Consider the following 57497-nt stretch of genomic DNA (forward strand, 5'->3'; position numbering starts at 1 on the left):
CAGCCACAAAATGCTCCAGGCGAGGTGGAATAACGACTTTCTCCTCTCCGTCCTTGCCCATATGCGATAGCCCTACCTTGCGGGGGAGGGTGGGGGAGAGGGGTAGCCCAGCAAAAGGTCGGAGTAATAAGCGAGCCGCGCGCCCGCTACGGCAGCCCCCGCGCCTCGAGCTGATGCACCAGCAGCAGGGTCGGCTCGGCGAGGCTGTCGCCGGAGCCGTCGAGGCCGAAGGCGGCGGCGATGCCGTCGCGGTTGCGCAGCAGCGTGCTGCGCGGGCAGTGGCCGGCGCCGCAGAGCGTCTTCTTCAAGGTCTCGCCCTGCGCCACGAGGCTCGCGGGATCATTCGCGGCCCAGGCCAGCACGATCGGCGCGTCGACGTTGAGGATGCCGGGGAAGACCGACCGCTTGTCATATTGGGTGGCGTCGGTGCCGAGATAGGCCTTCTCGCTGTCGCTCGCGTCCTTGCCCGCGCGGTAGATCCCGGACACCAGCACGACGGCCGCGACATCGGCGCGGTCGGTCTGGAACTCGGGATGCGCCAGCAATGTGGCAACATGGAAGGCACCGGCGCCGTAGCCGACCGCGACGATCTCGCGGGCATCGCCATTGAACAGGTCGATATTGCCGTGGACCCAGGACAGCGCCGCCGCGACGTCGGTCGCGCCCATCGGCCAGGTTGCCGAGGGCGCAAAGCGATAGCTGACGCGCACGCCGATCATGCCGTTGCGCGCGGCAAAGCACATCGCCTGGTCCTGGATCTCGCGGGACAGGTCCGGCGCGCCGCGATCGCCGGTAAAGGTGTCGCCCCCCACGAACAGCAGCACGGGCCGGGGCGTATCCGCCTTGGTTTCGCTGCTGGTGGCGACGTCGAGCACATTGGCCTCGCTTTCGCCGTAGCGCAGCCCGCGCGAGAAAGAGATCTGCTCGCAGAGCCGCGCGGTGCCGCCGGCGGTCGTGTCGTTGTCGGTGAGGCCCACCCGGACGAGATCGGACGGCCCTGTGAGCCGCGCCGGCAACGGACCGTGCGCGGAGGCTGTCGTCATGCCCAGAATGAGAAAAAAAGCGAGATAATTCTTCATGTTGGTGCCGGCCCCGGGTCCCCGATATGGGCTCGCGCGTTTGGCCTGTCTTTTCAATTCGCCTTATTAGTTATTTGGTCTTGAGGCGATTTCACGGCACCCGGTTTCTTCCCCCATGCGCAGTTCAATTCCCCGGCTGGAACGTGCAGTCGGCCCCGCTGCCGTCCTTGCGGCGGATGGCGTTGGGGTCGATCGTGCAGCTCAGCTTGCTCAGGCTCTCGAAGTTCGATCCCGCCGCACCATCGGGCGGAATGCCGGCGAGCGCTTCTGTCGCGAAAATTTCATTGGCCGTCGATCCGTTCACGGTCCTGCTCTTCTTGCCGAAGGTCACCTCGCAATTGCGTAGCGTGATGTCGATATTGCCGGTGCGGCAGACGATTCTGTCCGCGGTCACGACGATCGGCTTCTTGTAGGGAACGTCGCTGGTCCCGGCGAACAGCATCGCCACCGCCTTCCGCTCGGCGCCGGTCAAGTTCGGCGACAGCGGTGCGATCACGCCCGCGAGCGCCAGCGCCGTCGAGCCCGTGGCTTTTGCAGGCGTTGCGCCCGAGGCGCCGGTGGCGTTGAAGGCGCCGGCAAGAACGAGCGTGGCGACGATGCAGGCCCGAATCCTGGATCGGGACCTTGTCGTGAACGTCATTCGCGTCGCTCCCTTTCCGGTCACGGCTTCGACGCCGCAAGGCGTCCCGAGCCTATGACAGGATTGCCGTTCCTGGCAGAGCCTTGCGCTTCAGGCTGCTTGTCGATGGCCTTGATGATCGCAGCCGCCGCCGTCTGGCCGGACTGGAGAGCGCCTTCCATGTAACCGAAATAGGCAAAGCAGGTGTGCTCACCGGCAAAGAACAGACGGTCCTCAAAGCCCTTGGCCAGCAGCGGACCGGCGCGGCAGACCTCGCCCGGGGCGGGACAGGAGTAGCCGGCGGCGGTCCATTCGTCGCGCGGCCAGGCCATGAACTCCGGCTGATCGGCCAGATGCGCGACATAGCCCTTGTAGACGCTGCCGATCTGCTGCGCGTAGAACGCGTCGACCTGCTTCTGGTCACCGGGCTGGTAGTGCTTGAGAGCTTCCGCCGCGACGTCGGCGCCGGCGAACAGGCTGAGTTCGACCGGGTGCTCCGGCGGGGCGATCTGGTTGTCCGTCCCTTCCCAGGTGACACCGAACTGGTTCGAGATGGCCGTCGGGGCGAGGCCCTCGCCGATCCAGAAGCGCTTCTTGAGCGGGCTGAGATATTTCACCGCCGTCCCCATCGTGACGTAGTAGTCGTGCGGCAGGGGGGGCGTGATCGTGATCTTGGCGTTGGGTGAGTCCGGCCACAGGCTCGGTGGGATCGCGAGCACGGCATAATCGGCGGCGAAGGACGCGCGTGCGGCTCCGTTGCCGGAGGGGCTGAACTCCAGGGTCACGCCTTCGCCGTCGATGCGGATGGCGCGCACCGGCGTCGACAGGTGGGTGCTGGCGCCCTTGTCCCCGATGTCCTGCGCGAGACGAATGGCGAGCTCCTGATTGCCTTCCGAGCAGCGCAAGGTCTCGGTCTGGGTGAAGAAGGCGTCGATCTGGTTCTTCATCCGTCCGCCCGCGACGACGGCCAGGTTGGCGAGAAGGCTCTGCTTGGTGGTCGGCTGGCCCGCGTCGTTGGAGAACTGCTCCTCCATGGCGTGCTTGGTGAGATTCGAGCAGTCGAGGCTGGCGATCCACTCCGCAATCGTCCGGGCGTCGAGTTTCCTTGCTCCCTTGGCGCGCCAGGGCTTGTCAGGCTTGACCCGGCCGGCCCACCGGCTGAACTTGCCGAAAGCGTCGTCCATCTCGTGATAGACCAGCTTCATCTGGCCGTCAGAGAGCTTGTGGCCGTCGAGAAACAGCGGCATGTCGAGCTCGAGCGCTTCGAAATTGGTGTCCGAGGTGATGACGGACAGGCCAAGCTCGAACCGCTTGGCATATTTCAGCCAGAGCGGATGGTTGTAGCCGATCAGCTCACCGCCGGCCTCGACGATCCCGCTCGGCTTCGTCTTGCTGAGAACCCGACCGCCGAAGCGGTTGCGGGCCTCGAACAGCGTCACCTCGCAATGCGCGACGAGCTCGGAGGCCGCCATCAGGCCGGCGAAGCCGCCGCCGATGATCGCGACTTTCGGGCGTCGCACCGCCAGCGCGCGGAGCGCCGTGGGTGAGCGGATCGTGGGCGGGGTGGGTTGAAGGGCGAGCTTGTCCTTGACCCGCCGTTGGCGCTCTGCCCCCGAAATCTTGGGCCCGTAACGCCGGTGCAGCCGCGCAAACAGCGAACGCATCGCGTGCTTCCCTTGAAAATGTCTTCTGTCGGGACGGCGCCGTGCCGCGCCCTGAAATCCTGCAGTGTCGGCAAAAATAGGCCGGCTGATAGAAGCGAGATTAACTTACAATCTTGCGGAGAGTCGAGTGGCGGCTCCTCTTCCACCCGACTTCTTCCCCCCCCCCGGCCCGCAATTGCAGCGAAAATCCGCGAACCGCGCGACGATTGCGCGGTGCGGCTGTTTTGGTCTGACGTGTCAAACATTTGGGTCGCGCGACCGCGGCCGCATGCCGGCAGCGCGTTCTACTGTGCATGGGGTTGTTTTCGTAGTTTTGGTTTTTGACCGGTCCGTTAGGCCCGCTTCATCGTCCGGAAGGTGATGGAATAGCGGCGTGCCTCGACCGGCGGGATGCTGTGCTCCCATTGCGACCGCGCCTCGCCGTCCATCATGTAAAGCGAGCGCGGCAGGGCTTCGAGCGTGTGGCGCTCCCATTTGTCGCCACTGCGGCGGCGGAAGCGGAATTTGCACGGCGAGCCCAGCGACAGGCCAAGAATCTCTTTGAAATGCGGCTTGTCGCGGTGCCAGCCGATGCCGACGCCGGTGTCATATTCGGTGCAGAGCACCTGCCGGACGCTGCCCTCGGCGAGGCCCGCCCATGCCTCGACCTGCCGTGCGACGGGCAGGATGCAGTCCGGGATCGGCTCGGCATCGGCCAGCCGTTGTAGCGAATAGTCATAGCGATAGCCGAAGGAAGCCACCCGGCGGTTGCCCTCGAAGGCGCCGAACTGGAAGCGCTGCAGCGGCAATGCCGCGATGCGGCCGATCAAGTCCTGCTCGACGGCGGTATCGATAAAATTGTCCGTATAGCGAAGGCCGGCCGGACCTCCTTCCGGGTCGGCGAATAAACCAAGCTGCGTCATTCCTCGCATTTCCGTGATGGAACCTAATGGCGGCTGATGCGACTTACATAGGACACGGAAAAAAACGTGCGAGGCTGTCATGGCAGAGAAGCATACCGCCGATCCGGCAGAGATCATGCGGGCGACCGGTCATCCCGAGCTGGAATACGCCGCCGGCTGGACCATCGCCGGTCTGGTCACTATCGGCACCATCGTCGCCGCCTGGGTGTTCGCGATCTAGGCTATCGGAAACTGAAGTTCGAAGGCCGCGCCGTCGTCGGTCGGCTTGAGCCTGATCGAGCCGCCATGGCTCGCCATCACTGCGCGCGCGATCGCCAGCCCCATCCCGGTGCCGCCTTGGTCGCGGCGGGTGGTGAAGAACGCGTCAAAGATCCTGTCGCGGTTCGGCGCCGAGATCGGCTCGCCGTCATTGCTGACGGTCAGAAGCAGGGTCGTCCGCTCGTCCACCGCCTCCAGCCAGATTGACCTCGCCTTGTGCCGCATCGCGTTGTCGGCGAGATGCGACAGCACGATCAGCGCCTTCTCGCCGGACATGCCGATCGCCCGGTCGAGGCTGCCGCTGGCCGAGATGGAGCCTTCCGGAAACCGGCTCCTGAGGTCGGCGATGACGGGCGCAAGCTCGGTGCGCTCGTTCTGCGGCAGGCTTTCGGCGCGGGCGAGCTCGCGCAGCCGCTGCGCCATCGCCTCCAGCCGTTGCGTGTCCGACAGGATGTTGGCGATGAACGTCTTCTGCTCGGCCGGCGTCAGGCCCTCGGCTTTGCCCTGATACGAATCCTGCAGCAGCTCGGCCGCACCCTTGATCGAGGTCAGCGGCGATTTCAGCTCGTGGGTGAGGTGGGCCGAGAACGTCGCGATATAGTCGGAACGCCGTGCCAGCTGCTCGGCCATGCCGAGGAAGCTGTGCGAGAGCTGGGCAAACTCGCGCGTGCCGTAATGTCGGAGCGGCCTGAACGCCTCTCGGTCGCCGCGGCCAATTCTGGCGGCGCGGTCGATCAGCTCGCGCATCGGCAGCGTGATGGTGCGCGAGAAGACGAGGCCGATCGCGATGGTGCCGAGGATTACGGCAAGCCCCGCCAGCACGAATTTGCTGCGCTCCTGGTAGAGATGGTCGAAGATGTTGCTCGGCGTCCGCGTGGTGTAGATCACCCCGGCAACGCGGTTGTTGACGATGACGGGCATCGCCGAGAACACGTGCACGCCGAGGCCGCGGCTGAAGGAATAGATCGGCGGCGGCGGCTTGTCCGGCACGCGGTTGCGCAGGGTGGCGCGGTATTGCCCGTGCAGCGCGTCGGCGACCTCCTCGATATGGGCGAGCGACTGCCCGACCTCCTGGCGCCCGGCGATCACCACGCCCTGCTGATCGAGGATGCGAAAGCCCGCCAGCGTCACCTTCTGGGTCTCGCGGATGATCGGCGTCAGCTTCGCGCCGATCTCGACATAGGCGGGCTGTGCAGGCTGAGTCGCGGCCAGCGCATCGGGCCGGCGTCGCAACAGATCGTTGGCGGTGAGGTCGAGCGCGGGGCGGATCGGGGTGACCTGGTCGCCGGGGTCGGGCAGCACGTTCGGCGGCACCTCGGCGCCGAGCGTCAGGCCGTTGTCGAGCCGCGCCGTGACCTCCTGCGCATAGATTGTCGCGAGCACGCGGCTCTGCGCGATCAGCTCGGCCTGGGTCTGGCGGATCAGCTGGTTGTCGTAGAGGCGGAAGAAGAACAGGCCGACCAGCGGCAGCACGCCGACGGTCGCCAGCACCGTGAAAATCACGAGGGTGAGCGACGGCCGCCATTTGTCGGGCGCCGCGCTCATGCCTCTTTCTCGCAGCGGCCGAGCTTGAAGCCGACGCCGTGGATGGTCTCGATCACGTTCTCGCAATTGTGCGCCGCGAGCTTGGCGCGGATGTTGCGGATGTGGCTGTCGATGGTGCGGTCGGAGACCTGGATGTTGAGGTGATAGGCCGCCCTCATCAGTTGCTCGCGGTTGAACACCGAGGTCGGCCGCGTCAGGAACGCGCGCAAAATACCGAACTCGATCGCGGTCAGTTTGAGCTGTGTGCCGGCGAAGGTCGCGACATGCTGCTCGGGATCGATCAGAAGCCCGCCCTGCGACAGCGCGGCCGGCCCGGCCTTGGCCTCGCCATTGCGCGGACTGAGGCGGCGCAGGATGACGTTGACCCGCGCCACCAGCTCTCGCGGGCTGAACGGCTTCGTCACGTAATCGTCGCCGCCGATCTCGAGGCCGAGGATGCGGTCGATCTCCTCGTCGCGCGCCGACAGGAACAGGATCGGCACGTCCGAGGTTTTGCGCACCTCGCGGCAGACGTCGAGCCCGTCGAACTCGGGCATGCCGATGTCGAGCACGATCAGGTCGGGCCTGTCGGCGGCAAAGCGGGCGAGCGCCTCCTTGCCGTCGCGGGCCTCGATCACGTCCATGCCGGCCTTCTTCAATGTGACGCGGATGACCTCGCGGATGTGGGCCTCGTCGTCGACGATGAGAATGCGATGCGCCAAAAAACTCTCCGCTGCCTCGTCAGCCCGCCGGTTGATCTTTCGCCTGCGCATCCAGCCTGCGCTGGAGCCGCCAGTTTCGGAAGTCCCAGCTCCGCCAGGCCAGATCCTGGCGCTGCTGTTCTACAAGGCGGTCGCGGCGCGACACAAGGCAGCTCTCCGGGGTGCCGGGCCGGAGCAAGATGGCCTTGTCGATGGCAGGCAGCGCCTGCGGCCCGAGCGTCAGGAGATAGTTGATGTCGACCTGCAGGCCTTTGCCCGATGCCTCCCGGCTGTGGGCGACATTATAGTTTGCGATGAAGGCATCGAAGTTCACCAGCGAGCAGCCATAGAGCACGACCGCCAGCGCGATCAGATTGACGCCGACGAGCCATTCGTTGGACCGGTCGAGCACGATGCGGGCAACGATCAAAATCAGGCCCAGCGCCACCAGCGCCATCCAGATGAAGGCCGCGATGCGCCAATAGGTCAGCATGTAGATGTCGACATAGAGATCGAGGCGGAAGATGGACGACGCGACAAGCAGCACGTTCTGCCCGACCCAGAGATAGACCAGCGGGCGGATCACCTTCGATTTCTCGGCCGGGCCGCCCGGGCGCATTGCGATCAGCACGAAGGCGGCCGCGAGCAGCGCGGTCGCGATCAGCGGATAGGCGCCGCGATGGGCATAGCTCGCATAGGTCAAATTGTCGGGCAGCGCGACATGGCCCCAGAGATAGATACCGTCGAGAATGGATTGCGCCGCGAACAGCAGATTGAAAAGGATCAGCGAGCGCAGAATGGTGGAGGGGCCCAAAAACTCCGGCGCGACGAAGGGCGGAAGCGGCGGCGGCACGGGGACATCGGCGGCGGTCGTGGCGACAATTTTCCTGCGCCGCCAGCGGACATGGATGAACGGCCAGATCAGCGCCAGCATCAAGGTCCAGAACAGCGCGCGCCAGACGCTGACATATTCGAAGATTACTTTCGGATTGAGCAGGGACACCCATTGCTCGATCACCGGATTGGCGGCGGCGAACAGCGCGACGAACACTGTGCTCAGGACCACCGGCATCAGCCAGAGCGCGATGCCGCGGGTGAACGCCGACATGTTGAACACCTGAAGCGCATCGGGGAAGAACCGGAAGAAGCCGAACGCGAAGAAGTTTCGCAGCGCGCGGGCGCGGTCGGCGAGCCCGGTTGTCTCCGGATTGGTCGCAAGCAGGAGGGCGATGACCAGCGCGGCTACGAGGATCAGAAACGAGAGCGCGTTGAGTTCTTCCACGGCCGGCACGAGACCGATCGCGACGATCGCGCCGCCGATCGCTACACGCCGACAATCCAGCGTCGCGTGGTTGGCGATCAGCGAGGCGCAGGCGATCGCGATGGCAAGGATCACCAGCGACAGCCCCATTCGCTGGCCGTAGAGCAGAAAGTCGGCGAGTGCAGCCAGCACCAGCGCCATCGCGAGCTTGGCCGAAACCGCCGAAGGCCTGATCGGTTGGATGTCCGTCGTCGACGTCGTAGCCAGGCTCGTCATGTCCAAATGACCTTTCGTGAATATCGATGTCGTGTAGTCTGCACGGCGCTTGCGCAGAAGGCGGGGCCTTCGTCTGCACGGTTTCAGGAGTCTTTTGCAGTTTTCGTGCAGGTGCGGTTTTGCCCCTCGCGCAGCTTCAGTCGCTTTGATAGGTGCGATGCGTTCATCAATTGGGGCGTGACGCATCATGCAATTCCTCAATCGCATCGGTCTCATTCTGCTCTGGCTGGCCGCGCCGCTCGCCGCATTCGTGGCCGCGAACAAGGACGATCCCTATCTGCTCGTGCTGCGCGGCGCCGGAAACATCGCGCTTGTCGTCGCGAGCGTCGTGATTGTCATCGTCCTGCTGCGCAGAGGGCGCTGGCGCAGCATCGCGGGCAAGCTGCTCGTCGTGCTCTGGTGCCTGCCGCCGGTCCTGATGTCGGCGGCGCATCTGAAGTTCGAGCTGCGCAAGCACGACGTCCTTGCCGCCAGCGCCACCGAGGCGCGTCAGCTCGGGTCTCACTTCATGGTCGGCTATTCCTCTTTTCCCGAGGTCGCGCGCTTGGCCGAGCAGGGCTTGATCGGCGGCGTCTACGTCACCCGGCACAACATCCGGGGGCGGACCATCGAAGCGCTGCGGGCCGAGATCGCGGCGCTGCAAGACAAGCGACGTGCGGCGGGCCTGCCGCCGCTGGTCGTCGCTGCCGATCAGGAAGGTGGCATCGTCGGGCATCTCGCGCCGCCGCTGACAAAGGTGCCGGCGTTGGCAACGCTCACCGGGCTTGCCCCCGGCGACCAGCAGGCCAAGGCCGAAGAGTTCGGCCGCATCCACGGACGCGATCTCGCCGGGCTTGGCGTCAACCTCAACCTCGCACCGGTGCTCGATCTCAAGCCGCCAGTCCGGCGCAATCGCCTCGATTTCCACACGCTGATCGGCCAGCGCGCGATTGCCACCGATCCTGCCGTCGTCAGCACGATCGCGAGCGCCTATGTCCGCGGACTGGAGGAGTCAGGCGTCGGCGCCACGCTGAAGCATTTTCCCGGCATCGGCCGCGTCCGCACCGATACGCATCATTTCAGTGCCAATCTCGACACGCCGGTGAAGGAGCTGGAGGCAACCGACTGGCTGCCGTTCCGCGAGGTGCTGTCGCATTCGCGCAGTGCGCTCATGGTTGGGCACATCACGCTCACGACCGTCGATCCCGATCGCGCCGCCTCGCATTCGAAACGCGTCGTGGAGGGGATCATCCGCGACAAGTGGGGTTACCAGGGCGTGGTGATGACCGACGACCTTGTGATGGGTGCGATCTACCAGCACGACGTCTGCAAGGCCGTGGTCGAGGCCATCAACGCCGGTGTCGATCTGCTGCTGGTCGCCTATGACGGCGCGCAATTCTACCGGGTCTTCGCCTGCGCCTTGGAGGGATCGCGACAAGGCAAGCTCGATGCGGTGATGCTGCGCGCGAGCGAGGCGCGGCTGGAGCGGTCCCTTTCGGCCCGACGCACCATGAATTCAACCGTGGCTGTGTCGGATTGATTGGTCGCGATGTGAGGATCCAGTGAAGCTCCGACACATGCTCCTTGTCGCGTTCCTCAGTTCACCTCGGGGCATCGCCTCTCCGCGTTGAACCGTTCACGGGCGGAATAGCGCCAACGTCGGCGGCGCTTCGTGGGCGGAGTGACCGTCGTCCGGCTCACGCTTCGCGCGCGATCAACCCGTCGATCATCGCGCGCACCAGGCCCGCGATTTCCTTGCGCAGAGCCGGCAGCGGCACGGCGACCAGCTTCTGCTCCAGTCCCAGCGCCACCATGCCATGTACCGCCGAGAACAGGCTGCGTGCGGTGATGCCGAGTTCTTCGGGGCTGCGCTTGGGAAACAGCGCGGCCAGAGGCATGTAGATGTGCCGGAACAACTGCATCTGGTCGTCGATCGACCAGTCGGGGACTTCCTTGCCGGCTTCCATGCGGTGCTCGAACAGCGCGCGCCAGAGTTCGAGATTCTCCGCGGCGAAATCGCAATAGGCGATGGCGATGCGCACCAGCGTCTCCTGCGGCGACGGTTCGCCCGTGCTTTCAGCTGCGCTCAGCGTCTCGTCGAGCCTGAGCAGCGTGCGCGAGCCGACGCGCAGGATCAGCTCGTCTACGTCAGCGACGAGATTGTAGACCGCACCATTGGCGCAACCGATCTCGCGGGCGAGATCGCGGGTTTTCAGGCCCGCTAATCCCCGTTCGGCGATCATTCGTTCCGCCGCCAGGATCAGCTCGGCCCGCAGTTTCTCTCGACGTTCCAAGGCCTTAGACATTTGTTAACCAAATTCGTGAGCGTTGCTCAAATTTATCTTGAGCGTCGCTCAAGATGTGCTACATAGGACCTGTGAGCAACGCTCATAACAGGGAGCAGCAAATGTTCAAGACCGTAGTGACACTTTTCCGCGGCAGCGTTGCCGCCGCAGGCGAGGAGCTGGAAGACCGCACGGCCCTCCTGATCCTCGACCAGCAGATGCGCGATGCGGCTGCGGCCGTCGAGCGCAGCAAGCGGACGCTGGCGCTGGCGATCGCGCAGGACCAGCAGGAAGGCCGCAAGCTCGAGGCGACCGTCGCCCGCATCGCCGATCTCGAGACCCGCGCGGTTGCGGCGCTCGACGGCGGCCGCGAGGATCTCGCCAAGGACGCCGCCGAAGCCATTGCAGGCCTCGAGGCCGATCGCGATGCGGCGATGACGGCACGCGCGCTGTTTGCCACCGAGATCACCCGGCTGAAGCGGCATGTCGCAAATGCGCAGGCGCGCATCACCGAGCTCGACCGCGGCCGCCGCGTCGCCCGTGCCTCGGAAGCGGTTCGCTCGCTTCGCCGCAGCGGCATCGAGGCGGCCCGTCCTTACGAATCCACGCTGCCGGAGGCGGAGAGCACCTTGCGGCGCCTGCGCGACCGCCAGATGGAAGCCCAGGCGGCTGACGATGCGCTGGTCGAACTCGATGCGGCCAGCGGTCCGCTCGCTACCGCCGAGAAACTCGCCGAGCAGGGCTTCGGCCCCCGGCTCAAGACGACCGCGGACGACGTGCTGGCGCGATTGAAGTCCAAGCGCGCACCGACTGCCTGATCTCAAACCCCATCATCATTCGAACCGACAGGAGAGCATCATGAACCAGAACGGCCAGCCCCACAGCAGCGCCTGGGTGACCTTCACTTACGCGTCCTTCGCAGCCTCGGCGTTCCTCATCGCCCTCGGCGTCTTCTTCCTGCCGATCGATCTCTGGATGAAGGGCTACCTCGCCATGGGCATCGTGATGCTGGTCCAGACCTGCATCACCCTGACCAAGACGGTGCGCGACAATCACGAAAGCAGCCGGATGGTGAACCGCATCGAGGATGCCAAGGCCGAGCGTCTGCTGATGGAAGTCTCCAAGGCGGCTTGAACAAGGCCGACCGACAAGCAAGGAACCGGCGGAGCAACTCGCTCCGCCGGTTCGCTACCTGAGGCGCAATTCTCGAGCCCCGCTGAAGATTTCATTTACCCTGCCCTGACAGCGCCAGGTTGTGCTTAGCGCTCCTTAATACGTGCAGTGCACAGATCGCGACCGATCGAGGACAGGCAGATGGCGTCTCTGGAGAGCGGCGACCCGGCATCGCGCGCGAAGAAGAGTTTTGCGAAGCTCGGCGCTGCCGCCACGAGGCTTCGCGGACAGGCCGGATTCTGGCTGGGCGCACTGTCGCAGCCGACTATCGACCTCACATTGCGAACATCCCCGGGACTGCGCACGCGGATCATCGAATCGCCCGGGCTGTCGCTGGCTCGGGCAGAGCTCGATACGCTCGTCGATCAGCTTCGCATCATCGCCGCCAAGACGCTGCCGCAAGAGAGCCTGACCTACGGCATCTTCTCCGGCGAGCCTGAACGGCTGGCACGCGCCATCATCACGCTGATCTGCGAGGAGGAGAGCGGCCGGCCGATCGCCTTCAACGCGCTGTCGGTCATGGACGTCACGCTCGACGGCCGCCCGATCGAGGTCACCCATCTCGGACTCGTGATGGTCGACCCCGATGTCCGCGGGCAGGGCCTGTCCTGGGTCCTCTATGGGCTGACGGCGCTGGTGTTGTTCGCACGTGACGGATTGCGTCCGAAATGGATCTCCAACGTCACCCAGGTTCCGTCCGTGGTCGGCATGGTCAGCGATACCTTCTCGGATGTGTATCCGTCGCCACTGCCGGGGGCGCGCCAGAGTTTTGCGCATTTGCAGCTCGCCCGCGGCATTCTGGCCCGCCACCGCGCCGTGTTCGGCGTCGGCGCGGAAGCCGGCTTCGACGAAGCGCGCTCCGTGATCACCAACGCCTATACCGGTGGCTCGGATGCATTGAAGAAAACCTTCGAATCCGCTCCGAAGCATCGCAACGAGATCTACAATGATTTTTGCGCGCGCGAGCTCGACTACGCGCGGGGCGACGACGTGCTTCAGCTCGGCCGCATCGATCTTGCGGGCGCGCGGCGCTATGTCATGAGCGAGGTGCCGCACGGCTCGCTGCCGGCGTTGTTCGCGGCATCGGCGATGCTGGCGCTGCAGCGGCTGGTGCTGCCTCTGATCTACTGGCTGGACGATACCCGCGCGTATGGCTCGCTGAGGCCGCGCCGCAACGATGCCGAGGGCGGGCGATGAGTTTCGACTATTATTCGTTCACCGGCCGCAATCTGGGCTTCATCGACGAGCGCGAGCAGCAATTGCTGCGGCAGGCGCGCGTCTTTGTCTGCGGCGTCGGCGGCATGGGCGGCGCGGCCTTCATGGCGCTGGCCCGCGCAGGCGTCGGCAAATTCGTGATCGCCGATATCGACCGGTTCGAGGTGTCGAACCTGAACCGCCAGGTGTTTGCCTTTGCCGACGAGGTCGGCCGCGAGAAGGCCGAAGTCGCCGCCGAGGCGGCCCGGCGCATCAATCCGACGATCGAGATCGACGTGCTCGGCGAAAGCTGGACCAGCGAATTGAGAGGTATCGCCGAGCGCTGTCCCATCATCGTCAACGGCATGGACGACATTGCCGCCGGCGTGCACCTCTATCGAACGGCGCGGGACGCGGCGGCGACCGTGATCGACGCCTACATGTCGCCGCTGCCATCGGTGATCGTGGTGCGGCCGGACGATCCGAGGCCGGAAGAACGGCTCAACTATCCGACGCGGAACAAGGATTGGCGCGACATCAACGAGGAGGACCGGCGCGCGGCGATGCTCGCCGAAATCGAGCACGTGATGCTGCACTCGTCGTCGCGCAACTATGTCGATCTCGAGATCGCCGGCGAGGTCGCCGCCGGGCGGCGGAGCCGGATGTCGTTCGCGCCGATGGTGATCTCGACCGGGATGCTGATGGCGTATGAGGCGATTGCGCTCATTATCGGCCGCAAGTCGGGGACCGATTGCCGCGGCTGGTTCCTGAACCCGCACCGGCCCGCGATCGAGAAGCCGCGGAATGCGCTCGTCGCCGCGCTGATGCGCCCACTGGTGCGCCGCGCCATCGCCGAACTGACGAGTGGCAAATGAGCGCGGGCGCGATCGCCGATTCCATCGTCAATCTGTGCGGCGCCATTGGCCTCGCCGTGGCGATGATGACGTTCTACCGGCGCGATCCCCGCAGCCCGCTGACGCACCGGTTGCTGGTCGCGCTCGGCGTGATTGCCGTGCTGTTCATGATCCGCGGCGCGGCGTGGTGGACTGGGAGCGTCGGCCTCGACCGTCTCTCGGTGCTTCCGGCATCGCTGATCCCGCTCGGCGCGCTGATCGTGACGGAAGGCATTTTGCGGCGTCATGCGCCCCGCGCGGTGAAAATCGCCGCGCTCGCGGGCGCTGCGGTGCTGGGGCTCGGCGGTGCGCTCGGTCTCGAACAGCTTGCAAAACCCTATGCGCTCGCGCTGGCGCTGTTCCAACTTTCGGGCTTCGTCACCTGCGGTCTGCTGCTGGCGCGGCGCGACCGGGCAGAGCTGATGGGGTCCGAAAACCGCAGCATCGCGCGGCTCGCGGTCGGCGCGCTGCTGGTGCTGCCCTTCATCCTCACCGATTTCCGCACGTTGTGGCCCGATATCCCGGTCCGCCTCGGCGCACTCGGCGCGCTGCTCACGGTCACGGTCATGCTGATCGCCGGTGGCGGCGCGGAGACGCGGCGGCACGGGCTCACGCTGATGACGCTGCGGCTGGCAAGCTCCGCCCTGCTCGGCATTGCCGCCGCCTTCATGGCGTCGGATGTCGACCTGGCGCAGGTCATCCGGTTCTGTGCGGTCGCGGTGGCCGGCGTGCTCACCATCGGCATGATGACGGACGCGCTTCGGGCCCTGTTCGAATCGCAGGAGCCGGGCCTGCTTAATTCCATGGCCGCGTCCCCCGCGCAGACGCGCGCGCAGCTGGTGGCCGAGCTCGCGCGCCATCCGATCTTCGAGAGTGCGCGGCGCTTCCGCGCCGTGGACCTTGCTCCCTACGATCCGCCGCTGCTCCATGAGCTTCTCGTGACGTCGCGCGTGCTGCGCCGCTCCGAGGCACCCTGGGGGCTGGCGCTCACCCATCCCGCGGTTGAGCGCATGACGTCGCTGATGACCGCGTACAGCGCCACCCATGTGATCGCGCTCGGGCGGGATCCGATCGATCTGATCGCGCTCGCCGTGCCCGTCACCTCGGCCGATCCCGCCACCGAGACGGCGCTCACCCTGGTGCAGCGGTTGCTGACCCTCACGCCGGAGGCCGCATGACGTTCGATATTCGCGAGGGCGACCGCAAGGCCGCATTCGACGCCGCGCTGAATGCCTATGGGGCCGACAGTCCCTATGTGCCGCCGCTGTGGAGCGATTTCGACCGGATGTTCGATCGCGCCAAAAATCCCTTCGTCACGGAGGGCCATGGCCGCTACGCGCTGTTCTCCGCGCACCGCGACGGTCGGCCGGTCGGCCGGATCGCCGCCTCGATCCACGACGCCTCCAATCGCAAGCATGGCACGAGCAACGGCGCGTTCGGCTTCTTCGACTGCGTCGACGATGCTGAGGTCGCGGACGCGCTGCTGCACGCCGCGGAGCGCTGGCTCGCCGAGCGCGGCATGAATGCGATCACAGGCAATTTCAATCTCACGGCGATGCAGCAGATCGGCGTGATGACCGATGGATTCGACAAGGCGCCGTTCACCGACATGATGTGGAGCGCCCCGCATATTGCCCGCCATCTGGAGCGCGCCGGCTACAAGGCGGTCTTCCCGATGACGACGTTCGAGATTGCGCTGGACCAGGGGCAGCCGGAGCAACTGCTCGGTGACAAGCAGCGCGCGGTGCTCGCCGATACCGACTTCGTCTGGCAGCCGATCAAGCGCTCCGCGTTCAAGGTGCGGCTGGAGGATGCCCGCCTCATCCTCAACGACGGCTTTGCGGAGAACCCTATGTTCGTGCCGCCGACCGCGGCCGAATATCTGTTTCAGGCCGGCGACATGATGTGGATCATCGACAAGCGGATCTCGACCGTGGTCTATCACCGCGGCCGCCCCGCGGGCGCCATCATCGCGATTCCCGATCTCAACCCGCTGGTGCAGTCGGTCGGAGGCCGGATCGGCCTGTCGGCGCCGTTTCGTTTCCTGAAGCACCGGTTCAGCAACACCCGCGCCGTCCTGATCTATCAGTCGGTCTGCCGCGACCTGCACAATCGCGGGCTGAACGGCGCGATGCTGTATCGCACCGCGCTGGCGTTGCGCGAGGCGGGCTACCGCACGCTGGGCGGAACCTGGATTGCTGATGTCAACGGCGCCTCGCTGCGTCAGGTGGAGAAGGTCGGCGCAAAGCCGCTGCACCGGCTGCATCTGTTCACCAAGCCATTGGCGGCGTCATGAGCCTACTGACCCCGGACCTGTTGCGCGAGCTCGTCGCGGAGGCGCGGCTGGCGCCGAGCGTTCACAACATCCAGCCGACGCGCTGGCAGATGCTTGCCGACGGCCGGCTGGCGCTGGTCGATGATACCTCGGTGCGGGCGCCGGTTGCCGATCCCACCGGACACGATGTGCGTGTTTCGCACGGCGCTGCCCTGGAGGGGATGAGCCTCGCGCTCAACCGGCGCGGATTGCTGATTGCCGATCTCGCGATTGAGGATCAGAAGTCTACCTCGCCCCATGCGGTGTTGTGCAGGCTGACGATCGGCAGCGGCGCTGCCTCCGATCCGCTCACGGCCAGCGTGCCGCGACGGATGTCCTGGCGCAGCACTTTCGCTGCATCTCCGCAAGACGAGACCTCGCTGATGCAGCTCCCCGCGTCGCGCAGCGATATCGTCTGCATCCGCGATCACAAGGCGGTCGCGGAGATCTCGACTTGGGCGGACGAGGCCGAGCTCTCCTTCATTCGCGAGGCTGACTTTCGGCGCGAGTTGCTGACATGGATGCGGCTGTCGCCGAATGATCCCCTCTATCTCCAAAGCGGTCTCAACCGTGAAGCGCTTGCAATGAGCGCCGTCGAGGCGAGCGGCGCGCGTCTCGTGCTGGGTCCGCTGTTCCCGGTTCTCGACAAGCTCGGTCTCGCGGCGTCCCTGCTGTCTGACCGCGCCAAGACGCAGTCGGCGGCGGCCATCGTCCTGTTCCGCCGGCCGCGTGGCGAAGACCCGCTGGTGAGCGGTCGTCATTTCTATCGCGCGTGGCTCGAGATCGATCGTGCGGACCTCGTCGCCTGCCCGATATCGTCGCTTGCCGATAATCCAGCCTCAAATGACAAGCTGAGAGCTCTGGCAGGGCTGGGTGACGAGGCGCGCCTGGTCAATGTGTTCCGCGTCGGCCGCCCAACGGCATCGCGATCGCCACGACATTTCCGGCTTCCGGTCGATCAGCTGATCGTCTAGCGCCGGGCATCATATCGCGCCTGCGAAATGCAACTGAGCCATGACGGATCGCGCGGGCGTGCGCCCTTGCGTGACGTCGCGGGCAGGGGCACTCTGCGCTGGCGGCGCACGAGTACGCCGCCAAAAAGATGTGCTGACAAGATCTCGGCGAGGAAGCTCCATGGCGGTGACGCGGATCGACTGCGACATCCATCCGGCGGTTGGTGGCACGCGCACGACGCTGCTTCCCTATCTCAGCGATCACTGGAAAGAGCAGGTCGTGAGCCGCGCCATCGACGGGCTCGATCTCACCTCCTATCCGCCGAGCATGCCGTTGTCGGGCCGTGCCGACTGGCGGCCGGCCAATGGCGCCAAGCCCGGCTCCGATCTTGCAATGGTGCAGAAGGGGGCGTTCGAGCAACTCGGTGCCAGCCACGCGATCCTCAACGTGCTCTACGGCGCGCAGGCCGTGTTCGATGCCTACATGGCCGCCGACTTCTGCAAGGCCATCAACGACTGGATCGCCGCCGAGTGGCTGTCGCGCGATCCGCGCCTGCGGGCCTCCATCGTGGTGCCGATGCAGGATCCGGATCTGGCGATCGAGGAGATCGAGCGCCGCGCCGGCGACAACCGTTTCGTCTCGATCCTGGTGCTGGCGCAGGGCGAGACCCTGCTGGGACGGCGGCATTTCTGGCCGGTCTATCGGCTCGCGGAGAAATACAAGCTGCCGATCGCAATCCATGCCGGCACGCAATATCGGCAGGCACCGAGCTCGGCCGGCTGGCCGTCGCATCGCTACGAATACTACTTCGTCGAGGCGCAGGCGTTTCAGGCGCAGATCCTGAGCCTGATCTATGAGGGCGTGTTCGGCAAGTTTCCGAACCTCAAGGTCGTGCTGATGGAGTCCGGCGTGAGCTGGCTGCCGGCCTTCATGTGGCGCGCCAACAAGACCTGGCGCGGCGTCCGCGTCGAGGTGCCCTGGGTCGAGCGCGAGCCCGCCGCGATCATCCGCGACAATTTTCGCGTGACCATGCAGCCGTTCGATGCGCCCGGCGATGCCAAGAGCGTCGAGGAGATCATCGACCAGATCGGCTCCGAGAAGATGTTTTTGTTCGCGTCCGACTATCCGCACTGGCAGTTCGACGGCGACGATCCGATCCCGGCGAACCTGCCGAAGAGCATCATCGCGAAGATGTGCGTCGACAATCCGCTGGAGACGTTTCCGCGGTTGTCGATCAACTGATTCAGGAGGTTCGCATGAGTGACGTCATCGATCGCCCGTTGCTTGACGAGGAAAAGCCCGCGGCCTCGCGGCTGCGCATCGTCGATTGCGACGTGCATCCGAGCCTGCACTCTTTCGACGACCTCAACGAGTTCCTGCCAAAACGCTGGCAGCAGCATCTGAAGGAATATGGCAGCCATCTGCGCACGCCCTATCTCTTCACCACGCCCTATCCGCGCTCCTCGCCATTGATTGCGCGGCGCGATGCCTGGCCGCCGACGGGCGGGCCGCCCGGCTCCGATCTCGCCTTCATGCAGAAGCAGCATCTCGATCCGCTCGACGTCGAGTTCGGAATTTTGCAGGTGCTCGATCTCTTCATCTTCTCGCAGCAGAACCTCGAATTCGGCGCCGCGATCCAGCGCGCCATCAACGACTGGCAGCTGGCGTTCTGGTCGCACAGGGATCCCCGCCTGAAGGCCTCGATCCTGGTCGGGCAGGACGGGGTGGATCTTGCGATTGCCGAGATCGAACGCTGCGCCAGGATCGGCGAATACATCCAGATCAACGTCTCGCCGCGCGCCAACGAGCCGCTCGGCCGCCGTCGCTACTGGCCGATCTACGAGCGGGCGCAGGAACTCGACCTGCCGCTCGGCATCCATGTCGGCGGCTATGGCGGACATCCGCCGACCGGTGGCGGCTGGCCGTCCTATTATGTCGAGGAGCACCAGTCCAACGCGCACACCATCGCGGCGCAGCTTGCGAGCCTCGTGATCGAGGGCGTGCCGGAGCGGTTTCCAAAGCTGAAGATCGTCTTCATCGAGGGCGGCTTCGGCTGGATCCCGTCCGCGGTGTGGCGCATGGACCAGCACTTTGAACGTTTCCGCAGCGAAGTGCCGCATCTGAAACGCAAGCCATCGGAATACGTGCGTGAAAACTTCTGGTTCACGACGCAGCCGATCGACGAGCCGGACGAGGCGCGGCATCTGCGCGCGCTGATCGAATGGGTCGGCATCGACCGGCTGTTATTCTCGTCGGACTATCCGCACTGGGACTTCGACGATCCGCGCTTTGCCTTCAAGACGCCGCTGTCCGAGGCGGAGCGGAAGAAGATCTTCAGCGCCAATGCCCGCGCGGTGTACAAGTTCTGAGACCAGCATGGCCCGTCACATCGTCGCGCGCACCTCGGAGATCCCGCCCGGCGGCAACAAGGTCGTTGATATCGCCGGGCGCGACATCGTCGTGTTCCATGTCAATGGCGAGTTCTTCGCGCTGCTGAACCGCTGTCCCCACGAGGGCGCGCCGCTGGAGAAGGCCGCCTGCGTGGCGCGGCTGACCTCGCCGGAGCCGGGCGTCTATGAGCGGTCGCGCGTCGGCGAAATGCTGCGCTGCCCCTGGCACGGCTGGGAATTCGACATGCGCAACGGCCAGTCCTGGTTCGATCCGAAACGGGTCAAGATCCGGTCCTATCCCGTGGCAGTGGAGCGCGGCGACGAATTGCAGAAGGGCCCGTATGTTGCCGAGACGTTTCCGGTGCATGTCGAGGACAGCTATGTGATCGTCGAGGTCTGAACCGGCTTTGCCGATTGTGATTTCCACGCAAGTGCGATATGGCTCTCGCGCTTTCAGAGGCGGAGACGAGCTTTGTCGAAACAATCCCTGCGTGAGGAGGCCGAGCGCCTGATCCGCGAATCGATGGAAAAGAAGACCATCGTCGTGAAGCAGGGCTCGACCCGCATCGAGGCCGTCTGCGGCAAGTGCGGCGCGCCGAACCGGGTCCAGGCGGAAAAGGGCCAGAGCCGGGTCAAGTTCGCCTGCAAGAATTGCGGGCATCAGCAAGAGACGCTGTAGCTTTTCTTACCCTCTCCCCTTTTGTGGGAGAGGGTGGCATAGGCGGCCCTCGGCCGCCGTTCTTGAGAACGCCGATGCTTTGCATCGGCTATGGCGCCAGCGGCGAGACGGGTGAGGGATCTCTCTCCGCGAGAGACGCTGCTCCTGAATTTGCGGATGCAACCCCTCATCCGGCGCCGTAGCCGAAGCTTCGCTTCGGCGTTCCCTTAAGAACGGCGGCCCGAAGGCCGCCTATGCCACCTTCTCCCACAAGGGAAGGGAAGACAGTTACTCCCCGTCCACAAACCTCGCGAACGCATCCGCATAGTCCGGGTGCCACCGCGACAGCGGCGGCCGGTTCTCGACGATATCCCCCGCGGCCCACAGCATGCGCTTCTCGTCGAGCGCGCGCGGCACGTCATTGTCCGGGCACAGGATGTAGAAATCGCCGGCCTCCAGCCGCGCCAGCATGAAATCCACGGTCTGCTCCGGCGTCCAGGCGCCGGCCGGTTTTTCGGTGCGGCCCTTTGCGGTCAGGCCGGTGAAGACGAACCCCGGAATGAGCAGATGCGCGCTGATGTGGCAGTCTTTCGTATTGCGCAGTTCGTGCTGGAGCGCTTCCGTAAATGCCTTCACGCCGGCCTTGGACACGTTGTAGGCGGGATCGCCGGGCGGGGTGGTGATGCCTTGCTTGGAGCCGGTGTTGATGATGAGGCCGGCCCTGCCGCGCGCGATCATGTTGGGCGCGAAGATGCGTGAGCCGTTGACGATGCCCCACATGTTGACGCCGATGATCCGCTGCCAGTTGTCGGGCTCGCCGAACAGCGTGCTGCCCGGCTGGATGCCGGCATTGTTCATGAGGATGTCGGTACCGCCGAAGCGCTCGCGCACGGCGCGTTCCAGTTCCGTCACGCTCTCCGCCTTGCTGACATCGACCGCGAACGTCATCACATGTGCGGCAGGCGCGACGGATGACAGTTTTGTTGCGGCTTCCGCCAGCCGCGCCTGATCCACGTCAGCGATGCACACCTTCATGCCGGCGCGCGCGAAGGCTGCAGCGGCGGCTAGTCCAATACCGGACGCGCCACCCGTGATCACGGCGACATTGTCTTTGACGATGGCGGAATGTGGCATTGTCGGTCTCCGGGGGAGGGGCTCGGTCGAGCTATAACATGGCGCTCGCGCGACCCTGCACAAGTCGGCATGGGAGGTCTTCGTTCCACGGCGACTTTACGCCTATCCCGCACCGCTGTATTCTCGTCGACCTAACGATCCCGCCCAGATCGAACCAATCAATCACTGATAGGGAGTGCAGCCATGGCTGTGTCGCAGGCTATTCCGATCACGCGCCATCCGTTCGCCAACGGGTCCTACAAGCAGATGCTGATCGACGGCAAGTGGGTCGATGCTGCCTCCGGCAAGCGCTTCGAGACCCACAACCCCGCCACCGGCGAACTGCTCGCAACCGTCGCCGAGGGCGACAAGGAAGACATCGACCGTGCCGTTGCGGCCGCTCGCCGTGCCTTCGAAGGTCCCTGGAGCAAAGTAAAACCGTTCGAGCGGCAGAACCTGCTGCTCAAGCTCGCCGACCTCGTCGAGAAGAATTTCGACGAATTGTCCCAGCTCGACACGCTCGACATGGGCGCGCCGCTCAGCCGCACCCGCGCCTATCGCCTACGTGCCGTCGGCATGCTGCGCTATTACGCCGGCCAGACCACGGCGATCCATGGCGAGACCATCGAGAACTCGCTGCCTGGCGAAATCTTCTCCTACACGCTGAAGGAGCCCGTCGGTGTCGTCGGCGCCATCATTCCCTGGAACGGTCCGCTCACCGCGACGCTCTGGAAGATCGGCCCGGCGATCGCGACCGGCTGCACCGTGGTGCTCAAGCCTGCCGAAGAGGCACCGCTGACCTCGCTGCGCATTGCAGAGCTCGCGATGGAAGCAGGCATTCCGCCCGGCGTCGTCAACGTCGTGCCCGGCTATGGCGAGACCGCGGGCGCGGCGCTGGCCTCGCATCACGATGTCGACAAGGTCGCGTTCACCGGCTCGCATGTCACGGGACAGTCGATCATCCGTGCCTCCGCCGGCAACCTCAAGCGCGTCTCGCTCGAGCTCGGCGGCAAATCGCCGGACATCGTGTTCGCGGATGCCGACCTCGACGCCGCCGTGCCCGGCGCCGCGATGGCGGTGTTCGCCAATTCCGGCCAGATCTGCAGTGCCGGCACGCGTCTGTTCGTCGAGCAGTCGATCTACGAGGAGTTCGTCGGCCGCGTCGCCGAGTTCGGCAAGAAGCTGCAGGTCGGCAACGGCCTCGATCCCAACACCCAGATCGGCCCGCTCGTCTCCGAGCAGCAGCTCGAGCGCGTCACCGGCTATCTCGACATCGGCCAGAAGGAAGGTGCGCGGGCGCTCGCCGGCGGTGGCCGCGTCACCGAAGGTGCGTTGTCGAAGGGTTTCTTCGTCTCGCCGACGGTGTTCGCGGGCGTCCAGGACAACATGCGCATCGCGCAGGAAGAGATCTTTGGTCCCGTCATCTCCGCGATCGCGTTCAAGGACATGGACGAGCTCGTCAAGCGCGCCAACAACACCACGTTCGGCCTCGGCTCCGGCCTGTGGACGCGCGACGTCAGCAAGGCGCATGCGGTTGCGAAGAGCCTGCGGGCCGGCTCGGTGTGGGTGAACTGCTATCAGGCGATGGACCCGGCCGTGCCGTTCGGCGGCTACAAGATGAGCGGCTACGGCCGCGAGTCCGGCAAGCAGCACGTCGAGGAATATCTCAACGTGAAGGCCGTCTGGATCAAGACCGCGTAAGGCCTGTTCTCTCCCGCGTTCCGCGAGAGGGAATATCTGCTTTTAGTAGGGGCGGCGCCTTTTCCGGTGGCCGCCCCTCGCTATATGATCAGCATCCTTCCATAGCCGTTCGGGGCACCCATGAAATTCGAGGCGTTGTTTAGACCGTTGCAGGTTGGTCCGTACAAGCTCGCGCATCGCGTTGCGCTCGCGCCGCTGACACGCATGCGTGCCGAACGTGAGAGCTTTTCGCCGCGGCCGCTCAATGCCGAATATTACGGCCAGCGCGCAACAAAGGGCGGCCTGCTGATCGCCGAAGCCTCGCCGGTGCTCTCTCACGGCCGCGGCAATCCGGCGACGCCCGGTATCTATTCGGAGGCGCAGATCGCCGGCTGGCGCAAGGTGACGGATGCCGTGCACGCCAAGGGCGGCATCATCTTCCTCCAGCTCTGGCATGTCGGCCGCGTCTCGCATTCCTCCTTCCATGGCGGTGAGCTGCCGGTCTCGGCCTCGGCGATTGCGATCAAGGCCGAAGGCATGAAGGCGATGACCGCCGACGGCAAGATTTCTGATTACGAGACACCGCGCGCGCTGGAGACCGATGAAGTCAAGGGCGTCGTCGAAGCGTTCCGGCAGGGCGCCAGGAACGCGCTCGCCGCCGGCTTCGACGGCGTCGAGATCCACGGTGCCAACGGCTATCTGCTCGAGCAGTTTCTGCAGTCGCGCAGCAACCAGCGCACGGATGAATATGGCGGCGGAATCGAGAACCGCGCGCGGCTTCTGCTGGAAGTGACGCAGGCGGCGATCGACGTCTGGGGCGCGAACCGCGTCGGCGTGCGGCTGTCGCCCCACGGCATCGCCAATGATTCCGGCGAGCCCGATCCGATGCCGCTCTACACTCATGTCGTGAAGGCGCTCGACAAGCTTGGGCTTGCCTATCTGCATTTCATCGAGCCGCGTTCCAGCGGCGCCGGCCGCGCCGACGTCCACTGGGAGAACGTGCCATCGGCGATGGTGCTGTTCCGTCCGCACTACAGTGGCGTGCTGATGACGGCCGGCGGTTTTACCGGCGAGACCGCGAATGCCGCGATCGCCGACCGACACGCCGACATCATCGCCTTTGGCCGTATCTTCATCTCCAACCCCGATCTGCCGCGGCGCCTCGAGCAGGACTACCCGATCACGCCGTACAACCGCGCGACGTTCTATGGCGGCGAGGAGAAGGGTTATACGGATTACCCGGTGTATGACGAGCTGACGCCGGCGTAAGTATCTCCGTCATTCCGCGGCGACGCGTAGCGTCGGGCTCTGATGCGCAATTGCGCATCAGAGAATCCATTTCACGTCCTGGCTTGCCGTTCGATGGATTCCGGGCTCGCGACTTCGTCGCGCCCCGGAATGACAATCATGTGTTGTCGTCTTCGCAATGACGATGGAGGGCCACGATGGCCAAAGCCGCCGCCGCCGCAGGAACTGCCACCGGCCAATGCCTCTGTGGCAAGGTCACCTTCGAGATCGACATTCCCGCGCGCTGGGCCTGGCATGATCACTCTGCCAGCAGCCGCCGCGCCCATGGCGCCGCTTATGCCACCTATGTCGGGAGCTGGAAGAAGCGCTTCCGTATCACCTCAGGCAAAACCGCGCTCACCCGCTACGAAGACAAGGCCACCAAGACCGCGCGCAGCTTCTGCTCGCATTGCGGCACGCCGATCTCCTATGAGCGCCCGCGCGGCCCGCACATGGTCAACATCCCCCGCGCGCTGTTCAAGGAGCGCACCGGCCGCCAGCCGCTCTATCACATCGCGATCGAAGAGCTGCAGGAATGGGCATATACCGGCGAGCCGCTGGTGCCGCTGAAAGGCTTTCCGGGCGTGGTCTGGCAGCGCTCGAAAAAGAAGAAGCGCGCCGGCGGTGAGGATCCGTTCGAGCTGGGTCGCGAGGAGATGTGAAGCGCGCCCGCGCAACGCAGCCATGACCGCGCTTCCTTGCGCGCCTCCCGTGACTTCGGCCATCATGCGCCCGTCCTTGCGGCAACGTCCGCTCCTGGAGGAACCATGAAGAACAAGATTACCGGCCGCTCCGCCTTTCTCGCGCTGCTCAAGGATGAGGGCATCACCCATCTGTTCGGCAATCCCGGCACCACCGAGCTGCCGATCATGCATGCGCTGAAGGACCATCCTGATCTCACCTATGTGATGGCAATGCAGGAGAGCCTGGTGGTCGCGATCGCGGATGGCTACAGCCGCGCCTCCGGCAAACTCGTCGCCTGCAACGTTCATGTCGCACCGGGGCTCGGCAACGCGATGGGCTCGCTCTACAACGCCCAGTTCACGGGCACGCCGATGATCCTGACCGCCGGCCAGCAGGAGCAGGGCCACGGCCTGATGGAGCCGGTGCTTTATGGCCCGCTGGTGCGGATGGCCGAGCCGCTGGTGAAATGGGCGGTCGAGGTGACGCGGCTGGAAGATCTGCCGCGCATCGTCCGCCGCGCCGCCAAGGTCGCGATGACGCCGCCGACCGGGCCGGTGTTCATCTCGCTTCCGGGCGACATCCTCAACAGCGAGGCCGGCATCGATCTCGGCCGCTCCACCCGCATCGATGCTCGCGTAAAGCCGTCGGACGAGGCGCTGAAGGCGTTTGCCGCGCGGCTGCTCAAGGCCGAGCGTCCCGTCATCGTCACCATGGACGAGGTGGTCAAGAGCGATGCACTGAAGGAGGCCGCCGAACTCGCCGAGCTGCTTGGTGCGGCCGCCTATCAGTCCTCGACGCCCTATGGCTCGCATTTCCTCTCGGAAAGCCCGAGCTTCGTCGGCACGCTGGCGCGCGTGCAGAAGGCCGCGCGCGATACGCTCGCGCCTTACGATCTCCTGATCGCGCTCGGCGGTGATCCACTGCGGATGTCGGTCTATAGCGAGGTCGATGCGCTGCCTGACGGACTCGGCATCGTGCAGATCGGCCTCGTCGATTGGGAGATCGCCAAGAATTACGGTGCCGAGATCGCACTCAAGGCGGATCTGAAGGAGACGCTGCGCGCGCTGATCCCGGTGCTGAAGGAGATGGGCGGTGCTGCGCTGACAAGCCGTGCAAAGCAGCGCCTCGCCGAGCTGGCGCCGAAGAACTGGACCGCACGTCGCGCCGCGCTGGTCGAGCAGATCGGCAAGAGCGCCGGTCGCAGTCCCATCGATCCGGACTGGCTGGTGCTGCAAATGGTCGAGGCCATGCCCGATCATGCGATCCTCGTCGACGAAGGGCTCACCTCGAGCCGCCAGCTCACGGCGTTGCGTCCGCACCGCGACCGCTTCGGCTACCATGGGCTTGCGTCCGGCGGCATCGGCTGGGGCCTGCCGGCCTCCGTCGGCGCCAGCATCGCCAATCCGGATCGGCCCGTGGTGTGCTTCTCCGGTGACGGCAGCGCGATGTATTCGATCCAGTCGCTGTGGACGGCGGCGCATCACAAGCTGCCGCTCAACGTCGTCATCGCCAACAATGGCGGCTACCGCATCATCAAGCAACGCCTGCTCGCCTTCCATGGCGACGACAATTACGTCGGCATGGATTTTGTCGATCCGCCGGTGGATTTCGCAGGGATCGCGAAGGCGCTCGGCTGCGAGGCGATCAAGGTGAGTGATCCGCGCGAGCTGAAGGGGACGCTGGCGTCGGCATTCGGCCGGCCGGGGACGAAGCTGATCGAGGTGATGGTGGACGGGAAGGTGTAAGGCTGGCTCTCTCCTCCGTCATTGCGAGGAGCACTCGCGACGAAGCAATCCAGACTGCTTCTGAGGAGGGACTCTGGATTGCTTCGCTGCGCTCGCAATGACGAAGAGGTGGCCTCTACCCCTTCTTTCCCACCCGATACCCCGCCGCCGGATGCGGCGCGTTGAGCCTCGCGCGGCCGTCGCCGAACAGCTTCTCCCGCAGCGTGCCCTTCGCATATTCCGGCTTGTAGCGGCCGCGCTTGGTCAGCTCCGGTACCAGCATGTCGGCGATATCCTCGAAATCGCCGGGCGAGATCGCGAACGCGACATTCAGCCCGTCGACGTCGGTCTTCTCGAACCAGTCCTCGATCTTGTCAGCGACGCTCTCGGGCGTGCCGACCACGACCGGGCCGGCGCCGCCGATGCCGACATGCTCGATGACGTCACGCACGGTCCAGACGCGATCGGGGTCGCCGCGGGTGACGTTATCGAGTGCGCTGCGGCCGGCATCGTTCTGGACGTGACGCACCTGCTGGTCGAGCTCGTAGCCGGAGAAATCGATGCCGGTCCATCCCGACATCAGGGCCAGCGCACCTTCCGGACTGATATGTGACCGGTAGTCGGCATATTTCGCCGCAGCTTCGGCTTCCGTGTTACCGAGGATGATCGTCATCATGTTGAACATCAGGATCTCGGCCGGGTTGCGGCCGAGCGCGGCGGCCTCCTGGCGGATCGCGGAGACTCGCGGCCCGATGATCTTGGCCGACGGTCCCGACATGAACACGCATTCGGCGTGCTTCGCCGCGAACTGCCGCCCGCGCGGCGAGGTGCCTGCCTGATACAGCACGGGCGTCCGCTGCGGCGACGGCTCGCTGAGGTGGATGGTGTTGTTGATGCGGTAGTTCGCGCCCTCATGGTTGACGCGATGAACCTTTGTGGGATCGGTGAAGATGCCGCGCTTGCGGTCGCGCAGCACGGCGTCGTCCTCCCAGCTGCCTTCCCAGAGCTTGTAGACCACCTCCATATATTCGTCGGCGATGTCGTAACGGTCGTCGTGGCCGGTCTGCTTGTCCTTGCCGGCGCCGCGCGCGGCACTGTCAAGATAGCCGGTGACGACGTTCCAGCCGATCCGTCCCTCGGTGAGATGGTCCAGCGTCGACATCCGCCGCGCGAACGGGTAGGGCGGCTCGAAGGACAGATTGCTGGTGACGCCGAAGCCGAGATTCTGCGTCACCGCCGCCATCGCCGAGAGCAGCAGCAGCGGCTCGTTCGACGGCGTCTGCGCTGCATTGCGCAAGGCCGCGTCAGGACTGTTGCCATAGACGTCATAGACGCCGAGCACGTCGGCCAGGAACAACCCGTCGAAACGGCCGCGTTCCAGCGTCCTGGCGAGATCGATCCAGTAGGGCAGGCGGTTATATTCGGCGGTGCGGTCGCGCGGATGGGTCCACAGCCCGGGTGATTGATGCGCGACGCAATTCATCGCAAAGGCGTTGAGCCTGATCTGCTTGGCCATGAGGGTCCCCCGGCGCCCTGTACCGAGCGCTCTTCGAATGATAGACGTGCGCCGCAACTTGGCGAAGTTCTTGCATATAATTGGCCCTTGGCAAGGGCCAAGAATAGAAAGGCTTGCGCTTGGCCAAAATCAGCGGCGCTCCCGCTCTTGGCAAGCCAATCTCAAGAGCGCAAGAACGAAATCCCAAGAGAACTACAAGAGAACTACAAGCGAACTACAAGAACTGTCCAAGTCCCCGCCACTTTCGAAGGGCTACCTGTCTCGGGTAAGGTCCTTCGTCCCAAAGCCTCGAAAAACCAGCCATGACCAGAGCCGACGCCATCATCCGCGCCCGTGACGATTTCAAATCCGGTGCGTTCCTTTCCGAGCTCGACCGCCGCGTGGCCTTCAGGACCGAAAGCCAGAACCCGTCGCGCGGCGTGGAGCTGCGCGGCTATCTGGAACAGGAAATGCAGCCGGCCTTTGCTGCGCTCGACTTTACCAGCCGCATCGTCGAATCCCCGAGCGGCAAGGCTCCGTTCCTGCTCGCCGAACATCACGAGAGCGCGTCAGTGCCGACCGTGCTGATTTATGGTCACGGCGACGTCGTCGACGGCATGGAGGGGGAGTGGCGCGACGGCCGCGATCCCTGGCGCACGACGGTTGCGGGCACGCGGCTCTATGGCCGTGGCACTGCCGACAACAAGGGCCAGCACAGCATCAACATGGCGGCGCTCCGCGCGGTGCGCGAGGCCCGCGGCGGCAAGCTCGGCTTTAATGCCAAGTTCATCGTCGAGATGGGCGAGGAGATCGGCTCGCCCGATCTCGGCAAGGTTTGCGATCTCAATCGCGATGCGCTCAAGGCGGACCTGTTCATGGCCTCCGACGGGCCGCGCCTGTCGGCCGACCGGCCGACCTTGTTCCTCGGCTGCCGGGGTGGCATCCGCATTCATCTGGATGTCAATTTGCGCGATGGCGGCCATCATTCTGGCAATTGGGGCGGCGTGCTCGCCAATCCCGCGACCATTCTCGTCAACGCGATCTCGACGCTGGTCGACGGCCATGGCCGGCTTCAGCTCGACGCGCTGAAGCCGCCGCGGCTCACCAACCAGATCCGCAGCTATCTTGCCGACGTGCAGGTGGTGCCGACCGAGGACGAGCCGGCGCTCGCGGAGGACTGGGGCGAGGAAGGGCTGTCGGCCGCCGAGCGGCTCTATGCCTGGAACACGCTCGAAGTGCTGGCGATGTCGTCCGGCAATATCGGCAAGCCGGCCAACGCCATTCCCGGCCACGCCAATGCCGTGCTGCAACTGCGTTTCGTGGTCGGCACCAGGGTCGACGGCCTGATCGAAGCCATCAGTGCGCATCTGGTCGCAAGGGGCTTTCCGATGGTCGAGGTGCGGGCGGCCCAGAGCTTTGCCGCCTCCCGCACCGATTTCGACAGCCCCTGGATCAAATGGGCGGCGGATTCGGTCAAAAACACCACCGGCAAGACGCCGGCGGTGCTGCCGAATTTCGGCGGCTCGCTGCCCAATGACGTGTTTTCCGAGATTCTGGGCCTGCCGACGATCTGGGTCCCGCACTCCTATCCCGGCTGCTCCCAGCATGCGCCCAATGAGCACATCCTGCTGCCATTGACCGAAGAGGCCTTGACGGTGATGGCCGGGCTGTTCTGGGATCTCGGGGAATTGCCAGGACCCCTAACAAGGCCGCTGACCTGAGCCGTTAACCTGAGCTGCGATCCAGCCAAAAGTCACATTCTATTCCAACCCAATTTGTGCTTGCATCCCGCCGGCATCATCCTGAAAGGGGACTAAAAGTGAAACACTTCCGTAGCATCGGCCTCGCGCTCGCCGCGACCTTCGCCGTCAGCCAGGCTGGGGCCCAGGAGCTGACCGGTACGCTGAAGAACATCAAGGACACCGGCGCCATCACGCTGGGCTTCCGCGACTCCTCGATCCCGTTCTCCTATCTCGACGACAACCAGAAGCCCGTCGGGTTCGCGATGGACATCTGCTACAAGATCGTCGACGCCGTGAAGAAGGAGCTCAAGCTCGACAAGCTCGAGGTCAAGCTCAATCCGGTGACTTCGGCGACGCGTATTCCGCTGATGGCCAACGGCACCATCGACCTCGAATGCGGCTCGACCACCAACAATGCCGAGCGTCAGAAGCAGGTCGCCTTCACCAACACCCACTTCCTGACCGCGAGCCGCTACGTCTTCAAGAAGTCGAGCGGCCTCAAGTCGATCGACGACCTCAAGGGCAAGACGGTGGTCTCCACCGCCGGCACCACCAACATCAAGCAGCTCACCGAAGCCAACGTTGCGAAGGGCCTCGGCGCCAACATCATTCCGGCCAAGGACCATGCCGAGTCCTTCCTGATGGTCGAGACCGATCGTGCGGTGGCCTTCGTGATGGACGACATCCTGCTCGCGAGCCTCGTCGCCGGCTCGAAGTCGCCGGACGACTACGTCATCTCCAAGGACGCGTTCTCGAAGCCCGAGCCGTACGGCATCATGCTGCGCAAGGATGACGCCGCCTTCAAGAAGGTGGTCGATGCCGCGACCGCCGCGCTCTACACCTCGGGGGAAGGCCAGAAGATCTACGAAAAGTGGTTCACGCAGAAGATCCCGCCGAAGGGTCTGAACCTCAACACCCCGATCTCGGCCGAGTTGAAGAACGAGTTCGCCAAGCCGAGCGACTCGCCGAATCCGGACGACTACAAGTAAGCTCCGATCCGTCCTGGAAGCAGGACTTCGGGATCAAAATGATGTCCGGTCACTCTTGACACCAGGGTGGCCGGACATTTGCATAGACGCCCAAGACCTCTTTCAAGAGATCTGTGATTGGCGCGTTCGCGCGGGGGACACGTGAACTACCACTGGAACTGGGGAATTTTCTTCGAGCCGAACCCGATGGGGACCGGCACCTATCTCGACATGCTGTTGTCGGGGCTGGCGCTGACCCTGAAGACGGCCGTGCTCGCCTGGATCATCGCGCTGATCTTCGGCTCGCTGATCGGCGTCATGCGCACGCTGCCGTCCAGGGGCGCCTACTGGTTCGGCTTCTGCTGGGTCGAGTTCTTCCGCAACATGCCGCTGCTGGTGCAGCTGTTCCTGTGGTTCTTCGTGCTGCCGGAATTGCTGCCGAAAGCCGCCGGCCTGTGGCTGAAGCAACTGCCGAATGCGCCGTTCTGGACGGCCGCGATCGGCGTCGGCTTCTTCATGTCGGCGCGCGTCGCCGTGCAGTTGCAGGCAGGTATCGGCTCGCTGCCGCGCGGGCAGAAGATGGCGGCGACCGCGCTCGGGCTGACCACCGCGCAGGGCTATCGCTACGTGCTGCTGCCGATGGCGTTCCGCATCATCCTGCCGCCGCTGACCTCCGAGTTCCTCAACACCATCAAGAACACGGCTGTGGCCATCACCATCGGTTTGCTCGAACTCACCGGACAGGCGCGCTCGATGCAGGAATTCTCGTTCCAGGTGTTCGAGGCCTTCACCGCCGCGACCCTTCTCTATCTCCTCGTCAACGCCGTCGTGGTGACCGCGATGCGCTTCCTCGAGCGCTGGGTCGCGATCCCCGGCTACATCACGGGGAAATAGCGCGATGCTCAGTAATTTCGATTTCGACGTCATCCGCCGCGCACTGCCCTATCTGTTCTATGAGGGCATGACGTTTACGGTGACGCTGACGGCACTCGCAGCGCTTGGCGGCCTGATCTTCGGCACGGCACTCGCGCTGATGCGGCTCTCGGGCTTCAAGATCCTGGGCCGCATTGCCGGCATCTATGTCGACTTCATGCGCTCGCTGCCGCTGGTGCTGGTCATCTTCTGGTTCTACTTCCTGGTGCCCTATATCGGGCAGTGGCTGACCGGTGCGCCGCGTCCGATCAGCGTCGGCGCGTTCGCATCCTCGCTCATCACTTTCATCATGTTCGAGGCGGCGTACTTCTCCGAGATCATGCGTGCCGGCATCCAGTCGATCTCGCGCGGACAGCCGGCGGCGGCGAGTGCCCTTGGGCTCAACTATGCGCAGACGATGCGCTACGTCGTGCTGCCGCAGGCGTTCCGCAACATGCTGCCGGTCCTGATCACCCAGACCATCGTGCTGTTCCAGGACACCTCGCTGGTCTACGTGCTGTCGATCACGGACTTCCTCGGCGCGGCCAGCAAGGTCGCGCAGCGCGACGGGCGGCTGGTCGAAATGTATCTGTTCGCGGCCGTCGTCTACTTCACCATTTCCTGCATCGCGTCCTTCGGCGTTCGCCGCCTCCAGGCGCGCATCGCCATCATTCGATAGAGCGTATCGGTCATGATCGAAATCAGCCACGTCAACAAATGGTACAGCCCGACCTTCCAGGTGCTGACCGACTGCACCACCAGCGTCACCAAGGGCGAGGTCGTCGTGGTCTGCGGCCCGTCGGGCTCGGGCAAGTCGACGCTGATCAAATGCGTCAATGCGCTGGAGCCATTCCAGAGCGGCGACATCTCGGTCGACGGCACCAAGGTCAACGATCCCAAGACCAATTTGCCGAAGCTGCGCTCGCGCGTCGGCATGGTGTTCCAGCACTTCGAGCTGTTCCCGCACCTTAAGATCATCGACAATCTCTGCCTCGCGCAGCAGAAGGTGCTGGGCCGGTCGCACGACAAGGCGACGACGAAGGGCATGCAGTTGCTGGATCGCGTCGGCCTGAAGGAGCACGCGCAAAAGTTTCCGGCGCAGCTGTCCGGCGGTCAGCAGCAGCGCGTCGCGATCGCCCGCGCGCTTGCCATGGACCCGATCGTCATGCTGTTCGACGAGCCGACCTCGGCGCTCGATCCGGAAATGGTGAGCGAGGTGCTCGACGTCATGGTTGATCTCGCCCGCGAAGGCATGACCATGATGGTGGTCACCCACGAGATGGGCTTTGCCCGCAAGGTCGCCAACCGCGTCATCTTCATGGACCGCGGCGAGATCGTCGAGGACGCCCCGAAGGATGACTTCTTCGGCAAGCCGCGCAGCGACCGTGCGCAGAAGTTCCTGTCGAAGATTCTCTCCCACTAGCCCCTCTGTCATTCCGGGATGGCCCGAAGGGCCAGGCCCGGAATCCGTCGGGCGGCAGTACGCGTGGTGAAATGGATTCCGGGCTCATTCGCTACGCGAATGCCCCGGAATGACAAAACATGGGTGTTTGCTCCCTCCTTTTCGCGTATAAGCGCGCAAATTCCCCACTCCCGCCAGGAGACCTGCCTTGGACTCGATCGCCTACGTCAACGGCTCATTCGTCCCGCTCTCTGACGCCAAAATCTCGGTCCTCGATCGTGGCTTCCTGTTCGCCGACGGCATCTACGAGGTCTCGGCCGTGCTCGACGGCAAGCTGGTCGACAACGCCTCGCATCTGGCGCGGCTGGAGCGTTCGGTCGGCGAGATCAAGCTGAAGCTGCCGGAGACGGTCGAGCGCATCACCGAGCTCCAGAAGGAGCTGATCGCGCGCAACAAGGTCGAGAACGGCCTCGTCTATCTCCAGGTCACGCGTGGCGCCGACAAGGGCCGTGATTTCGCCTTTCCCAAGGGCGACGTCCAGTCGAGCCTGGTGATGTTCACCTCCGAGAAGGACATCATCAACGCCGCCTCGGCCAAGACCGGCATCAACGTGATCACGGTGCCCGACATCCGTTGGGAGCGGCGCGACATCAAGAGCGTGGCACTGCTCGCGCAAGTTCTGGCGAAGCAGGCCGCGGCCGAGGCCGGCGCCGGCGAGGCCTGGATGCTGGAAGACGGATACGTCACCGAGGGCGGCTCGTCCTCGGCGTTCATCCTGACCAAGGACGACGTCATCGTGACCCGCAAGAACTCCAACGCGATCCTGCCGGGCTGCACCCGCAAGGCCGTGGTGGCACTCGCCGAAGAGCGCCAGCTCCGCGTCGAGGAGCGTTCCTTCACGGTCGCCGAAGCGCTCGCCGCCAAGGAAGCCTTTGCCACCTCGGCGTCGTTGTTCGTTCAGCCGGTGGTCGCGATCGACGGCCAGAAGGTCGGCGACGGCAAGCCCGGCCCGATGGCCACGCGGCTGCGCGAAATCTACGTGGAATTCGCCAAGGCGACGGCGGTTTAGGCCGCACGTTTCGCTGTCGTAGGGTGGGCAAAGGCGCTCTTGCGCCGTGCCCACGTCTTCTCTCGGATTCGCTGAAAGAACGGTGGGCACGCTTACGCTTTGCCCACCCTACGAGACCGCCCTTGAGAAACGCGTCGCGCGCCTACGCCACGGACGCCTTCACCTTCACCGGATGGACCGCGCGGAACGCGATCGCCAGCCTGTTCCACGCATTGATGGCCCCGATCAGCATCGTCAGGTTCACCGTCTCCGCATCGGAGAACTGCGCACGGACCTGCTCGTAGACGTCGTCGGGCGCGTGCGTCTCGGCAATCAGCGTCACCGATTCCGTCCAGGCCAAGGCGGCGCGTTCGCGCTCGGTGTAGAGCGGAGATTCGCGCCAGGCGTTGAGCAGATAGATGCGCTGCTCCGTCTCGCCGCGCTTGCGGGCGTCCTCGGTGTGCATGTTGATGCAGAAGGCGCAGCCGTTGATCTGCGACGCGCGGATCTTGACGAGCTCGATCAGCGATTTCTCGAGTCCCGTGGACTGGATCTGCTCTTCCAGCGCCATCAGCGCCTTCATCGTGTCGGGGGCCGCCTGGTAGAAGTTCATGCGGGGTTTCATGGTCGTTCTCCTTGCTTGCTGGGTTGACGTCAGTGGGCACCACCGGCCGAGGTCTGGCCGGGCTTCTTCAGGAACAGAACGGCGGCGAGCGCCACGATCAGCGCCATGCCGAGCAGATAGAAAGTGTCGCTGAAGGCGAGGATGTAGGCCTGCTTCTGTACGATATGGCCGATCGCGACATAGGCACGATGCGCGGCGTCCGCGCGGTCGAGAATGCCGTGATTGACGAAATATTGGGTGAGCTGCTCCAGCCGGGTCCGCGTCGCCTGCTCGAACACCGAGACCGACTGCATCAGCACGTTGGAGTGATATTGCTCGCGCTTGGTCAGCACGGTCTGGAGCAGCGCGATGCCGACGGCGCCGCCGAGATTGCGCATCATGTTGAACAGTCCGGATGCCGAGCCCGCATTCTCCGGTTCGATGCCTGATGTCGCGACCGCCGACAGCGGCGCCATGACCAGCGCCTGGCCGATCGCACGAACCACGTTGGGCCAGAGCAACTGATCGGCGGCATAGTTGCTGGTCATGTAGATGTTCATGAAGTTTGAGGCCGCGAACAGGACGAAGCCGACGCCGATGATGATCCGCGCGTCGAACTTCTGCATCAGGCGCGGCACCAGCGGGATCAGCACCAGCTGCGGCAGTCCGGTCCAGGCCAGCACCATGCCGATCTGCTCGGCGTTGTAGCCCTGAATGCGCGACAGATATTGCGGCAGGATGAACACCGAACCGTAGAGCGCGACGCCGAGCAGGAAGTTCGCGAGCATGCCGAAGCCGAAATTGCGGCGCACCAGCAGACGCAAATTGAGCAGCGGCCTCTTCGCCGTGAGTTCGATGATCAGGAAGGCGGTCAGCGCGGTGGCCGCGACGACCGACAGCTTGACGATGAAGGGCGAGCCGAACCAATCGTCCTTGTTGCCCTCTTCCAGCACGGTCTGAAGCGCCGACAGGCCGATCGCCATGGTGATGATGCCGGCCCAGTCGCCCTCCGCGAGCTGCGACAGCTTCATCGGCCTGGGCTCGAGCGCGTACCAGAGCATGCCGACCATGATCGCGCCGGGCACCAGGTTGACGTAGAAGATGTACTGCCAGCCGAAATTCTCGGTGAGATAGCCGCCGATGGTCGGGCCGATCGCCGGCGCGAACGTCGCCGACAGCGCGAACAGCGCAAGGCCGACGGGCTGCTTGGCGCGAGGCAACAGCGTGATGATGAGCGTGAAGGCCATCGGGATCAGCACGCCGCCGGTGAAGCCCTGTATCGCGCGCAGCACGATCATTTGCGGCAGGTCCTGCGCCAGCGCGCAGGCCGCCGACAGCAGCAGGAACAGGATCGCATTGGTGAGCAGATAGATCCGGATCGAGAACACCTGCGCGAGCCAGCCAGAGAGCGGGATCACCACGATCTCGGCGATCAGATAGGAGGTCGAAATCCAGCCGCCGTCGTCGATGCCGGCGCCGATCGCGCCCTGGATGTCGGCGAGCGAAGCATTGACGATCTGGATGTTCAGCACTGCCATGAAGGCGCCGAGGGTCGCGCCGATCACCGCGATCCAGGTTTTTGCGGAAACCGCCGGCGTGGCGGGCGCAGCAGGGGCGGGAATGTTGGCAGCGGAAGCGGCGTTGACGGTCGGTTGGAGCGTGCTCATGGAAGCCTCGTCTCGGTCACGGAGACAGGATGCATTAGGCGGTTGGTTTCGATAATCGAGGGAGTGTGGGAAGGATCGTCCGGCAAGGCTTGATAATCCTGCCGGTCTTGCCCGCCTCAGCCGCCGTTCGGGCGGACCGTGTTGTCGGCGAGGCGTTTGGCCGTCGCGCGCTCGGCCAGGACTGTCGCCTTGGTGTCGACCGTCGGCACTGCGGACATGCCGGGGCGCAGCAGGCCGGTCAAACCATGGTCGTCGAGCACGATCTTCACCGGCACGCGCTGCACGATCTTGGTGAAATTGCCGGTGGCGTTGTCCGGCGGCAGCAGTGCGAATTCCAAACCGCTCGCCGGTGACAGGCTGTCGACATGGCCGCGCAGGGTCTGGTTGCGAAAGCTGTCGACGTGCAGCTCGACCGGCTGGCCCGGACGCACATGTGTGAGCTGCGTCTCCTTGAAGTTCGCGACCACATAGACGGCATCGAGCGGGACCACCGCCATCAACTGCGTGCCGGCCTGCACGAACTGGCCGACGCGCAGCGAGCGGGCGCCGACCGTGCCGTCGACCGGTGCGGTGATCTCGGTATAGGACAGGTTCAGCGCCGCCTGGCCCGCGACGGCGCGGGCGCGGTCGAGCTGGGCTGTGGCCTGGGCGCGCTGGGTGGTGAGCACGTCGACCTTGCGCTGCGCGGCTACCAGGCCTGATTTAGCGTGCTGCAATTGCGCGTTGCTGGCGCGCAGCGCTGCATCGGTCTGCTGTGCACGCTGGATCGTGCCGGAGCCCGACTTCATCAGGTCGTCGTAGCGGGCGCGTTCCTCCTGCGCGAATTTCAGATTGGCGTCCGCCGCGGCCACATCGGCCGTGCTTTGCTCGATGAGCGGCTGCTGCAACTCGAGCTGGGCGTCGATGTTGCGCACCGAGGCTTCGCCGGCGGCGACATCGGCGCGGGCCTGGTCGAGCGCGGCCTTGAAGTCGCGGTCGTCGATCTTCGCCAGCGTCTGGCCCGCCTTGACCTTCTCGTTGTCGCCGACCAGGACCTTCGCGATGTAGCCGGAAACCTTGGGCGCGACGATGGTGGAATCCGCCTTCACATAGGCATCGTCGGTCGTCTCGAGATAGCGGCCGTTGGTCCAGTAGTCGTGTCCGTAGTAGACAATCGCTGCGGTGCCTGCGAGGAGCGCGAGTGCCAGCGCCGCGCGCCGGACCCTGCTCCGGACCGGCACAAGCCGTGGGGCCTTGGAGGAATCTTTAGTTATTTCAGTGGCTTGCTGGAATTTTTCGGTGCGGGGCATCTCGGACATCGCGGTCTCCTATCGGCTGGCTGGGACTATCGGTCTTTCCAGTTCGAGCGATAATCGGCGAAATGCTGGAAGGATTATCCACTCAGAGTGGATGGTCTGGAGGCAGCGTCTTGGCATGTCTGGTCTATCGAGCCAGAGCCGCGACTGCCCCAGAGCGATTGCCGCGCCTGTCGAGCGATTGCTGCTAACGCATGCGCCGTGCCGCGGGTGAGATCTGATGGATAATCCGGGCGAATTCCTTGCGATTATCGATCGAAAGCGGATAATCAGGCGGCATGGACCGATTGACCAGCCTCGAAGTGTTCAGCCGGGTGGTCGAAACCGGCGGCTTCTCTGCAGCAGCCCGCAAGCTCAACATGTCCACCACCATGGTGAGCAATCACGTTCAGGCGCTGGAAGACCGGCTCGGGGTGAGGCTGCTTCAACGCACCACGCGCAAGGTCAACCTCACCGAGATCGGCAAGGCCTATTACGACCGCTGCGTCCAGATCCTCGCCGATATCGAACAGGCCGACGATATCGCCGGCGCGCTGCAATCGACGCCGCGCGGCACGCTGCGCATTCACACCGCTACCCACATGGTGCCGTTCGTCGCGCCCGTGATGGCCGAATTCCTCGCGACCTATCCGGAGGTCAAGGTCGATTTGCGCATGGGCGAGACCAATGTCGACCTGATCGAGGAGGGCTTTGATCTCGCGCTCCGCATGATCGCGCCGCCGGACTCCAGCCTGATCGTGCGGAGCCTGGCGACCTGGCGGCACGTGCTGTGCTGCTCGCACGCTTACATCGAGGCGCATGGACGCGTGCAGAGGCTGGAGGATCTCGCCGAGCACAATTGCGTGCGTCACATCAATTATCCCTTCGATGAGTGGCGCTTCTTCGACCGCAAGGGCACGCCGGCCTCGGTGCGGGTATCAGGCAATCTGATCACCAACAGCGGCGAAGCGTTGCGCGAGGCAGCGTTGCAGGGCAACGGCATCAGTCTTGCGGCCGGCTTCCTGGTGGGGGATGACCTCGATGCGGGCCGGCTGGTGCGCCTCCTGCCGGAGTACCGGCCGGTCGAGATGTCGATGAATGCGGTCTATCCGCACAAGCATCATCTGTCGGCGAAGGTGAGGACCTTCATCGACATGCTCGTGCACCACAGCGCCGAGCAGCAGAAGCTGATCAATCCGTATTCGTGAGCGGCATCAGCAGAGCCGTAGGGTGGGCAAAGGCGCGAAGCGCCGTGCCCACGATCTTTTCAGATCGGCGCCAATGGTGGGCACGCTTCGCTTTGCCCACCCTACGATTTCGTCAACGCGGCGGCGGCAATCGTCCAAACACGGCGTCGAGCGCCATGCCGATCGCAAGCAGCCGGCGATCACTGCCGGCGGGGCCGTCCAGCTCGAGCCCGATCGGCAACCTGCTCGTAGCGCCCAGCGCGATCGGAATCTGGATGCCGGGAATGCCGGCATTGCTGCCGGGATCGGTGTTCTGGATGAAAAGGCCGAAATTTTCGAGGCTGCTGGAGTCGGGATTGGACGCAATGGCGACGCGTGGCGTGGTCGGGAAAGCGACGGCGTCGAGCCGGTTATCGGCAAAGGTCTTGCCATAAAGTGCCTGAAGCGCTGGACGTGCGGTTTTGATCGCGGCGTCATAGATCGGCTTGGCATCGAGCAGCGTGCCGTCAGGGCCGGGCAGTTTTCGCGGCAGCACCAGGCCCTCATAGGTGCCCTTGACGTCGGGACTGGCGATGTCCTTCACCAGCGCTTCCATGCTGAGGCCGGTGCCGGTGTGCGCGAGATAGGCGACCATGTCGTCATAGGCTTCGTACAGCGCGACGGGAAAGCTGACCTGGCCGTTGAGCTCGGCCAGTTGCGGGATCTCGATCTCGACGACCGTGATGCCCTGCGCCTTGATCTGCATGACCGCCGCCCGGAAGGCGGCTTCGGTGTCGGCATCGAGATTGGTTAGCATCGATCTCACGACGCCGATCCGCACCTGCTTCAGATCGGCCGGCGCAATGGCGTCGCCGCCCGCGATAACGCAGTCGAGCAGCGCGACATCCGCCATGGTCGCGGCCATCGGCCCCGCGGTGTCGCGGGTGTGCGAGATCGGCGCGATGCCAGCCTGCGGATAACGTCCGACCGTCGGGCGCAGTGAGGCACATCCATTCAATGCGCCGGGGACCCTGACCGATCCGCCGGTGTCGGTGCCGAGCCCGCCCGCAACGATGCGTGCGCCGATCGCGGCGCCCGTGCCTGAGGAGGAGCCGCCGGCGATCAGGGCGCGGTCATAGGCGTTGCGCACGCCGAACTCGGCGCCGGTCTTGAACGCGGTGTTGTAGCCGGAGATGCCGAAGGCGAGCTCGTGCATGCAGGTCTTGCCGATGATGATCGCGCCTGCGGCTCGCAGCTTCGCCACCACGGGCGCATCGGCTTTCGGAATGTAATCCTTCAGCGCGGGCGTGCCGGCGCTACAGGGCAGTCCCGCGACTTCGATATTGTCCTTGATCACGATGGGAACGCCGCCGAGTGGCTTATCCTTGTCGCTCGTCGCGTCGAATGCGGCGGCCGCCTTCAGAGCGCCGGCCTCGTCCAGCGTGACGAAGGCATTGAGATCGGCATTGGCTTTGGCGCGGGTAAGAGCTTCCGTCGTGAGCGACGTGCTCGTGACTTTTCCGGCGCGAAGGTCGGCGGCGGCCTGGCTCAGGGTCAACTGGTGGAAATCCATGATGCGTCACCCCATTGCGGGAGCGCCAACAGGGCGCCCCTCGGGTCCAGAGGCTGATGCCTTGCTGGCACGGCGTCAACCGTAGGCGCGTGCCTTGGGCGATGCCGTTGTTGCTAAATCCGTGAGCAGCCTTTCGGTTTCGGATCGCACCCTCGTGATTGCGGCATCCTTCACCGGCCCGTAGCCGCGGATATCCATCGGCGCCTTTGCGATGGCAATGATGTCGGGCAGATGCGCCGCGTCGAGCCGGTCGAGGATCCGCACGATCAAGGCCTCGTACCACGCGACCAGCTCGCGCTCCGCGCGCCGCTCCGCTGCGTAGCCGAATGGATCGAACGGCGTTCCGCGCAATCCCTTCAATCGCGCCAGCATGGCGAGCGGCATCTGGATCCACTGACCGAAGGCGCGCTTGCGCGGACGGCCGCGTGCGTCGCGCTTGGATGACAGGAACGGCGGGGCGAGGTGATATTGGATGCTGTAGCCGCCCTCGAACTCACGCTTCAATTCGTCGAGGAAACCGGTCTGCATGTGGAGGCGCGCCACCTCGTACTCGTCCTTGTAGGCCATCAGCTTGAACAGGGAGCGCGCGACCGCTTCGGTCAGCACCTCGCTGTTCAGCGGGGCTTCGGCGCTGCGGATCTTCGCGATGGTCGCCCGATAGCGCATCGCATAGGCGGCGTCCTGATAGGCGGTGAGGAAATCGGCGCGCCGGGCGATGAGCTGGTCGAGCGTCTCGGCCTTGGGCGCCTCGTCCGTCTTCGGCACAAAGTCCGGATCGGCTGCGGCGATCCGGCCCCAGGCAAGGGCCTGCTTGTTGCGTTCGACCGCGACGCCGTTGAGCTCGATCGCGCGCAGCAGCGCTTGCAGCGAGACCGGCACGAGCCCGCGCTGCCAGGCAAAACCGAGCATGATGATGTTGGCATAGACGGCGTCGCCGAGCAGCCGCTCGGCGAGCGCATTGGCGTTGATCGTGTCGAGATTGCCGTCTCCGATCACGCGGCCGATCGCGCGCAGGCGGGCAGGCGAGGCGAGATCGGTGTCGCGGAAGCGGACGACGTCGCCGGTCGGCATCTCCGCGGTGTTGACAGCCGCGCGCGTGTCGCGGCGATAGGTGCCGGACGCCTTTGGTGAGGAGCTGACCACGAGGTCGCATCCGATCAGCGCGTCGGCCGCCCCCTGGTCGATGCGGACCTGGTGGAGCGCCTCGGGGCTCACGGCAAGCCGGACATAGCTCAGCACAGGCCCGAACTTCTGCGCAAAGCCTGTGAAATCGAGCACCGAGACGCCGCTTCGTTCGAGATGCGCCGCCATGCCGATCAGCGCGCCGACCGTGATCACGCCAGTGCCGCCGACGCCCGTCACCAGCAGGTCATAGGGACGGTCGAGCGTTGTCCGCGCGGGCAGGGGAAGCGTAGCCGCGTGGCCGAGCGCGTCGATCTGGCTCGCGCTTTTCTTCCGGCGGATCGCGCCTTCGACGGTGACGAAGCTTGGGCAAAAGCCGTTGAGACAGGAAAAGTCCTTGTTGCAGGTCGAGAGATTGATCCGGCGCTTGCGGCCGAACGGCGTCTCCCTCGGCTCGACGCTGAGGCAGTTGGACTCGACCGAGCAGTCGCCGCAGCCTTCGCAGACGAGATCGTTGATGTAGGCGAAGCGTCTGGGATCGGCGGTCTGCCCGCGCTTGCGCCGACGCCGTTTCTCGGTGGCGCAGGTCTGCTGATAGATCAGCACCGACACGCCTGATACCTCGCGCAGCTCGCGCTGCACGGCGTCCATCTCCTCGCGCGGATGGATGGTGACACCGATCGGCAGATCTCCCGGAGAAAACTGCGTGGTATCGTCCGACACCAGCGCGATGCGCCCAACGCCTTCGGCACGGACGCTATGTGCGATGGCATGCACGCTGACGGGTCCGTCGACCGGCTGGCCGCCGGTCATCGCCACGGCATCGTTGAACAGGATCTTGTAGGTGATGTTGGTCCCGGCGGCGATCGCCTGCCGGATCGCCATCGAGCCGGAGTGGTAGTAGGTGCCTTCACCGAGATTCTGGAACACATGCTTGTGGCCGGTGAAGCGTGACGACGCCGCCCAGTTGACGCCTTCGCCGCCCATCTGGATCAGCGAGGAGGTCTCGCGGTCCATCCAGCTCGCCATGAAATGGCAGCCGATGCCGGCCAGTGCCTTGGAGCCTTCCGGCACCTTTGTCGACGTGTTGTGCGGACATCCGGAGCAGAAATACGGCGTGCGCGTCGCACCGCTGACATTGATCGTGCGCGCGGCCTCCGGCATCAGCGCGGCTGCGCGTGCGGCGAGATTGAGGCCCGGGAACATCGGATCGAGCCGGCGCGCGAGCACGCCAGCGAGCGCACGCGGCGACAATTCGCCGATCCAGGAGATCAGCCGCGCCCCTTGCTCGTCGTGCTTGCCGACCATGCGCTCGGGCTTTGCGCCCGGATAGTCGTAAAAATACTCCTTGAACTGGCTCTCGATGATGCCGCGCTTTTCCTCGACCACGAGGATCTCGCGCTTGCCCTTCACGAAGTCCATCGCGTCATGCAGCGCCAGCGGCCAGACCATGCCGACCTTGTAGACGTCGACGCCGATGTTGCGGCAGGCCGCTTCATCAAGGCCCATCAGCCGCAGCGCCTCCATCAGGTCGAGATGCGCCTTGCCCGTCGTGACGATGCCGTAAGTGGCATTGGGAATATCGTAGATGTGGCGATCGATCGGATTGGCTTTTGCGAAGGCGTAGACCGCGTGCTTCTTCGCCTCCAGCCGCTCCTCGATCTGCGGGCCCGGCAGGTCGGGCCAGCGATAGTGCAGTCCACCCGGCGGCGGCGTGAAGTCGGGTACGCGGAAGGCACGGGGCGGGTGCAGCGCGACGGATGCGCCTGACTCGACGATCTCCGAGATCGCCTTGAAGCCGACCCACATGCCGGAGAAGCGGCTCAGCGCGTAGCCGTATTCGCCGAATTCGAGATATTCGCTGACGCTTGCGGGGTGCAATGTCGGCATGAACCAGCTCATGAAGGCGACATCGGACTGGTGCGGCATCGACGAGGAGACGCAGCCATGGTCGTCGCCGGCGACGACCAGCACGCCGCCACGCGGCGAGGAGCCATAGGCGTTGCCGTGCTTGAGAGCATCGCCGGAGCGATCGACGCCTGGGCCTTTGCCGTACCAGAGCCCGAACACGCCATCGACTTCACGATCTGCCTGCGTTTCGACCTGCTGCGAGCCGAGCACCGCGGTTGCCGCGAGGTCTTCGTTCACCGCAGGGAGAAATTCGATGCGGTCCCGCCTGAGCCGCTCCTGGATGCGCCAGAGCTCGAGATCGATGCCGCCGAGCGGCGAGCCGCGATAGCCGGAGATGAAGCCGGCGGTGCTCAATCCAGCAGCGCGGTCGCGCCGCGCCTGGTCGAGCGCGATACGGACGATGGCCTGCGTGCCTGTGAGGAAGACGCGGCCCTCCTCGCGGTCGTAGCGGTCGGACAGCTCATAGGTGTCGAGTGACGGAACGGCGTCCATGCGGACCTCCCGCGGCATCCCTGCCGGATGGAGGAAGGCTAGGCCCGGGCGGCTGGTAGGTCCTACCTAACTTTCCCGACGATGCGCCTATTATGGTAGAATTATCCCATATGGGATATAAAACGGTAAAATAACCCATTCCGGTGAGAGTCATGATCGAGGAGCAGGACGCGCGGATTCTCGCGCACCTTCAGAAGGATGGCCGTGCCACCAACCAGCAACTCGCGGAGGAGGTCGGCATGTCCACCTCGGCGTGCTGGCGGCGGGTGCGCGCGCTGGAGGTGAGTGGCGTCATCCAGGGCTATGCGGCGCTGGTCGCGCGCGAGCAGGCGGGCTTTGCGATGTCGGCCATCCTCCACGTTTCGCTGGAACGGCATGACGCAAAATTCGTCGACGAGTTCGTCGCGCGGGTGACCACGCGGCGCGAGGTGCTGGAGTGTTTCGCGACCACGGGCGATGCCGACTATCATTTGCGCGTCGTCGTCCAGGACATGGCGGCCTACAACCGCTTCCTCGACGAGTTCATGTTCCGCATTCCCGGCATCCGCTACGTCAGGAGCAACGTGGTGCTGAAGGAGATCAAGACGAGTGTGGCGCTGCCGTTTTGATTGTGCGGGACGTGCCGTGGTGCCGTAGGGTGGGCAAAGGCGCGCCTGCGCCGTGCCCACCATCTCGCCCCCATTACGAATGCCGTGGGCACGCTTCGCTTTGCCCATCCTACGGCACCTCTACGACCGCTGTTCCCGCACAAACCTGTTCCGCAACGTCCCGATACCGGTGATGTCGATTTCCACGATATCGCCGTGCTTGATGTCAGGCGATGCGCCGTCCGTGCCCATCCAGATCACGTCGCCGGGCCATAGCGTGAAGTACTTGGTCAGCTCGACAAGGAATGGCACCACACCAAAAATCATGTCGTTGGTGTGAAAGCGGTTGGTCTCCTTGCCGTTGACCCGGACAATCGTCTGCATCTTGGCGAGATCGGCCTCGGTCTCTATCCACGGCCCCATCGGCTTGAACGTGTCGGCATTCTTCGAGCGCCACAGGCTGCGGTCCGCCTTCTGCCAGCTTCGTTCGCTGACGTCGTTGCCGATGGTGTAGCCGAACACGCAATCCATCGCGTTCTGTTTGGTGAGATGCTTCACCTTCTTGCCGATGACGACGACGAGCTCGCCTTCATAGTGGATCTTGTCCGTCGCGAAGGACGGGATCACGACCTCCTCGTCATGGGCGATCAGCGCGTTCTGGGCGCGATAGCCGATCTCGGGCCGATCAGGCACGGCCGGCACCTCCCCGCGCTTGTCGGCGGCTTCCTTCAGGTGCTTCAGATAGTTCAGGCCGACGCAATAGAACGTGCGCGGGACCAGCGGCAGTTCGATCTTGACCTCGCTAAGTGGATGCGTGCGCGAGGTGCGCTGCCATTCGCTGAAGGGATCGCCGTCGACCGCGATCACCTGGTCGTTCTCGATAATCCCCCAGGAGGTTTTCTCCGAGGCGGTGAATTTCAGCCAGCGCATGCCGGATCCTCCAGTTATTCCGCGGCATCGCGCGGCTGTACCTTCCAGGCGCCGGCGGCAGGCCGCTTCAACCCGAGATTTTCCCGCAGCGTCCTGCCGCGATACTCCTTCTGGAACAGGCCGCGGCGCTGCAATTCCGGTACGATATGTTGCACGAAATCGGCGTAGGAGCCGGGCACGTAGGTCGCAGCGATGACAAAGCCGTCGCAGCCGCGCTCGACGAACATCTCTTCGAGCTTGTCCGCGATCTCCTTGGGACCGCCGACCATGGCGTCGTGCACCTGGCCGCGGCCGGAGAAGGTAACGAAGTCGCGCGCGCTCGGATTGCTCTTGCCGGAGTTCTTCAGCACGCCGTCGCGGATGCCCAGAATGCCCTGCATGCTCTTCAGCTCGTCGTTGGTCAGCGGCTCGTCGAGACCCTTGGAGGCGAAATCATAGTTGAGCGCCTCAGCCAGCAGCGACAGCGCGTCGATCTCGAGCGGCAGCTTGTTGATCAGCGCCATCTTGTCTTCGGCCTCCGCCTTGGTCGCGCCGCAGACCGGCGTCGTCAGGTTGCAGAGGAACATCTGGTCGGGATCGCGGCCGGTTTTCGCGGCTTCGTTGCGCACGGCGGCATAGCCTTCCTTGGCGCCGGCGAGATTGCGCGCGGCGGTGAAGATCACCTCGCCCCATCGGCCTGCAAAGCGCTGGCCGCGGCCGGATGCGCCGGCCTGGATGATGACGGGATGGCCCTGATCCGAGCGCGGCACGGTGAAGGGACCACGGGACTTGAAGGCCGCCCCCTTGTGATCGAGCCGCTTCACCTTGGCCGGATCGGCAAAGCGGCCGCTTGTCTTGTCCATGATGAGCGCGCCGTCTTCCCAGGTGTCCCAATGGCCGAGCACGACTTCCATGAATTCGTCGGCGCGATCGTAGCGCGAATCATGTTCGGGATGGGAATCGCGGCCCATGTTGAGAGCTTCGCCATCATTGAGCGAGGTCACGACGTTCCAGCCGGCGCGCCCGCCGGACATCAGATCAAGTGTAGCGAAGCGGCGCGCGACATCGAAGGGCTCGTAATAGGTGGTCGAGCAGGTCGCCCCCAAGCCGAGATTCTTGGTGACGAGGCCCATCGTGGTCAGCACGATCAGCGGGTCCATCTTCACGCAGCGGATGCCGTATTCGACGGTATGGGCGTGATCGTTGCCGTAACGATCGGGCATCGCCAGCCGATCGTCGAAGAACGCCATGTGGAACTTGCCGGCTTCGAGGATTTTGGCGATCTCCTGATAATAGTCCGCCGACATCGAATCGTCGCGCGAGTCCGGATGCCGCCACGAGCTCGGCAAATTCGTGCAGTTCTGCGCCTGGAGGAAGCCGACCAGTACCATCTGCCGCGTCATGCTGTTCTCCCAATTTCCGTCAGGCCAGATCGAGCACGGTATCGAGCCGGTACTCGCGCGCCAGCGCGCGCAGCTTTTCCCAGGTCGCATCCTCGATCTCGAGGCCGTCGCGCAGGCGTTGCTGCTCGCGCAACCCCTCGATCTCGCCGGGATAGAACACGCCCTTGCTGCCTTCGGAGGGCGGCGTGGATTTCAGATAGTGCGCGAATTCGGCGACCTCGCGCTTGAACTCCTTCAACGGGCGGAAGGCGGCGACATTGAACACCGCCATGAAGCATCCGTCATTGTGACGTCCGGTCGGTTCGACGCCGAAGCCGAGACCGGTGAGCAGGCCGCACAGCACCTCGACCATGGCGGCGAGGCCGCTGCCCTTGTAACCCTCGGTGCCGCCGAGCGGCAGCAGCGCGCCGCCCTTGCGATACTGGGTGGGATCGGTGGTGTGCCGTCCCTCGGCATCGATGATCCATCCGGTCGGAATCTCCTCGCCGCGCGCGACTGCGAGCTGGATCTTGCCGGCCGCAACCGCCGAGGTTGCCATGTCCAGATAGAACGGCGCGTCGAGATCGGACGGCACCGCAATCGAGATCGGGTTGGTGCCGAGCCGCGCCTCCTTGCCCCCGAACGGCGCCACGTGCTTCGGCGAGCGACCGGAATCCGCGGTCGCAATCCCGATCATGCCTTCGCGCATCGCCATCAACGGATAGGCGGCGAGGCGGCCGACATGACTTTGGCGGAACACGGTGCAGGCGGCGACGTTCGCCGTCTTCGCCTTCTCGATCGTCAGTGCCATCGCCTTGGCGTTGACGTGGAAGCCGAACCCCCACTGGCCGTCGATCACGGTCGTGGTCGGCGATTCCTGGACGATGGACCATTTCGCGCCTGGAACGATGTGGCCTGCCTTGATGCGGTCGATGTAGGTCGGAACCGCGATCACGCCATGGGAATCATGGCCGGCGAGATTGGCGTTGACACAGCCGACGGCCACCGCATCGGCCTCTTCCTCGGAGGCTCCGGCGGCGCGGAGCAGTGCTGCGCTGATGCGCGTGAGTCGGTCGGCCTCGACGATGGGCATGGCGTTCCCCGGCATTGTGCCCTTAACGGGCTGCTTGTTGTGAGCCATCGTCTCAAAGCGCGGGAGCGATATCAATCTCCCGTAAACCAATACAGGGCTGCAAATTCGCAAAGAGAGCGCGCCTTTGGTGGGAGATTCCTCCCGTGCGGCGGCATTCCCGACAGTTTGGCGCCGGTCGTTCGCAGCTCGTTCACTTTGATCGAGGGTTTGCAGCGCGCAATAACGACCACTTAGGCGGTGGCCGTTCATAAAGCGCCCGGGAAAATTAGGCAGAAATGCCCGGGAGCTGAGATCGTGCAGACGACCCTCGCGCGCACCTTTGCAGCGTTGAGCGCCATCAACGAAGCGATCCTCTACGCGAAATCGCCGGACGAGCTGTACCAGAAGGTCTGCGACGCCGGGTTTTCGAGCGGGGATTTTTTGGCCGTCGCCGTGTTCCTGGTCGGACCGGATGGCCGGCGGCTGTGCTTTGCGGCCGGCTGCGGCGATGACGTCGCACGGCTGCGTTCGCTCGAGATCACCACTGATGCCGGCACCGCCGAGGGAGCGGGCGTCGGCGGCGAAGCATTTCGCGATCAGAGGCTGAGCATCAGCAACGATTACCTGAATGATCCTCGCTCGCTGGCGTGGCGCGAGGGCGCAGCCAAGGCCCACATTGGCGCGGCCGCGGCGCTGCCGCTGCTCTGCAGCGGCAAGAGCGTCGGCGTTCTGTATGTGACCCGCAGGGAGGCCGGCTCGCTGAACGAGCAGATGGTGTCGCTGTTCGAGCGCATGTCGGCCAACATCTCCTATGCGTTGGACAATTTCGCGCGCGAGACCGCGCGGCAGACCAGCGAGCGGGCGACGCGACGGCTCAACCGCATGTTTGGCGCGCTCAGCGCGACCAACGAAGCCATCCTGCGCGCCAAGACCGAGCATGAATTGTATCAGCTGGTGTGCGATGCTTCCGTACACGGCGGCAAGTCGCTGGCGACATTCGTTCTGCTGAAGGAGCAGGACTCGCATTGGCTAAAGCCCGTCGCCGGCACCGGTGAGAATCTGGAGATCGTGGCCCGGACCCGCTACTCCGTCGATCCCGAGAATCCTTACGGTCGCGGCATCTCCGGCGAGGTGTTCCGGACCCAGAAGCCGTTTGTCGAACGCGATCTCGCGCGTCGCACCAAGGGGACGCCGTGGGAGCAGGCCAATGTCAACACGGGCGTTGCCGCCTGTATCGCGGCTCCCCTGATCCAGCATGGCCAAAGCATCGGCGTCATCCTGTCCTTCCTCAGCCAGTCCTGGGCGAAGGACGAGGAAGTTGTCGCGCTGATGCTGCGCATCGCCGAGAACGTCTGCTTTGCCCTCGACAATTTCGACCGTGAGGCCGAGAAGGCGCAGATCGCGGCCGAGGAAGAGCGTCTGGCGCGCATGTATGCGGCGCTCAGCGCGACCAATGAGGCGATCTTGCGTGCGCGCTCACGGGCCGAGCTGTTCGACCTCGTCTGCGAGGCCACGGCGAAAGGCGCCAAGTTCACCTCAGCCACCATCGCGCTGGTCGATCACCATGCCGAGCTGCTCCGGGTGGTCGCCTGCTACGGACCGAACGCGGATACGGTGCGCTCCTTCAAGTTCTCCACCTCCGACGAGGTGCCCGAGGGGCGGGGGCTGACGGGAACCGCCTTCCGCACGCGCCAGCCCTGCATTAGCAACGATGTGCTGTCCGACGACCGGATCGCGCCGTGGGCAGCCAACGCCCGCCGCAACGGCATCGGATCCTCCGCGGCGCTGCCGCTGTTCAACGGTGATCGCGTCGAAGGAATATTCCTCTTCAACTCGCCGGAACGCGGCACATTCACGCCCGAATTCGTCGAGTTGCTGCAACGGCTCCAGGCCAATGTCGCCTTCGCGCTCGAGAATTTCGATCGCTCGGACGAGAAGGCGAAGGCGGAGATGCAGCGCAATCGCCTGCGCGGCATGCTCGAGGCGCTGAGCGCGACCAACGAGGCAATCATGCGCGTGAAGACCCGCGCCGACTTGTTCGAGGCGGTCTGCGAGGCGGCCGTGCTCGGCGGCACCTTCACGTCCGCCACCATCGCCATGGTCGATCCGACGGGGCGCCACCTCGACATCGCCGTCACCAAGGGCGAATGCCGCAGTCACGTCGAGACATGGCGTTTCGCGACCTCCGCCGATGAGCCAGAAGGGCGGGGACTCGCCGGCACCGCGTTCCGCACCAAGGCGCCTTGCGTGGCGAACGAGCTCCTCACCGACGTTCGTGCGACGCACTGGCGCCGTATCGCGCGGGACCAGGGCACGAAGTCTGGCGGCTGCTTCCCGCTGCTGAAGAACGGCGCCGATGCTGTCGGCATCCTGCTGTTCCTTTCGCCGGACGAAGGCACCTTCACGCCTGATCTGATCCAGCTGCTCGGGCGTCTGGCGGAAAACGTCTCCTTTGCGCTCGACAATTTCGACCGGGCCGAGGAGCGGTCGCGGACCGAGGCGCAGAAGGAGCGCCTGACGCGCATGTTCGCCGCGCTGAGCGCCACCAATGAAGCGATCGTGCGGGCCAAGTCGCGCAGCGAGCTGTTCGAGCTCGTATGTCAGGCCGCGTCCACCGGCGGCAAGTTCACCTCGACGACCATTGCGCTGGCCAGCGCCGACAGCGATCAGCTCGCGATCGTCGCGGCCGCAGGGCCGTCCGCCGAAACCACGAGGAACGTTCGTCTCTCCATCGACGCCGACCGGCCCGAAGGCCGCGGCATGAGCGGGACGGCGTTTCGAACTCGCCGGCCCTGCATCAGCAACGATTATGTCAATGACAGTCGTGTGAGCGCCTTCCATGCCGTCCTGCAAGGCGACGGCGCGCGTTCCGGCGCGGCGTTCCCGCTCATCACGCACGACCAGCCCGTCGGCGTCATGATCTACATGTCGACGGAGCAGGAGACCTTCACGGCCGAGTTCGTCGAGCTGTTGCAGCGCCTCGCCGACAACGTCTCCTTTGCGATGGAAAATTTCGATCGCACCGACGAGAAGAACGAGGCGGACGAGCGGATCGAATACCTCGCCTCGCATGACAGCCTGACCGACCTGCCGAACCGCGAGACCTTCAACGGGCTGTTGCGGGAGGCGATCGACGAAGCTCAGCGCCACGATCACCGTTTCGCGGTCCTGTTCATCGATCTCGACCGTTTCAAGGTCATCAACGATTCGCTCGGCCATGAGGCCGGCGATCTGCTCCTGCTCGAAGTGGGGAACCGGCTGCGCGGTGCGCTGCGGGCAACCGACGTGGTCGCGCGCCTCGGCGGCGACGAGTTCGTGGTGATCCTCGACCAGTGCGGTGAGATCGACGACGTCCAGCGCATAGCGACCGGGCTGCTCACGGCGCTTGCCGAGCCCATGGAGCTGGCCGGCCACGAGTGCCACACCACGGCCTCGATCGGCATCGCGATGTATCCGGCCAACGGCTCCGACGTTCAGACGCTGACCAAGAACGCCGACATGGCGATGTATCTTGCCAAGGAAGACGGCAAGAACGGCTATCGCTTCTTCTCCAATGAGGTCAAGACGCAGTCGATCGAGCGGCTGTCCCTGGAGAGCGCGCTGCGCCGGGCGCTGGAGCGCGAGCAGTTCTCGCTGAACTACCAGCCCAAGGTGGACATGGAGACCGGCCAGATCACCGGCGTCGAGGCGCTGCTGCGCTGGACGCATCCGGATCTCGGCAGCATCTCGCCGGCGCAGTTCATTCCGCTTGCGGAAGAGACCGGGCTGATCGTGCCGATCGGCCGCTGGGTGGTCAAAGAGGCCTGCGCGCAGGCCATGGCCTGGCAGCGCCGCGGCCTGTTGCCGGTGTCGATGGCGGTCAACCTGTCGCCGCGGCAGTTTGTCGACGAACATCTGTTGCAGGACGTCGACGAGGCGCTGGCGGCCTCCGGCATGTCGCCGGTGCTGCTCCAGCTGGAGGTCACCGAGAGCATGATGATGCGCAATGTCGGGCGCGCGCTGAAGGTGCTCGACGCCATCCAGAGCCGCGGCATCCGCCTCGCCATCGACGATTTCGGCACCGGCTATTCGTCGATGTCGCTGATGAAACATTTTCCGATCGACACCATCAAGATCGACCGCTCCTTCGTGCGCGACTTGCCGCAGGATTCGGAGGACCAGGCGATCGCGCAGGCGATCATCAGCATGGGCAAGGCGCTCGGCATGACCGTGGTCGCCGAAGGCGTCGAGAACGCCGAGCAGGAGGCGTTCCTGCGCACCCATGGCTGCGACGAGATGCAGGGCTTCCTCATCTCCAAGCCGCTGCCGGCACGGCAGATGGCCGAGCTGTTGCGGCCGATGGTGCTGCCCGTCGCGCCGCCGCTCCAGCCGGAGCCGGACATTGCCGCCGAACAAGCCGCAGCGTTACGGCTGAAACGCGCTGTCATCTGACGGCTGCGGGTGCAGCTCGCGGACGTTGTCTTGCTTGGTTTCCGCCTTGCGCGGAAAATCATCCGGCCAGGGCTGCGAGGTCTGCTCGGCGAACAGCTCCAGGAGGGCATGCGCACCTTCGGCAAAGCTTGAGCCGTCGCCGAGGCCGAGCTCACAACACCACACCTGTCGCATAGGCTCGTGCGCGTCGACCACCGCCATGGCCGGCCCCCACCACCAGGCCGGCGCGGGCGAGCGTTCGTCCTCGGGCACGGCGTGCCATAGGACGAGCTCGTCCATCACGCGCTCGAATTGCAGGCTTGCGGCCTGATGCATTCGCTCCGTGCTCCCTGGGCGGCGCCTGAAAGCAGGCCGATGCCCGGACTCGATCGTGGCCTTCGCTGTGAAGAACAGGCTCGCGCTATTGGCGGAGCCTCACATGCCGCTTCCATTGGCGGCCATAAGAGCAACATGCGGCGGTCGGGACATGCGCCGCCGTCGGCTGTGATCATCTCTTTAGCCGCTCAGGGGCCCGACCGGCAAGTCGCAATACGGGCGTCTAGCGCGTCCTGAGCGGATGCGCCTTCTGGTGCCAGGCCCAGGCGGTCCGGATCACCGTCGGCAGGTCGGAGTGGCGCGGCACGAACTTCAGCACCTTTCTCGCGGCGGAGACATCGGCGACCAGATAGGTGGGATCGCCCGCGCGGCGCGGCTTGACGGTGTGCGGCACCTCGCGCCCGGTCTCCTGCCTGATGGCGTTCAGGATCTCGCGGACCGAAAAGCCGGAGCCCGTGCCGAGATTGAAGCTGCCGCCGGCATGTCCGGTTTCCAGGAGCTTCAATGCAGCGACATGCGCCGCAGCGAGGTCGGTGACGTGGATGTAGTCACGGATCGCGGTGCCGTCGGGCGTATCGTAATCGTCGCCGAACACGGCGAAGTCGACATGGCCCTGGAGCGCCATCATGGCGCGCGGAATGAGATGCGTTTCGTTGTCACGCAGCTCGCCGATGCCGCCGGCCGGGTCGGCGCCGCTGGCGTTGAAATAGCGCAGGCAGAACGCGCCGAAGCCATAGGCCGCGCGATAATCGGCGAGCATGCGCTCGATCATCCATTTCGACGCGCCGTAGGGATTGATCGGCGCGCAGGGGAAGTCTTCCGGCAGCTCCTTGGAATCGGCGTTGCCGTAGACGGCGCCGGTCGAGGAGAACACGATGCGTCGGCAGCCCGCGTTGCGCATCGCCTGCAGCAGCGACAGCGTGCCCTGAACGTTGTTGATGTAATATTTCTGCGGGTCGGTCATGGACTCGCCGACGAGGCTTGCCGCCGCGAAATGCATCACCGCCGTGACCTTGTGGTCGGCGAAGGCGCGCGCCAGCGCGGCGCCGTCGAGCAGGTCGCCCGTCACCAGCGGGCCGGCGACGAAGCTGCGATGACCTGTCGAGAGATTGTCATAAACGACGGGCTGATAGCCGGCGGAAGACAGTGCGCGGCAGGCATGCGAGCCAATATAGCCCGCGCCTCCTGTGACGAGGACGGTCGGTCGATCGGTCATGTCGTCTTCTACTCTTCTCTCAGCGATTGGAAGGCCGTTTGCGGCTGAAGAGAAGATAGAGCGCGCGAGGGTTGGTGGTCAAATAGCGCCAGAGCAGGCGGCGCGGCTCGAGCCAGGTGCGCCAAACCCATTCGAGGCCGATTTTCTGCATCCATTGCGGCGCGCGGGACCGGCTGCCCGATAAAAAGTTGAACAAGCCGCCGGATGTCTTGATAACGCCAACATTGGTCAGCAGCGGCGTGTATTCCTCGACGAATGCCTGCTCATTGGGCACGCCGAGCGCGACCCAGAGGTAGTCAGGCGCGAGCGCGTTGATCTCCTCGACCTTCGCGCGCAGGTCCTCGCCGCGGAGATAGCCGTGGCTGTATCCGACGATCTTGAGCTCCGGATAGAGCTTACGGACGTTCTCGACCGCCGCGGTGTTCTCGGCCTCGCTGGCGCCGAACATGTAGAAGGTACGGCCGAGCGCTTCGGCCTTGCGTGCGACGACGTGGAACAGGTCCGTCGTCGCGACGCGCTCGGGCAGTGGAAACCAATGTTGTAGCCGCGAGGCCGCGACCAGCGGCTGGCCATCGGCATTGATGAGGTCGGCGCCGCGGAACAGGCGCTCGGTCTCCGCTTCGGTCGAGCAGCGCGCCAGCACCTCGCCATTGGCCGAGGTCAGATGCAGCGGACGGCCGATGCGTTTGCCGGGATCGGTGGCCGCGATCATGAAATCGGCGGTTGCTTCCATGTCGAGCGCGGCCATGCGAAGGCCGCCGACGGTGATCCGCGGCACGTCGGCGGTTGCGGCCCTGCCGTCCAGATTGACGCGGCGCTCAAGCATATTGTCTGCCTCGCTGGCGCGCCTGGGTTGCGGGCGTGAGCTCGTCGAGCACGACGCCGACGAGCTTGCGCTCGGCGCGGCCGAGCGTGTTCAGGATTTCTTCCAGACCGTCGTTGATGTCGAGGCTGGTCGGCAGCACCGCCACCAGCGCGTCGGCGTTGCCGAGCAGCTTGCGGCTGCCTGTGTTGAGCGGCGTCACGGGGCCGTCGAGGATTACGAGATCGTAGCCGCCGGCGGCGCGCGCCTGCTCGATCGCCTTGCGGATGGCCTCAGCCGCCTTGCCGGCATCGCCGTCGGCAGCCGGCAGCACCGAGATGTCGTTGACGGTCTTGATCTCGCGCGCGGCCTTGCTGCCGATCGAGAGCCAGCCAAGCTTGCTCGGCTCGCTCTTGCCGGGACGACTGACCTTGTTCGACAGCGAGTGCGCCTGATGGTCGGCATCGATCATCAGCACGCGGGCGCCGTCGCGCGCGGCGGCGAGCGCGAAATTCAGCGCCGTCACGCTGCGCCCGGTGGTCTCGCCGGCACCGACGAGTGCGATGACCGGCATCGCCTTGCCGCCGGCGCGCCGGGCGACAGCAATGCGCATATCGCGCCAGGCGTTGAGAAGCGTCGTCAGCGGAAAGCCGGGGCGGAGCGTCGGCCAGCCCAGCCGGGTGAGATCGACGCCGCCGCCGGTGGCGAGGATGGCGCCGAGCGTGTGGATGACGTCGGCCTCCTGGAGGCGCGCGATCAGCGGCTTTCCGATCAGCGCATTTTCGTCGATCTCAGGCTGCAGCGTTGGCGCGGCGAGTTCCGGCAGGGCCTGTGCAACCTCCGGCGCTAGCGGAGCCGGTTGGGGCTGGGCGACCTCAGGAGTTCGCGAAACCTCCGGCGCTCGGGGTGTCGGCGGTGCGGGCGTGCGCTGGGGACGGGCCGGCGCGGGCGCCGGCGCGATCGCGCCGGTGGACAGAAGCTCGGCCGCAACGAACCAGCTTGCAGCGGCGAGCGCGCCGAAGATGAAGCCGATCATGGCGAACATGCTCATCGCCGGCGGGAACGAGCGCCGCTGTGGCACCGTGGCTTCACCGATGACGCGGGCCGCCGAGGTGTTCAGCGTCTCCTGTTCCTCGGTTTCGCGCGAGCGCTTGAGGAAGGACTGATAGACGTCGCGGCTGGCATCGGCCTCGCGCTCGAGTTCGCGCAGGCGCACGGCAGCCTGGCTGAGCTGGACGCTCTGCCGCTTCTGCGCTTCCAGCGCGCGGTTGAGCGAGGCTTCGAAGTCGCGGGCGCGCGTCAGATCGTTCTTGGCGGACTGGGCGAAGCGGTCGATCTCTTCGTTGATGGTGCGCTTGAGATCCTCGACCTGCTTCTCGGTCTGGCGCAGTGCCGGGTGGCGCGGGCCGAGCTCGCCGGCCTGCTCCGCATATTTCTTGCGCGCGTCGGCATATTGCGCGCGGAGGTTCGCGATGGTCGGCGATTGCAGCGCTTCCGAATTCGCGCCGGCATCCGCCGCCGTGCGCCGGCTCGCCTCGATCTGGTCGAGCCGCGCCTGCGCATCCATCGTCGCAGCGCGGGCCGCAGAAAGCCGCTGGTTGCTGGCGGAGAGCTGCTGATCGCTGATCAGCGCGTCCTGGGTACCGACGAAATTGTTCTGGGCCTTGTAGGTTGCGAGTGTCGTTTCGGCGTTGCGCAGCCGCTCGCGCAGCTCCTTCAGACGGCCGGAGAGATCGTTGGTGGCGCGCCGTGCGGCCGAAGCCTGCGAGTTACGGGACTCCGCGAGGTAGGCGCTGGTCAGTGTGTTGGCGAGCATCGCGGCCTTTGCCGGATCGGTCGACCAGACCTCGATATCGACGATGAAGCTCTTCTCGGTCTTGCGGATCGTGATGTGCCGGTTCAGCGCATCGAGTGCCGCCAGCTGTACTTCCTTCTTTTCCGCGGCGGAGGGCGCGGGAGGATGAAGGCCGATCAGGCCGAGCAACGACGACATCAGGCTCCTGGCGTCACCGCCGCCGCCGAATTCGGGGTCCTTGTCGAGACCAGCCTGCTGGATCACCTGGAGCAGCACGCTGTTGGACGTGATCAGGCGCGCCTGGCTCTCCACCACCATGGCCATGCCGGAGACGTCCTGCGCGCGCGGCGTGAGCTCGCGATCGACGAGCTGAAGCTCGCGCGGGTCGACATAAAGCTGGGCGGTCGCGGTGTAGCGGGGCGTCAGGCTCTTGCCGACCGTGACGGCAAGCGTCGCACCGAGGAGGGCGGCGGCGGCAATCGCGACCTTCCGCCGCCAGAGCAGATTGACGAGCTCCAGCACATTGAAGCCGGCCTGAGGCCTCTGCTGCGGGGTCTCCGGTCCGGCCCGATCTATCGGCTGGTTATAGTCAAGCATGATCCCCAGCTTTCATTCCAACTGCCGCAGGCTGAGGGGTTACTCTTCGCTCCACGCCACGCACCCGGGATATAGGTGCCCAATCAACGCAACAGGGAAAATTAACCATACTCAGTGAGGGACTATTCACTGAAATGGCAAACAAAGCGTTTAAGCGCATGCCACTCGTCGACGCGTCGCCGTGGCACGGGCGATGGCGGGGACCTTCGGAGATTAACGGTTCGTTACCGCGCGCAGCGAGGCCGCAAGGCTTCGCTCGTCCTGCGATGGACTGCGCGCTTACCATGGTGATCAGCTTTTCCGAAGGATGACGTGATAATCGCCGCGGCGAACGTCGGTCCCGCGCGGGAGGACGGCATTCAGCACGGCTGCGCCGGCATCGACCAGCGCGGCGAACAGCGGC

General features: G+C 65.0%; 49 protein-coding genes (1 of these 49 running past the window's edge). 26 read left to right on the plus strand and 23 right to left on the minus strand.

The genetic code is table 11. From position 1 onward, the window contains the following. Window positions 1–146: 146 nt before the first annotated feature. The 4 genes from JQ627_RS10280 to JQ627_RS10295 all read right to left on the minus strand — a co-directional run bounded on the left by JQ627_RS10280 (window position 147) and on the right by JQ627_RS10295 (window position 4264). Window positions 147–1079 (minus strand): alpha/beta hydrolase, encoded by a 933-nt coding sequence (locus JQ627_RS10280; RefSeq protein ID WP_212484115.1) that lies wholly within the window; start codon window positions 1077–1079, stop codon window positions 147–149. Between the two features lie 124 nt (window positions 1080–1203). Beyond that, window positions 1204–1719: a hypothetical protein gene (locus JQ627_RS10285; protein WP_212484116.1), complete on the minus strand. Its 516-nt coding sequence runs from the start codon at window positions 1717–1719 to the stop codon at window positions 1204–1206. A gap of 20 nt (window positions 1720–1739) precedes the next feature. Further along, on the minus strand, window positions 1740–3362 hold the full coding sequence (locus tag JQ627_RS10290; protein ID WP_212484117.1) for an NAD(P)/FAD-dependent oxidoreductase: 1623 nt from the start codon (window positions 3360–3362) through the stop codon (window positions 1740–1742). A gap of 332 nt (window positions 3363–3694) precedes the next feature. Next, entirely contained in the window at window positions 3695–4264 is a 570-nt protein-coding gene (locus JQ627_RS10295; RefSeq protein WP_212484118.1) for an alpha-ketoglutarate-dependent dioxygenase AlkB, read from the minus strand. A gap of 79 nt (window positions 4265–4343) precedes the next feature. Here JQ627_RS10295 and JQ627_RS10300 point away from each other — a divergent pair, with 79 nt between their 5' ends. Continuing rightward, the gene (locus JQ627_RS10300) at window positions 4344–4484 is read left to right on the plus strand and encodes a hypothetical protein (protein ID WP_007597071.1); all 141 of its coding nucleotides are present in this window, start codon (window positions 4344–4346) and stop codon (window positions 4482–4484) included. Here JQ627_RS10300 and JQ627_RS10305 read toward each other — a convergent pair. From JQ627_RS10305 to JQ627_RS10315, 3 genes are read right to left on the minus strand one after another with little or no spacing between them, the layout of a single operon-like run. After that, the gene (locus JQ627_RS10305) at window positions 4481–6067 is read right to left on the minus strand and encodes an ATP-binding protein (protein ID WP_212484119.1); all 1587 of its coding nucleotides are present in this window, start codon (window positions 6065–6067) and stop codon (window positions 4481–4483) included. The two genes, JQ627_RS10300 and JQ627_RS10305, sit on opposite strands and share 4 nt — an antisense overlap. Beyond that, entirely contained in the window at window positions 6064–6768 is a 705-nt protein-coding gene (locus tag JQ627_RS10310) for a response regulator (RefSeq protein WP_212484120.1), read from the minus strand. Before JQ627_RS10310 ends, JQ627_RS10305 begins: the two co-directional genes overlap by 4 nt. 19 nt (window positions 6769–6787) lie before the next feature. Continuing rightward, window positions 6788–8284: a DUF4173 domain-containing protein gene (locus JQ627_RS10315; protein WP_212484121.1), complete on the minus strand. Its 1497-nt coding sequence runs from the start codon at window positions 8282–8284 to the stop codon at window positions 6788–6790. 187 nt (window positions 8285–8471) lie between these two features. Between JQ627_RS10315 and JQ627_RS10320 the strand changes: the two genes are divergently transcribed. After that, entirely contained in the window at window positions 8472–9803 is a 1332-nt protein-coding gene (locus tag JQ627_RS10320) for a glycoside hydrolase family 3 protein (protein WP_212484122.1), read from the plus strand. A 157-nt stretch (window positions 9804–9960) separates the two neighbouring features. Here the strand turns inward: JQ627_RS10320 and JQ627_RS10325 are convergent, their stop codons facing one another. Then, the gene (locus tag JQ627_RS10325; protein WP_212484123.1) at window positions 9961–10569 is read right to left on the minus strand and encodes a TetR/AcrR family transcriptional regulator; all 609 of its coding nucleotides are present in this window, start codon (window positions 10567–10569) and stop codon (window positions 9961–9963) included. A gap of 101 nt (window positions 10570–10670) precedes the next feature. Between JQ627_RS10325 and JQ627_RS10330 the strand changes: the two genes are divergently transcribed. The 11 genes from JQ627_RS10330 to JQ627_RS10380 all read left to right on the plus strand — a co-directional run bounded on the left by JQ627_RS10330 (window position 10671) and on the right by JQ627_RS10380 (window position 20145). Beyond that, window positions 10671–11366, plus strand: a complete 696-nt coding sequence (locus JQ627_RS10330; RefSeq protein ID WP_212484124.1) for a PspA/IM30 family protein — start codon at window positions 10671–10673, stop codon at window positions 11364–11366. Between the two features lie 40 nt (window positions 11367–11406). Further along, a complete protein-coding gene (locus tag JQ627_RS10335) occupies window positions 11407–11682 on the plus strand; it encodes a YiaA/YiaB family inner membrane protein (RefSeq protein ID WP_008133945.1) in 276 nt (91 codons plus the stop codon). 180 nt (window positions 11683–11862) lie between these two features. Further along, entirely contained in the window at window positions 11863–12918 is a 1056-nt protein-coding gene (locus JQ627_RS10340; protein ID WP_212484125.1) for a hypothetical protein, read from the plus strand. After that, complete coding sequence (locus JQ627_RS10345; RefSeq protein WP_212484126.1) at window positions 12915–13790, plus strand: ThiF family adenylyltransferase; 876 nt, start codon at window positions 12915–12917, stop codon at window positions 13788–13790. The genes JQ627_RS10340 and JQ627_RS10345 overlap by 4 nt, the downstream gene beginning before the upstream one ends. Next, on the plus strand, window positions 13787–14986 hold the full coding sequence (locus JQ627_RS10350) for a hypothetical protein (protein WP_212484127.1): 1200 nt from the start codon (window positions 13787–13789) through the stop codon (window positions 14984–14986). Before JQ627_RS10345 ends, JQ627_RS10350 begins: the two co-directional genes overlap by 4 nt. Beyond that, window positions 14983–16104 (plus strand): GNAT family N-acetyltransferase, encoded by a 1122-nt coding sequence (locus JQ627_RS10355; protein WP_212484128.1) that lies wholly within the window; start codon window positions 14983–14985, stop codon window positions 16102–16104. The genes JQ627_RS10350 and JQ627_RS10355 overlap by 4 nt, the downstream gene beginning before the upstream one ends. Next, window positions 16101–17096, plus strand: coding sequence for a hypothetical protein (locus JQ627_RS10360; protein ID WP_212484129.1), 996 nt, complete (start codon window positions 16101–16103; stop codon window positions 17094–17096). The genes JQ627_RS10355 and JQ627_RS10360 overlap by 4 nt, the downstream gene beginning before the upstream one ends. Before the next feature lie 160 nt (window positions 17097–17256). After that, a complete protein-coding gene (locus tag JQ627_RS10365; protein ID WP_212484130.1) occupies window positions 17257–18318 on the plus strand; it encodes an amidohydrolase family protein in 1062 nt (353 codons plus the stop codon). Window positions 18319–18332: 14 nt separating this feature from the next. After that, window positions 18333–19445, plus strand: a complete 1113-nt coding sequence (locus tag JQ627_RS10370; protein ID WP_212484131.1) for an amidohydrolase family protein — start codon at window positions 18333–18335, stop codon at window positions 19443–19445. Window positions 19446–19452: 7 nt separating this feature from the next. After that, on the plus strand, window positions 19453–19866 hold the full coding sequence (locus JQ627_RS10375) for a Rieske (2Fe-2S) protein (RefSeq protein WP_212484132.1): 414 nt from the start codon (window positions 19453–19455) through the stop codon (window positions 19864–19866). Window positions 19867–19938: 72 nt separating this feature from the next. Then, window positions 19939–20145: a hypothetical protein gene (locus tag JQ627_RS10380; protein ID WP_014491844.1), complete on the plus strand. Its 207-nt coding sequence runs from the start codon at window positions 19939–19941 to the stop codon at window positions 20143–20145. Window positions 20146–20412: 267 nt separating this feature from the next. Here JQ627_RS10380 and JQ627_RS10385 read toward each other — a convergent pair whose 3' ends face one another. Beyond that, window positions 20413–21258, minus strand: a complete 846-nt coding sequence (locus JQ627_RS10385) for an SDR family NAD(P)-dependent oxidoreductase (RefSeq protein ID WP_212484133.1) — start codon at window positions 21256–21258, stop codon at window positions 20413–20415. 183 nt (window positions 21259–21441) lie between these two features. Between JQ627_RS10385 and JQ627_RS10390 the strand changes: the two genes are divergently transcribed. The 4 genes from JQ627_RS10390 (at window position 21442) to JQ627_RS10405 (ending at window position 26633) form a co-directional block, all read left to right on the plus strand. Then, window positions 21442–22938 carry an aldehyde dehydrogenase family protein gene (locus JQ627_RS10390; RefSeq protein WP_212484134.1) on the plus strand — a complete coding sequence of 499 codons (1497 nt, stop codon included), beginning with the start codon at window positions 21442–21444 and terminating at the stop codon, window positions 22936–22938. Between the two features lie 120 nt (window positions 22939–23058). After that, window positions 23059–24186 (plus strand): alkene reductase, encoded by a 1128-nt coding sequence (locus JQ627_RS10395; RefSeq protein ID WP_212484135.1) that lies wholly within the window; start codon window positions 23059–23061, stop codon window positions 24184–24186. A gap of 176 nt (window positions 24187–24362) precedes the next feature. Then, window positions 24363–24866, plus strand: coding sequence for a GFA family protein (locus JQ627_RS10400; RefSeq protein WP_212484136.1), 504 nt, complete (start codon window positions 24363–24365; stop codon window positions 24864–24866). Window positions 24867–24971: 105 nt separating this feature from the next. Then, the gene (locus JQ627_RS10405) at window positions 24972–26633 is read left to right on the plus strand and encodes a thiamine pyrophosphate-binding protein (RefSeq protein ID WP_212484137.1); all 1662 of its coding nucleotides are present in this window, start codon (window positions 24972–24974) and stop codon (window positions 26631–26633) included. A gap of 115 nt (window positions 26634–26748) precedes the next feature. On the opposite strand, the gene JQ627_RS10410 is transcribed toward JQ627_RS10405, so the two are convergent. Further along, window positions 26749–28128: an LLM class flavin-dependent oxidoreductase gene (locus JQ627_RS10410; protein WP_212484138.1), complete on the minus strand. Its 1380-nt coding sequence runs from the start codon at window positions 28126–28128 to the stop codon at window positions 26749–26751. A gap of 302 nt (window positions 28129–28430) precedes the next feature. On the opposite strand from JQ627_RS10410, the gene JQ627_RS10415 reads away from it, so the two are divergent. From JQ627_RS10415 to JQ627_RS10440, 6 genes are all read left to right on the plus strand, one after another. Then, a complete protein-coding gene (locus JQ627_RS10415) occupies window positions 28431–29828 on the plus strand; it encodes a M20 family metallopeptidase (RefSeq protein WP_212484139.1) in 1398 nt (465 codons plus the stop codon). 98 nt (window positions 29829–29926) lie between these two features. After that, window positions 29927–30838, plus strand: a complete 912-nt coding sequence (locus JQ627_RS10420; protein ID WP_212484140.1) for an amino acid ABC transporter substrate-binding protein — start codon at window positions 29927–29929, stop codon at window positions 30836–30838. Between the two features lie 141 nt (window positions 30839–30979). Further along, window positions 30980–31711, plus strand: coding sequence for an amino acid ABC transporter permease (locus JQ627_RS10425; protein WP_212484464.1), 732 nt, complete (start codon window positions 30980–30982; stop codon window positions 31709–31711). A gap of 4 nt (window positions 31712–31715) precedes the next feature. Then, on the plus strand, window positions 31716–32408 hold the full coding sequence (locus JQ627_RS10430; RefSeq protein ID WP_212484141.1) for an amino acid ABC transporter permease: 693 nt from the start codon (window positions 31716–31718) through the stop codon (window positions 32406–32408). Window positions 32409–32420: 12 nt separating this feature from the next. Next, a complete protein-coding gene (locus tag JQ627_RS10435; protein ID WP_212484142.1) occupies window positions 32421–33152 on the plus strand; it encodes an amino acid ABC transporter ATP-binding protein in 732 nt (243 codons plus the stop codon). Window positions 33153–33339: 187 nt separating this feature from the next. Further along, the gene (locus JQ627_RS10440; RefSeq protein ID WP_212484143.1) at window positions 33340–34200 is read left to right on the plus strand and encodes a D-amino-acid transaminase; all 861 of its coding nucleotides are present in this window, start codon (window positions 33340–33342) and stop codon (window positions 34198–34200) included. Between the two features lie 142 nt (window positions 34201–34342). Here JQ627_RS10440 and JQ627_RS10445 read toward each other — a convergent pair whose 3' ends face one another. The 3 genes from JQ627_RS10445 to JQ627_RS10455 form a co-directional block, all read right to left on the minus strand. Then, the gene (locus JQ627_RS10445; protein WP_212484144.1) at window positions 34343–34804 is read right to left on the minus strand and encodes a carboxymuconolactone decarboxylase family protein; all 462 of its coding nucleotides are present in this window, start codon (window positions 34802–34804) and stop codon (window positions 34343–34345) included. 29 nt (window positions 34805–34833) lie between these two features. After that, window positions 34834–36450 (minus strand): MDR family MFS transporter, encoded by a 1617-nt coding sequence (locus JQ627_RS10450; protein WP_212484145.1) that lies wholly within the window; start codon window positions 36448–36450, stop codon window positions 34834–34836. Between the two features lie 116 nt (window positions 36451–36566). Next, window positions 36567–37748, minus strand: a complete 1182-nt coding sequence (locus JQ627_RS10455; protein ID WP_212484146.1) for an HlyD family secretion protein — start codon at window positions 37746–37748, stop codon at window positions 36567–36569. A 275-nt stretch (window positions 37749–38023) separates the two neighbouring features. Here JQ627_RS10455 and JQ627_RS10460 point away from each other — a divergent pair, with 275 nt between their 5' ends. Next, entirely contained in the window at window positions 38024–38932 is a 909-nt protein-coding gene (locus tag JQ627_RS10460; protein WP_212484147.1) for a LysR family transcriptional regulator, read from the plus strand. A 112-nt stretch (window positions 38933–39044) separates the two neighbouring features. On the opposite strand, the gene iaaH is transcribed toward JQ627_RS10460, so the two are convergent. Then, on the minus strand, window positions 39045–40463 hold the full coding sequence (iaaH, locus tag JQ627_RS10465; protein WP_212484148.1) for an indoleacetamide hydrolase: 1419 nt from the start codon (window positions 40461–40463) through the stop codon (window positions 39045–39047). A 75-nt stretch (window positions 40464–40538) separates the two neighbouring features. Further along, complete coding sequence (locus JQ627_RS10470; RefSeq protein WP_212484149.1) at window positions 40539–43988, minus strand: indolepyruvate ferredoxin oxidoreductase family protein; 3450 nt, start codon at window positions 43986–43988, stop codon at window positions 40539–40541. A gap of 152 nt (window positions 43989–44140) precedes the next feature. On the opposite strand from JQ627_RS10470, the gene JQ627_RS10475 reads away from it, so the two are divergent. After that, window positions 44141–44596 carry an Lrp/AsnC family transcriptional regulator gene (locus JQ627_RS10475; protein WP_212484150.1) on the plus strand — a complete coding sequence of 152 codons (456 nt, stop codon included), beginning with the start codon at window positions 44141–44143 and terminating at the stop codon, window positions 44594–44596. A 120-nt stretch (window positions 44597–44716) separates the two neighbouring features. On the opposite strand, the gene JQ627_RS10480 is transcribed toward JQ627_RS10475, so the two are convergent. From JQ627_RS10480 to JQ627_RS10490, 3 genes are read right to left on the minus strand one after another with little or no spacing between them, the layout of a single operon-like run. Next, a complete protein-coding gene (locus tag JQ627_RS10480; RefSeq protein WP_212484151.1) occupies window positions 44717–45505 on the minus strand; it encodes a fumarylacetoacetate hydrolase family protein in 789 nt (262 codons plus the stop codon). 14 nt (window positions 45506–45519) lie between these two features. Then, window positions 45520–46887 (minus strand): LLM class flavin-dependent oxidoreductase, encoded by a 1368-nt coding sequence (locus tag JQ627_RS10485; protein ID WP_212484152.1) that lies wholly within the window; start codon window positions 46885–46887, stop codon window positions 45520–45522. A 19-nt stretch (window positions 46888–46906) separates the two neighbouring features. Then, window positions 46907–47959, minus strand: coding sequence for an Ldh family oxidoreductase (locus JQ627_RS10490; RefSeq protein ID WP_212484153.1), 1053 nt, complete (start codon window positions 47957–47959; stop codon window positions 46907–46909). Window positions 47960–48253: 294 nt separating this feature from the next. Between JQ627_RS10490 and JQ627_RS10495 the strand changes: the two genes are divergently transcribed. Beyond that, a complete protein-coding gene (locus JQ627_RS10495; RefSeq protein WP_212484154.1) occupies window positions 48254–52369 on the plus strand; it encodes a GAF domain-containing protein in 4116 nt (1371 codons plus the stop codon). Here the strand turns inward: JQ627_RS10495 and JQ627_RS10500 are convergent. From JQ627_RS10500 to JQ627_RS10520, 5 genes are all read right to left on the minus strand, one after another. Then, entirely contained in the window at window positions 52343–52684 is a 342-nt protein-coding gene (locus tag JQ627_RS10500) for a hypothetical protein (protein WP_212484155.1), read from the minus strand. The two genes, JQ627_RS10495 and JQ627_RS10500, sit on opposite strands and share 27 nt — an antisense overlap. Before the next feature lie 223 nt (window positions 52685–52907). Then, window positions 52908–53900, minus strand: a complete 993-nt coding sequence (gene galE, locus JQ627_RS10505) for a UDP-glucose 4-epimerase GalE (protein ID WP_212484156.1) — start codon at window positions 53898–53900, stop codon at window positions 52908–52910. 19 nt (window positions 53901–53919) lie between these two features. Beyond that, window positions 53920–54726 carry a WecB/TagA/CpsF family glycosyltransferase gene (locus tag JQ627_RS10510; RefSeq protein WP_212484157.1) on the minus strand — a complete coding sequence of 269 codons (807 nt, stop codon included), beginning with the start codon at window positions 54724–54726 and terminating at the stop codon, window positions 53920–53922. Then, complete coding sequence (locus tag JQ627_RS10515; protein WP_212484158.1) at window positions 54719–57094, minus strand: exopolysaccharide transport family protein; 2376 nt, start codon at window positions 57092–57094, stop codon at window positions 54719–54721. Before JQ627_RS10515 ends, JQ627_RS10510 begins: the two co-directional genes overlap by 8 nt. Window positions 57095–57385: 291 nt before the next feature. Beyond that, window positions 57386–57497: the end of a methyltransferase gene (locus JQ627_RS10520; RefSeq protein WP_212484159.1), read on the minus strand. Its footprint extends 689 nt past the window's final position; 112 of the gene's 801 nt are visible here — the last part of the coding sequence; its start codon lies off the right edge, out of view; its stop codon occupies window positions 57386–57388.

This window comes from Bradyrhizobium liaoningense (assembly GCF_018130785.1).
Taxonomy (GTDB): domain Bacteria; phylum Pseudomonadota; class Alphaproteobacteria; order Rhizobiales; family Xanthobacteraceae; genus Bradyrhizobium; species Bradyrhizobium liaoningense_A.

Coding starts and splice junctions, on each gene's coding strand:
- JQ627_RS10280 (WP_212484115.1), bottom strand. CDS start 1,079: ATGAAGAATTATCTCGCTTTTTTTCTCATTCTGGGCATGACGACAGCC.
- JQ627_RS10285 (WP_212484116.1), bottom strand. CDS start 1,719: ATGACGTTCACGACAAGGTCCCGATCCAGGATTCGGGCCTGCATCGTC.
- JQ627_RS10290 (WP_212484117.1), bottom strand. CDS start 3,362: ATGCGTTCGCTGTTTGCGCGGCTGCACCGGCGTTACGGGCCCAAGATT.
- JQ627_RS10295 (WP_212484118.1), bottom strand. CDS start 4,264: ATGACGCAGCTTGGTTTATTCGCCGACCCGGAAGGAGGTCCGGCCGGC.
- JQ627_RS10300 (WP_007597071.1), top strand. CDS start 4,344: ATGGCAGAGAAGCATACCGCCGATCCGGCAGAGATCATGCGGGCGACC.
- JQ627_RS10305 (WP_212484119.1), bottom strand. CDS start 6,067: ATGAGCGCGGCGCCCGACAAATGGCGGCCGTCGCTCACCCTCGTGATT.
- JQ627_RS10315 (WP_212484121.1), bottom strand. CDS start 8,284: ATGACGAGCCTGGCTACGACGTCGACGACGGACATCCAACCGATCAGG.
- JQ627_RS10320 (WP_212484122.1), top strand. CDS start 8,472: ATGCAATTCCTCAATCGCATCGGTCTCATTCTGCTCTGGCTGGCCGCG.
- JQ627_RS10325 (WP_212484123.1), bottom strand. CDS start 10,569: ATGTCTAAGGCCTTGGAACGTCGAGAGAAACTGCGGGCCGAGCTGATC.
- JQ627_RS10330 (WP_212484124.1), top strand. CDS start 10,671: ATGTTCAAGACCGTAGTGACACTTTTCCGCGGCAGCGTTGCCGCCGCA.
- JQ627_RS10335 (WP_008133945.1), top strand. CDS start 11,407: ATGAACCAGAACGGCCAGCCCCACAGCAGCGCCTGGGTGACCTTCACT.
- JQ627_RS10340 (WP_212484125.1), top strand. CDS start 11,863: ATGGCGTCTCTGGAGAGCGGCGACCCGGCATCGCGCGCGAAGAAGAGT.
- JQ627_RS10345 (WP_212484126.1), top strand. CDS start 12,915: ATGAGTTTCGACTATTATTCGTTCACCGGCCGCAATCTGGGCTTCATC.
- JQ627_RS10350 (WP_212484127.1), top strand. CDS start 13,787: ATGAGCGCGGGCGCGATCGCCGATTCCATCGTCAATCTGTGCGGCGCC.
- JQ627_RS10355 (WP_212484128.1), top strand. CDS start 14,983: ATGACGTTCGATATTCGCGAGGGCGACCGCAAGGCCGCATTCGACGCC.
- JQ627_RS10360 (WP_212484129.1), top strand. CDS start 16,101: ATGAGCCTACTGACCCCGGACCTGTTGCGCGAGCTCGTCGCGGAGGCG.
- JQ627_RS10365 (WP_212484130.1), top strand. CDS start 17,257: ATGGCGGTGACGCGGATCGACTGCGACATCCATCCGGCGGTTGGTGGC.
- JQ627_RS10370 (WP_212484131.1), top strand. CDS start 18,333: ATGAGTGACGTCATCGATCGCCCGTTGCTTGACGAGGAAAAGCCCGCG.
- JQ627_RS10375 (WP_212484132.1), top strand. CDS start 19,453: ATGGCCCGTCACATCGTCGCGCGCACCTCGGAGATCCCGCCCGGCGGC.
- JQ627_RS10385 (WP_212484133.1), bottom strand. CDS start 21,258: ATGCCACATTCCGCCATCGTCAAAGACAATGTCGCCGTGATCACGGGT.
- JQ627_RS10390 (WP_212484134.1), top strand. CDS start 21,442: ATGGCTGTGTCGCAGGCTATTCCGATCACGCGCCATCCGTTCGCCAAC.
- JQ627_RS10395 (WP_212484135.1), top strand. CDS start 23,059: ATGAAATTCGAGGCGTTGTTTAGACCGTTGCAGGTTGGTCCGTACAAG.
- JQ627_RS10400 (WP_212484136.1), top strand. CDS start 24,363: ATGGCCAAAGCCGCCGCCGCCGCAGGAACTGCCACCGGCCAATGCCTC.
- JQ627_RS10405 (WP_212484137.1), top strand. CDS start 24,972: ATGAAGAACAAGATTACCGGCCGCTCCGCCTTTCTCGCGCTGCTCAAG.
- JQ627_RS10410 (WP_212484138.1), bottom strand. CDS start 28,128: ATGGCCAAGCAGATCAGGCTCAACGCCTTTGCGATGAATTGCGTCGCG.
- JQ627_RS10415 (WP_212484139.1), top strand. CDS start 28,431: ATGACCAGAGCCGACGCCATCATCCGCGCCCGTGACGATTTCAAATCC.
- JQ627_RS10430 (WP_212484141.1), top strand. CDS start 31,716: ATGCTCAGTAATTTCGATTTCGACGTCATCCGCCGCGCACTGCCCTAT.
- JQ627_RS10435 (WP_212484142.1), top strand. CDS start 32,421: ATGATCGAAATCAGCCACGTCAACAAATGGTACAGCCCGACCTTCCAG.
- JQ627_RS10445 (WP_212484144.1), bottom strand. CDS start 34,804: ATGAAACCCCGCATGAACTTCTACCAGGCGGCCCCCGACACGATGAAG.
- JQ627_RS10450 (WP_212484145.1), bottom strand. CDS start 36,450: ATGAGCACGCTCCAACCGACCGTCAACGCCGCTTCCGCTGCCAACATT.
- JQ627_RS10455 (WP_212484146.1), bottom strand. CDS start 37,748: ATGTCCGAGATGCCCCGCACCGAAAAATTCCAGCAAGCCACTGAAATA.
- JQ627_RS10460 (WP_212484147.1), top strand. CDS start 38,024: ATGGACCGATTGACCAGCCTCGAAGTGTTCAGCCGGGTGGTCGAAACC.
- iaaH (WP_212484148.1), bottom strand. CDS start 40,463: ATGGATTTCCACCAGTTGACCCTGAGCCAGGCCGCCGCCGACCTTCGC.
- JQ627_RS10470 (WP_212484149.1), bottom strand. CDS start 43,988: ATGGACGCCGTTCCGTCACTCGACACCTATGAGCTGTCCGACCGCTAC.
- JQ627_RS10475 (WP_212484150.1), top strand. CDS start 44,141: ATGATCGAGGAGCAGGACGCGCGGATTCTCGCGCACCTTCAGAAGGAT.
- JQ627_RS10480 (WP_212484151.1), bottom strand. CDS start 45,505: ATGCGCTGGCTGAAATTCACCGCCTCGGAGAAAACCTCCTGGGGGATT.
- JQ627_RS10485 (WP_212484152.1), bottom strand. CDS start 46,887: ATGACGCGGCAGATGGTACTGGTCGGCTTCCTCCAGGCGCAGAACTGC.
- JQ627_RS10490 (WP_212484153.1), bottom strand. CDS start 47,959: ATGCCCATCGTCGAGGCCGACCGACTCACGCGCATCAGCGCAGCACTG.
- JQ627_RS10500 (WP_212484155.1), bottom strand. CDS start 52,684: ATGCATCAGGCCGCAAGCCTGCAATTCGAGCGCGTGATGGACGAGCTC.
- galE (WP_212484156.1), bottom strand. CDS start 53,900: ATGACCGATCGACCGACCGTCCTCGTCACAGGAGGCGCGGGCTATATT.
- JQ627_RS10510 (WP_212484157.1), bottom strand. CDS start 54,726: ATGCTTGAGCGCCGCGTCAATCTGGACGGCAGGGCCGCAACCGCCGAC.
- JQ627_RS10515 (WP_212484158.1), bottom strand. CDS start 57,094: ATGCTTGACTATAACCAGCCGATAGATCGGGCCGGACCGGAGACCCCG.